Origin of the sequence: Flavobacterium algoris, assembly GCF_048158525.1 — a bacterium.
GTDB lineage: Bacteria > Bacteroidota > Bacteroidia > Flavobacteriales > Flavobacteriaceae > Flavobacterium > Flavobacterium algoris.
Window position 1 is genome coordinate 1 of the sequence record NZ_JBLNKT010000033.1, and the last position, 41,264, is coordinate 41,264.

A 41,264-nucleotide genomic window follows, 5' to 3' on the forward strand; every position below is an offset into this window, starting at 1 on the left:
TAATTAAAATGAGAACCTATAAAACAAAAAACAGTAGTAAACCGGAGCTTACTACTGTTTAAAAATTGTACTTTTATTTTTTATTAATCCTGTATCGTTTTTTCAGGACTAGACATTCTTTACAAAAAATTATTTAACAGAAAACGGTATATTCCATTTTTCCCAGTTTAAAACAACATTATCTTTATTTATTGTGTAAACTAATTTTTCAGTAGTTGAATTCGCAATTTGCTGTTTTACCGTAACTCTTAACTGATCTTCTTTATGATTATATTTATATGCTCCCCATTGTTTCGCTACTTTATTAAAAATAATGACACATTCTTTTTCATTTGGTAAAACAAAAAAAGAATATTTCCCTGCAGGTAATTTTGATCCTTCAATAGTAAGTTCTTTGTCAGTTTCAAAAGTGGTTGCTTCATTTGCGCCAGCACGCCAAACTTCATTAAACGGTACTAATACACCCCAAATTTGTCTTCCTTTGACTGAAGGGCTACTATAATTAATACTAATTGTAGCGCCATTAATTTTCCCTGTCGCAACAGCCGCCGGGCTTGCTTTCTCTTGAGCATTTAAGAAATTAATAAACAATAATGCAAAAGTTAAAAAGGGTATTTTTTTAAGTAATCTCATGATTTAAAATGTTTTAGTTATGATTACAAACTTAAAATAACTTTATTTAATTTATATAAATTCTTACTAATTTTAAGAAAAAAATAAGGATTGTATAATTTATTTGTTTTACTACATCATTGACAGTATTATAATTGTTTAATTTATTATTTTTACAAACAATACTTTATTTATTTGCCAAAAAATATGAATACAATTGCTGAGCACATTGCTGATTTTTTAAAGGAATATCCACCATTTAATCACTTGACTTTTCAAGAATTATCTGAAATTGCTACAAGTATTCGCGTAGTAAATTTAGAAAAACATAAAGTATTATTTCAAATTAATGATGTTTTACACGATAGCTTTTACGTTGTAGCTTCTGGAGTTATCAATTTATCAGTCATAGCTGATGCTGAAGAAACATTATTAAACAAATGTCATGAAGGTGATATTTTTGGTTTACGTCCGTTTTTCGCCAAAAACAACTATATGATGACTGCCAAAGCCAGAGAAGAAAGTATTATTTACGCCATACCTATTGCTACTTTCCGTCCTTTTGTGGCTAATAATTCTGAAGTTTTGAACTTTTTATTAGAGAGTTTTGCTACAAATACACGAAATCCAAAGGACAAAGAAAATCTAAATGGAAAACTTATTTCTGACAATGTTTTCTATTCTGATCAGCATTCAGAAATGCAATATTTTCAGTCTTTATCGTATAACAATTCCCCTTTAATTACAACAAAAAACGCTATAGTTCAAGATGTTGCACAACTCATGACTGAAACCTTAATGAACAATATTATTGTATGTGATAACACAATTCCTATTGGTATTGTTACTGATACTGATATGCGTTCAAAAATTGCTACTGGTCGATTTCCAATAACAATTTCGGTAGATAAAATAATGTCTTCCCCTGTCATAACAGTTTTAGAAAATGTTTCTCTTGCCGAAGCACAATTACTGATGTTAAAGCACAATGTAACCCATTTATGCGCTACACAAGACGGGACTAATAAGTCTTCAATAAAAGGGGTTATTTCCGAAAGAGATTTAATTGTTGCACAAGCCAGTAATCCCGGTGTATTAATAAAAGAAATAAAACGTTCTCAAGCACCCAAAGATTTAAAACAAATACGGGAGCGTCTTTCAGATCTTATTCAAAATTCAATTCATAAAAATATTCCTCTTTCTCATGTAAATAATATTGCTAGCGAAATCAACATGGCAATAATTAAACGTTCAGTAGAATTATCTATTTTAGATTTAGGCTCCCCTCCTGCTCGTTTTGCTTGGTTAAGCATTGGTAGTCAGGGACGAAAAGAACAATTATTATTAACAGACCAGGATAGTATTTTAATTTTTGAAGATGTTACGCCTGATAAATATAGAGATGTGAAAGATTATTTTCTTAAATTAGGAAAAAAGACAACTGCAACTCTGGAAAAAGTAGGTTACGAATTATGTCCTAATGGACACATGGGAAGCAATATGCTTTGGTGTAAATCATTAACTGACTGGACTAAACAATACAACAGCTGGATGAATACTCCAGGCGAAAATAGTAATGATTTAAGCAGTATCTTTTTTGATTATGAAATTGCTTTTGGAGAAGAAAAAATTGAAGAAGCTATAGGAAATGTAATTTTCAAGAATGTACAAAATAATACCCTGTTTTTTGATTTCTTAGGAAATGATGCACTAAAGAAAAATGCTCCTTTAAGCTTTTTCAAAAAATTTATAGTTGAAGAAGATGGCCTTAATAAAGATAAATTTGATATAAAGACGCGTGCTTTAATGCCACTTATAGACGGAGCCCGTTTGTTTATTCTAAACTACAATGTAAAAGGAATTAACAATACCTACTTACGATTCAAACAATTAGCGATTACTGACGCCAAAAATTCAGAGATTTATCTTAATTGTGCAGAAGCCTTTTTGACATTATCAAAATTCAGAGCATTAGAAGGTTTAAAAAATGACAATTCGGGTCAGTTTATAAATTTGAATGAATTATCAAAAATTGATAAAGAGAAATTGAAAAATGCTTTTGCTCCAATGAAAGAATTGGAAGAGTTAATTAAAAGTAAATTTCAACTTACACAATTTTCATAACTATGCTAGACTGGCTTAAAAATATTAATAAAGAACACCCTGAATTTTGGAAAACGTATGTTTCAAAATTTGAAAAAAAATCGAATCGTTTTGTTATTTTATCAACTGAAACTTCAGGCTTAAACCCCGTTAAAGATGTTATTTTATCAATTGGTTCTTTTGCGGTAGTCAATAATAGTATTATTATTGGAGATAGTTTTGAAACTGTTTTATTGCAATATAAATTTTTGCACGATAACGGACTTTCAAATGAGTTTATAGTTGAAAGTAAAATGAAAAAGCTTGGAGAATCTGAAGCAATCCAGTCTTTAATAGATTTTATAGGGAATGCAGTTTTAGTGGGACATCATATCGATTTTGATGTAGAAATGATTAATGCAGCCCTTGAAAGATTAGATTGTGGCCGATTAAAAAATGAAGCTTTAGATGTTGATGTAATGTATCGGAAACTTCAAGATATTAATGATCGACAATTTTCTCTTGACGAATTATGTGACATTTATAAAATTCCAAAAAGCGACAGAAATTCTTCTTCTGAAGATGCTTACAAAATTGCTTTACTCTTTTTAAAATTAAAATCTAGATTAGGGATAAAGTAATTGATTCCCAATTCAGTAATTAAAATCTTTAAAAATCTAATTAGCAGAACAACTTTATGCCTTCCCAAAAACGCCCATGATGACTAATAGAAACTGGGATAGCTTTTTGGGCTTGACTGTCAATTATAAAAGGAATTCCGTTTATTTTACTGATTTCTGTTTTAAAATTTAAAGCCTTTATTGCATTGAAATATTCTTTTTTAACAACAGCAATAGAGTGAATAAATTCCTCTGAAACATTTGTTTGCGTGAAATACGTATTTCCATTACAAGTAACTGTCCCCAAAGTTTCATTCTCATAATGACACTCTAATTGTAAAGGTAAATATGCTCGAATTCCTGATTCTCTATTGTAGATTTTGTAAGCCGCTTCCTTTCTTGACCATAAATTCCAAACCAGTACTTCAGGATTTATAGCATTCGAAATTAATAATTGCTCTTTTTGAGTGAAGATTTTATCTAAAAAGCCTTTCCGCTTCCAGTTGCTTTCCTTTCGGGCTAAAGCCAAATCTACAATATCATTACCAATCACTTTTCAGCTAGTTTAGTTTCAATTATCGTCATAGCTGCTTTTAAATCCAGCATTTTTTCCATGGACTCATTATCGATTATAAGATTAAATTCTTCTTCAATATCTAAAATCACATCAACCAAATTAGCGGAATTTATTTTTAAATCGTTAATAAAATCAGTATTTTCCGTAAGATTATCAAAAGCCTCTTGATTTTGAACATAAGGCTTAATAATATTTTTTAATTTCTCAATTATTTCTTGTTTATCCATAGTTTGTTTATTTCTTAGCGTTGATTCTTAGTTTTCTTTTATTCATTTCAAATTTAAAATGGGCGAATCTGTGACTAAATATACTTTTTAAAAATTACACAACCATTCACATCTCCAAAACCAAAACTGGCTTTGGCAATAATATTTATCTCTTTTTCAATTAGTTGTCTTGGAATTCTTGATTCGTCAATTAGTGACGTAATTTCGGAATTCAAATCTTCACAATTGATATTGGGAAAAACAAATCCTTCTTTCAATTGCAATACTGAGGCAACACTTTCTATACTTCCCGCTCCTGACAAACAATGCCCTACCATTGATTTCAAGGAGTTTATGTAGGGGAATTTTTTTCCTTTCCTGTCCAATGCTTCACTCCAATTCTGAATCTCTAAACTATCTTTGGATGTGGCTGTCAAATGACCGTTTATAGCGTCAATATCATTAGCTGAAATTCCAGCATTTTCAATAGCATTTTTAATGCATTTTTGAACGGCTGTCGGATTTGGAGCAGTCATACTTCCTAATCCGCGTTGACCACCAGAATTTATATTTCCTCCCAAAATTTCTGCGTAGATTTTAGCACCTCGTGCTAATGCACTTTCTAAATCTTCCAAGACTAAAGCCCCAGCTCCACTTCCCGGAACAAATCCAGAAGCGCTCGCACTCATAGGCCTTGAGCCTTGTTCCGGATTTTCATTATGCTTAAAAGTACAGACTTTCATCGCATCAAAACCACCCCAAATATAAGGTCCAGAATCACTTGTACTTCCAGCCAAAATGCGTTTTGCCTGCCCTGATTTTATACGCTCATAGGCCATCAAAATACTTTCGGTTCCTGTTGTGCAGGCCGAAGAATTGGTCGTAACTTGGTTTCCTAATCCTAATTTCCCTCCTAAATAAGCACTCACACCACTATTCATAGTTTGTGCCACGGCAGTACTCCCTAATCTTCGGGTTTGAAAATCATCGATTTTATAAATACTTTCTCGAAATTTATCAATTCCGGAAGTTCCTGTTCCAAAAATAGTTCCGCTATCCCAATCCGGTTCTTCATAAATTTCTAATGATAAACCCGCATCTTTCCAAGCATCAATTCCTGCAATTACACCATATAAAATTCCCGTTGAATTGAAATTTCTTAACTCTAATTCCGAAAAATACTGCAATGCTAATTCAGTGGAAATTTCAGGTTTTCCAGCAATCTGACAAGAAAATTGCAATCTTTCTAATTCTGAATCATGTTTGATTCCCGAAATTCCATTTTTTATGGCATAAGTAAAAGTATCTAGTCCTACTCCATTTGGAGCAACAACACCAAGTCCTGTAATTACGACACGTTTTTTCATTTTTTGAGGTTAAATAATATTCAATGGCAATAACAATTTCAATGGGAAAATAATAATAATTTTAATGCTACTCAAAAGAGTGCTATTGTAACAAAATATTGAAAAGAATCAAATTATAACGATTGCTTAATTTATTTTAATCCGGTTTTGGCTCCCTCTCCTTTGGAGAGGGTTGGGGTGAGGATAATTCCCGCTATTGTCCCCATACAAACTAATTCTTCTTTTTCATTTATCATCTTCACTTTGCATTTTAATTTCCCAAATCTAAAATATATTTTTTCTGAAATTACAGTCACTTTTTCATTTGGAAAAACAGGTTTTAAAAACTCTATTTCCGTTGATGTTAAAGCAATTGAAGTTTTTTTACTAAATGTATCATTTAATAAAAAAATACCCAAACAAACCAATCCGATTTGTGCCATAACTTCAGTTAAAATTACACCCGGAGTTACTGGATTGTCTTTAAAATGCCCTTTATAAAAATCTAACTTTTCATCAAATGTATAAGCCCCTTCAACTCCATTTTCATTAACATTGATTATTTCATTAACAAACAAAAAAGGTTTAGAATAAGGTAATTTTGATATGATTTCTTCTTTTTTCATAGTTTTTCTATTCCCCCATTTTGGGGGCTAAGGGGCTAAAACTGCAATAAAACACGTTGCGCCGAAAATCCCGGACCAAAACTCAACATTAATCCTTTCTCTCCTCTTTTAGGTTTACTGTCCATAATTCGTTCTAAAACATATAAAACAGTCGCACTGGACATATTTCCATACAATCGTAACACTTCTTTTGTGTCGTCAATGTTCTTTCCTAAATCAGAAAATAAACCTTCAACCGTTTGAATAATTTTTTTACCACCAGGATGAAAAATTAAATGATCAATAGTTTCAATAGTTTCGTTATTCTTCTCTAAAAATGGATTAATGATATCCGGAAAATGTAACGCAATAGTTTCAGGAACTTCAATATCTAATACCATTTGTAAACCAGAGTTTGTGAGTTTAAAACCCATCATCTGAATGTTATCATAAAAATGATACATTTCTTCAGCTAGAATTTCGGGGCCTTCATCTTGGTCATTAGAAGTAAGTAAAATGCAAGCTGCACCATCGCCAAAAATAGCTGCGCTTACAATATTAGCCATCGAAAAATCATCTAATTGAAATGTTGCTGTTGGGCTTTCAACTGCAATAACTGCAGCCCGTTTTCCAGGATTAGCCTGCAAAAAATTTTTAGCATAAATAATTCCCGAAATCCCGGCAGCACAACCCATTTCCGTTACTGGAAGCCTAACTATATCTTTACGCAACTTTAATTTATTAATCAAATAAGCATCCAATGACGGAATCATAATTCCGGTACAACTCACCGTAATGATGTAATCTAAATCTTCTGGATTCCAATTGGCCTTTTTTAATGCTTTTTCTAATACTTTTTCACCTAAATCAATTACCTCTCGGACATAAATATCATTTCTTTCCTCAAAAGAAGTTTTCGTAAAGACCTCGATTGGATCCATAATAGAATACCGTTTATCAACTGCAGCACCTTCAAAAATTTTCTTTACTTTTCTGACGAAACGTTCGTCTTGTCCTACTAACCAAGCATCCAAAAATGGAATAATTTCTTCCGTTGTTCTGGAGTATTTTGGTAATTGTTTTGCAACGGTTTTTATTTTTACACTCATATTTTCGAAATTATCCACTGGTAGCGAAAAGCCCATTTCCAATGAATTTTATAGTTGTTAAAATTTAATTTTTGAGAGAAATGAATCAATTCTTCTTTTTTAAAACCTCTTAAAATTGAAATTAATCCATCTTCCCGCGACATATCATTTAATTGAAAAACAAAACATAATGCCTGAAATAACCGATAAGCTATTGAACTTCTTTGTAAATCATTTATAACAATTCCAACATTCGAATTAGCATTAAACACATTCAATAAATGAACTATTTCATTGTCTTTAAAATGATGTAACGTCAAAGTACACAGAACGATATCGTATTTTAATTCTTCAAAAGATTTATCAAATATATCTTCACACTGATACGATATATTAGAATATTTTTCAGATAATTTTTGCGCATGGTTTATAGTGAAATTATTAGCATCAATACCAATTAATTTAAATTTAAGATTGTTTTTTAATCCAAAATCTGCTAATATTCGTAACATGTCGCCATTGCCACAACCAACATCCACAATTCTAATTTCATTTGATTTTGAAATATCCTTAATCAAATCTTGAACGCCTCGTAAAGTTAACAGGTTTCCACCTAAAAGCTGATTGATTTTAGCAATTTTGTCTAAGGCATCCCGTAAGATTTCTCCTTCCATGGCAAAATCATCCATGGTTTCAGGTTCGTCTGTTCTGTATTTGGTGTTTATAAACATTTATGAGCTTAAAATTATAGGTTTTCCATGCGTTTTTTTTATAATTTTCGGCAATAAAAACGGAAATGCAATCAATATACGCATTAATACCCCTGAGAGTTTTTGTTTTTGCAAAAGATTCGATAAAAAACTCCCTATTTTTAATCTTTGACTAAAATTAGAACTCCATTCCGTACTATATTTTTCTTCTAATTCGTTTCTTGATTTAATTTCGTTATTGAAATATTTCTCCACTAATTCCGAAACAATTTTAGCACTATGAATAGCCATTGCCATTCCATTTCCACACAAAGGATGGATTAATCCGGCGCTGTCTCCAATCATTAAAATATGATTGTTAACCGCTTGTTTTTTTTCGAAAGAAATTTGGCTTATTGTCAATGGTTTTTCGAAAATCAACTTGCTTTTCTCGAAAATTGCTTTTAAATGTGGGTTTTGAGAAACAACATTTTTTTGATATTCCTTAACATTTTTAAACTGCTTAAAAGTTTCATAATCTGCTAAATAACAAATATTAATGACATCATTTTCAACTTTTGAAACACCACAATAGCCTCCTTTAAAGTTATGCAATCCTACCAAATCATTAGGAAAATCTCCTGAATAATGTGCTTTTACAGCTAACCATGGTGATTTCTTCTGAATAAAATTACGATTTAGTTTTTGATCAATAATAGATCGTTTGCCAAAAGCTCCAATTACAATTTTAGCTTTTAAAATAATTTTATTCGAAGTTGTTACAGTAAATATTTCATCCTCAAAAGCGATGTCTTCAACTAAATCCTGAATAATTTTACACCCATTTGCAATTGCTTTTTTATATAAATATTCATCAAGAACATAGCGACTAATTCCAAAACCGCCAAGAGGCAAAGTACTTTTAATTTTCTTTCCGCTGACAGTTGAAAATTCAAGTTTTGTGAGGGTTGTAGGATATAAATCAGCTATGTTTAAATCCAGCCAATTGAGATAGGGTAAAACTTCATTAGAAATGTATTCGCCACAAACTTTGTGTTTTGGAAATTCATTTTTTTCTACAACGGTTATTAGAAATCCAATTTTGGATAAATGAATTGCTGCAGTTAATCCTGCTAAACCACCACCAATAATTAAAACTTCTTTATTTTTCATAGAGAAGTAAATTTATGGATTTGTTTGGGAATGTAGCTATAGTATTGAATATAAAACATACCTAATTATATACTTTTAATAAACTAAAAATTTGTTGCTTTTTTTAGTATCTATCAAAAAATATAAGCCAAAAAAAAAGCTGCTTTTTTTAAAGCAGCTTTTAATTAATTTACAATTTCCCTTCTTTTATTTCTTCAACAATTTCAGGATTTAATAATGTTGTAGTATCTCCAAAATTCGAATAATCTCCTTCGGCTATTTTACGTAGAATTCGACGCATGATTTTTCCGGAGCGTGTTTTTGGTAAACCGGAAACAAATTGGATTTTATCCAGTTTAGCAATTGGACCAATATGATCCGATATATGCTGATTTATTTCTTTGATAAGATTTTCTTTATTTCTAGTTTCTCCAGTTTCTTTTAAAATAACAAAACCGTATAATGCATTCCCTTTTACATCATGAGGAAAACCTACAATGGCTGACTCTGCTACTGCCGGATGCTCATTTATGGCATCTTCAATTGGTGCTGTTCCCAGATTATGTCCTGAAACGATAACCACATCATCTACACGACCTGTAATTCTATAATATCCTACTTCATCACGCAAAGCGCCGTCACCAGTAAAATATTTCCCTGGAAAAGTAGAAAAATAAGTATCTATATAGCGTTGATGATCTCCCCAAATGGTTCTGGCAATTCCAGGCCATGGGAATTTGATACACAAACTACCTACCACTTGATTACCTTCTATTTCATTCCGTTTTTCGTCCATTAATACCGGTTGAATTCCAGGTAATGGTAAAGTTGCATAGGTTGGTTTTGTAGGCGTTACAAAAGCAATTGGCGAAATCATAATTCCACCCGTTTCGGTTTGCCACCACGTATCTACTACAGGACATCTTTTATCTCCAACATGGTCATTGTACCAGTGCCAAGCTTCTTCATTGATTGGCTCCCCTACTGAACCAATTACTTTTAATGACTTTAGAGGAAACTTTTGCACGTATTCTAAGCTTTCCTTGGCCAAAGCACGAATAGCCGTTGGTGCAGTATAAAACTGGGTAACTTTATGTTTTTCGATAATTTCCCAGAAACGACTAAAATCAGGATAAGAAGGAACTCCTTCAAAAATAACAGTCGTCCCTCCATTCAATAATGGACCATATAAAGCATACGAATGTCCAGTAATCCAGCCTATATCAGCAGTACACCAAAAAATGTCATTTTCTTCATGATTAAAAACATTTTTAAATGTGTAAGCAGTATAAACCATATATCCTGCTGTAGTATGTACCATTCCTTTAGGTTTTCCAGTAGAACCTGAAGTATAAAGAATAAATAATGGATCTTCGGCATCCATTATTTCAGCAACATTATTATCTGAAGCTTCGTCTAAAAGAGGTTGCAACCATTGATCACGGCCTTCTTTCATGCTTATAGAAGTATTGGTTCTTTTAACGACTAAAACTGATGAAATAGAAGGACAGTTTGTCAAGGCTTCGTCAATTATTCCTTTTAAATCGATAGTTTTATTTCCTCGGTAACCTCCATCCGAAGTAATGACCATTTTACAGCCGCTATCATTAATTCTAGATGCTACAGCTGAAGCTGAAAATCCAGCAAAAACAACCGAATGGATTACTCCAATTCTGGCACAAGCCAAAGTAGTTATAGCCAGTTCAGGAATCATTGGTAAATAAATACAAACACGATCTCCTTTTTTTATTCCTTGTTCACGCAACACATTTGCCATTTTACAAACACGTTGGTGTAATTCATTATAGGTTATATGTAATGCTGTTTCTGTTGGATCATTAGGTTCAAAAATAATAGCTGTTTTGTCTCCTCTTTTAGCAAGATGTCTGTCAATACAGTTTTTGGTCATATTCACTTTAGCTCCCGTAAACCATTTTACTTCGGCTTCAGCCATATTAAAATCAACAACTTTATCCCATTGTTGATACCAAGTAAAATTTTCTTCTGCTATTTTACCCCAAAATTTTCTGGGCTCACGAACTGATTTATTATAATGTTTAAAATATTGTTCTAAATTATCAATTTTATAGTAGCTCATGTTTTTTTAATTTTTTATAAAAGTATTAAATCTCAAGCTATTCTTAAAATTATTTAAATTATAAATTCCTATGAAAAATTAAATATTAAATATTAAAAACAACTTTTTAATGACAATTTGTTTGTTTTTTACTATTTTTTAAAATTTTGACACAAACAAAAAAAGCGAGACAGATTTCCTATCCCGCTTTTTATCTCAACAAAATTTAACAACAAATAATTTTTGCAATAAAAAAAGTACTTTATTACAAGTTCAATTAGGCTACTTTTTAATACATAAAGGTAGTTTCTAATTCTATTTTTAAATAGAAGGAATTACTTCACTTAACTCTCAGCTTGTTCGAAGTTAAGTGAATGTAATATGCATCCATATCCTCTTTTCTTTTAATAAGTGCTTACTAATTCAAAATATTATGGATTCAAATGATATAATGCAAATCCCAACACACCCTCTTGTGTGGTAATTCCTAATTTTTACTATCCTATTTTTTTCATTGCAGTCATAGATTCTCTCAACCACTCTCCTACTTCTTCAATAGGATGTTGACGAATACTTTTATTTACTGCAATAAGTACTGCATTATCTACTCCATTAGAAGTTGAGAATGGTTTACCAATTACATTAGTGTCTACCGTTTTCATAAAATCAACCAATAAAGGCTTACAAGCATGGTCAAACAAATAACAACCGTATTCTGCAGTATCAGAAATGATTCTGTTCATTTCATATAATTTTTTTCTTGCTACAGTATTAGCAATCAAAGGCAATTCATGTAAAGATTCGTAGTAAGCTGATTCTTCAATAATTCCTGATTGTGTCATCGTTTCGAAGGCCAATTCTACACCTGCTTTAACCATAGCAATCATCAAAACACCATTGTCAAAATACTCTTGCTCTGAAATATGAGCTGCAGTCGGAGCTGTTTTTTCGAAGTTAGTTTCTGCAGTTGCAGCTCTCCAAGTCAATAAATTAACATCATTATTGTCCCAGTCAATCATCATGTTTCTTGAAAATTCTCCAGAAATGATATCGTCTTGATGTTTTTGGAATAATGGACGCATGATATCTTTCAATTCTTCCGAAATTTCGTAAGCTTCGATTTTTGCAGGATTTGAAAGACGATCCATCATATTTGTAATTCCACCATGTTTCAAAGCTTCAGTTATAGTTTCCCAACCATATTGAATTAATTTTGAAGCATAAGCTGGCTCGATTCCTTTTTCAACCATTTTATCGAAACATAAAATTGAACCTGTTTGTAACATTCCACAAAGAATGGTTTGTTCTCCCATTAAATCCGATTTTACTTCAGCTACAAATGAAGAGTTCAAAACTCCTGCTCTATGTCCTCCAGTAGCAACTGCATACGCTTTTGCTTGTTCAAAACCTTCACCGTTTGGATTGTTTTCAGGGTGAACTGCGATTAAAGTTGGTACACCAAAACCTCTTTTATATTCTTCACGAACCTCAGATCCTGGACATTTAGGAGCACACATAATAACTGTGATGTCTTTACGAATTTGCATTCCTTCCTCTACGATATTGAAACCATGAGAATAAGCTAATGTTGAACCGTTTTTCATCAAAGGCATGATTGCTGTTACTACAGCAGTATGTTGCTTATCTGGTGTAAGGTTACAAACCAAATCAGCAGTTGGAATTAATTCTTCATACGTTCCCACTTTGAAACCATTATCAGCAGCATTCATATAAGAAGCTCTTTTTTGAGCAATTGCTTCTGCACGCAATGCATAAGAAATATCTAAACCTGAATCTCTCATGTTCAAACCTTGGTTTAAACCTTGAGCTCCACAACCTACGATAACTACTTTTTTTCCTGCTAATGCTGCTATACCATTTGAAAATTCTGATTGATCCATGAATTCGCAAACACCTAATTGTTCTAATTGTAATCTAAGTGGTAATGAATTGAAATAATTTGCCATCTTTTTTTATTTAATGATTTTAAAATTTAATACTTGAAATTTTGATTGCTGCAATAGCGCTTTATAAAGTGTTACTGCAAAATGAATTCTATTTAAGTTCTTCTAATAAAGTTGATATTTCCATTTTTTCTTTGGAAACCGATATTCTTCCTGAACGTACAAATTGCATGATTCCGAAAGGTTTTAATTTTTCATATAGTTCTTCAATCTCAGAGCGTCTTCCAGATTTTGAAATCACAAAAAAGTCTCTTGATACTGTGACGATTTCCGAATGACTTTCTTTAATGATGTTTTGTATTTGTCTTTCGTCAAATAACAAACTCGAATGTATTTTGAACAAAGCACTTTCTAAGAAAATAGTTTCTTCATCAACATGATAAAATGCTTTGATTACTTCGATTTGTTTTTCGATTTGACCTACAATATTTTTTACCCATTTTTCAGTTGTATCCACTACAATGATGAATCTGGAAACATTTTCTATTTCTGATTCGGATACATTAAGACTTAATATATTGATATGGCGTTTCAAGAATATTCCTGATATTCTGTTTAATAAGCCAACGTTGTTTTCTGAATAAACAGAAATGGTGAATGTTTTATTTTCCATAATATTAACTTAATCTCATCTCAGAAACCGATGCTCCTGTTGGAATCATTGGGAATACATTATTTTCTTTTTCTACCATAACTTCAAGGAAGTACGATTCTTTTGAAGCCATCATTTCAGCAACGGCAGCATCTAAATCTTCTCTTTTGGTTACTTTTTTAGCTTTAATATAATAGCCTTCAGCAATCGCTATAAAATTAGGATTTATCATCTCCGTAGAAGCATATCTTTTGTCAAAAAACAATTGTTGCCACTGACGTACCATTCCTAAAAATTCGTTGTTCAATACAACAATTTTCACAGGAACTTTAGTTTGAAAAATAGTTCCTAATTCCTGAATTGTCATTTGAAAACCACCATCACCAATAATAGCAACCACTTCACGTTCTGGCATTCCCATTTTTGCCCCAATCGCAGCCGGCAAAGCAAATCCCATCGTTCCTAAACCTCCGGAATTAATGATGCTTTTAGTCGAATTAAATTTGGCATAACGACAGGCAAACATCTGGTGTTGCCCTACATCAGGTACAATTATAGCGTCACCTTTAGAATGTTTATTAATCATTTCGATAGTTTCCCCCATAGAAATTCCTTCTTTCTTAGGTTTCAGCTCTTCATTGATTACCTCTTCTAGTTCAATTTTATACATTTCCTTGAACTCGTTGTGCCAAGATTCGTGTGTATTACTTTTGATAAAAGGAAGTAAAGCAGTCAAAGATTCTTTGACATCAGCTAAAACGGCCACAGTTGTTTTTACATTTTTATCTATCTCCGACGGATCAATTTCGAAGTGAATAACTTTGGCTTGTTTTGCATAAGTGGCTAAATTTCCAGTCACACGGTCGTCAAAACGCATTCCAAGTGCTATCAAAACATCACATTCGTTTGTTAATAGATTAGGTCCGTAATTTCCGTGCATTCCTAACATTCCTACATTTAAGGGATGATCTGTTGGCAATGCCGAAAGTCCTAAAATAGTCCAAGCAGCAGGAATTCCAGATTTTTCAACTAATGCTTTTAATTGTTCTTCCGCTTCGCTAAGAATAATTCCCTGACCAAAAACAATATATGGTTTTTTTGCATTGTTGATTAGTTCCGCAGCTTCCTTTATTTTTTCAATATCTAAAGTTGGTTTTGGGTTGTAACTTCTAATGCTCGTACATTTTTTATAACTAAATTCAATTTCGTCAAATTGCGCATTTTTTGTAATATCAATCAATACGGGACCCGGACGACCTGATTTTGCAATAAAAAAGGCTTTTGCAATGATTTCAGGTATTTCATGTGCCTCGGTAATTTGATAATTCCATTTAGTTACTGGAGTTGAAATTCCAATAATATCAGTTTCCTGAAACGCATCTGAACCTAATAAATGTTTTCCTACCTGGCCAGTGATACAAACCATTGGAGTAGAATCAATTTGAGCATCAGCAATACCGGTTACAAGATTTGTTGCTCCAGGACCTGAAGTCGCAATGGCAACTCCAACTTTTCCTGTTGCTCTCGCAAATCCCTGAGCCGCGTGTGTTGCACCTTGCTCGTGACGTACTAAAACATGCTGCAATTGATCTTGAAATTTATATAATTCGTCGTAAACCGGCATGATGGCACCTCCTGGATAACCATAAACCAAGTCTACTCCTTCTTCTAATAAGCATCTTATAACGGCTTCGGCGCCGGAAATTTTAGTATTTTCCATTTTTTATTTTTTTAGCAACTACCTTTTTTAAAATTTACTGGCAATAGCAATTTCAATGGCAATTTCAAAATTCACTGGTAATAACAATCAAAATATTTTTTTGATATTGATATTGACTTTTGAAATTGCTATTGGTTTTTATTTATCGGTTACACATCCTTCAGAGGCACTGGAGACCGAACGCATATATTTAAGCAACACACCTTGTTTAATTGGTGATTCTGGTTGAACCCAGTTGGCTTTACGTTTTGCGAATTCTTCGTCAGATATTTTCATATTGATAGTATTTTTCACAGCATCAATGGTAATAACATCACCGTTTTCTATCAATGCAATTCCTCCACCTTCATAGGCTTCTGGAGTAACGTGTCCTACTACAAAACCGTGAGAACCTCCAGAGAAACGTCCGTCAGTAATCAAAGCGACAGTACTTCCTAACCCAGCTCCCATAATGGCAGATGTTGGTTTTAACATTTCAGACATACCAGGGCCACCTTTTGGACCACAGTAGCGAATAATCACTACGTTTCCAGGCTTAACTTCACCTACTTGTATTCCTTTAATGACATCTTTTTCATTTTCAAAAACTACTGCTGTACCTTCAAAAAACTCTCCTTCTTTTCCGCTAATTTTAGCCACACAACCTTCTGAAGCTATGTTTCCGTATAGAATTTGAATATTTCCAGTAGCTTTTAATGCTTTTTGGATTTCATGAATTACTTCTTGACCATCCTGTAAATCAGGAATTGAAGCTAAATTTTCAGCTATAGTTTTTCCTGTTACTGTCAAACATTCACCGTGTAAGAAACCTTCTTTTAATAAATATTTCATTACTGCTGGAACACCTCCTACATTATGTAAATCTTCCATTAAGTATTTACCACTTGGTTTCAAGTCAGCTAATAATGGTGTTTTATCACTAATATCTTGGAAATCTTTTAATGTGAGTTCAATACCTACAGCATGAGCCATTGCAATTAAGTGCATCACAGCATTTGTAGAACCCCCTAAAACTGCTACCATCGTAATAGCATTTTCAAATGCTTTACGAGTCATGATGTCTCTAGGCTTAATATCTTTTTCTAGTAATATTTTGATTGCTTTACCAGCATCAGCACATTCTTGTTTCTTTTCCGGACTCAAAGCAGGATTAGAAGAACTGTATGGCAAACTCATTCCTAATGCTTCAATTGCTGATGACATCGTGTTTGCTGTGTACATACCACCGCAAGCACCTGCACCCGGACAAGCATTTTGTATCACCCCTTTAAAATCTTCAGGTGTAATGGTGTTGTTGAATTTTTTTCCTAAAGCTTCAAAAGCAGAAACAATATTCAAATCCTCCCCTTTCCATTTTCCAGGATGAATCGAACCACCATATACCATAATAGAAGGACGATTTACTCTTCCCATAGCCATTAAGGCGCCTGGCATATTTTTATCACAACCCGGAACAGCGATCATACCATCATACCATTGCGCTCCCATAACGGTTTCGATAGAATCTGCAATTACATCACGAGAAACTAAAGAAAAACGCATGCCATCATTCCCATTTGAAATACCGTCACTTACACCAATAGTATTAAAAATCAAACCCACTAAATCTTCTTTCCAGACGCCAGTTTTAATATCTTTAGCCAAATCGTTTAAGTGCATGTTACAAGGATTTCCGTCGTAACCCATACTCACAATTCCTACCTGCGCTTTTTTAAGATCCTCTTCTGTCAAACCAATTCCGTAAAACATCGCTTGAGAAGCGGGTTGTGTTTCGTCTTGGGTGATTGTTTTGCTGTATTTATTTAATTCCATTATATGATTGTTTCTGTATTTTTAAATTTATTCCAAAAAAAAACCTTCCAAAATAATTGGAAGGTTTTAAATATTTTTTTAATTATATCTATAACATTCCTGTTGCATATGTGATTACCACATTGACATTAATAATTGAAGAAATAATTGTTCCGATTTTCATTTTTTTTATTTGTTTCAAAAGTATGAAAAACAAATAGAACAAAAAAACAGAACCTTACTATTATAAGCACTTTTCAATTATTAAATGCACTTTTGATTATTGTTTTGTCAAACAATAGTCGATTGTCCTATTTGGACGTTGTCACTTTTAAAATATAAATCGTCTTTACTTAAAATGACATTCGAAATAAAGTCTCCAACTTCATTGGTACCAAATTTTGAATCTGCTTTCAAATCTATTGTCACCACATTATATTCAATCGCTTTTTCTACTGCTTCATACACTTTTTTGGCTTCTTTATGCAGTCCAAAATGTTCCAAAAGCATTGCTGCTGATAATATTGAAGCAATTGGATTAGCACTGTTTTTTCCTTTTGCTTGCGGATACGATCCGTGAATAGGTTCAAAAAGCGCATTTTTATTCCCTAATGATGCCGAAGCCAATAATCCTATAGAACCTGTAATGACACTAGCTTCATCAGATAATATATCTCCAAATAAATTTTCAGTCAAAATGACATCAAATTGTTTTGGATTTAGGATAATTTGCATCGCAGCATTATCAACAAAAAGAAAATCCAATAGTACATCTGGATAATTTTGGCTAACTTTTTTGACGACTTTTCGCCATAATCGAGAAGTTTCAAGCACATTGGCTTTATCCACCAACGTTACTTTTTTGCGTCTATTTTGCGCGGCTTTAAAAGCCAAATGCGTAATTCGGGTGATTTCTTCTTCTGAATATTCGCATAAATCAGAAGCGATTGTACCCGCTTCATTTAATTTTTTCTCCCCAAAATAAATACCTCCGGTAAGTTCTCTGAAAATAGTAAAATCTGCCCCTTCGATTAGATGTCTCTTTAAAGGAGAAGAATCTAATAAGGCGTTATATGGTTTTATAGGTCGGATATTTGCAAAAAGACCTAATTCTTTTCTCAATTTTAATAAACCTTGCTCCGGACGTACTTTCGCACTAGGATTGTTGTCATATTTTGGATCGCCAATAGCGCCAAACAAAACAGCATCCGTATTCAGGCAAAGATTAAGCGTTTGTTCGGGAAGCGGGTTTCCTGTTTTGTCAATTGCAATAGCCCCCATAAGAGCTTCTTCAAAAACAAATTCATGATCATATACTACACCTATAGCATATAAAGCTTTCTTTGCCTGTAAGGTCACCTCTGGACCTATTCCGTCTCCCGGCAGTACTGCTATTTTTAAATTCATGGTTTCATTTTTTATCTAAAAGATTACTATTATGCAAATAGTGCTTTTATTAGCTTCGTATTAAATCGCTTTGTATTTTACAAGCTTCAATAATTTGATGAATATCATCATCTAAAACTTCTTTTTTGATGTCAGCAAATTTTAAGAACTCAATATAAACTACATCCAATTGTACTTTGGTAAGTTCATATCCTACTTTTTTTGCTCTGTATGCCAATGCTGCTCTACCACTTCTTGCAGTAAGAACTATGGAAGACTCATTGACACCTACATCCAAAGGATCCATGATTTCATAAGTTGCTCTATTTTTAATCACACCGTCCTGATGAATTCCTGAACTGTGTGCAAAAGCATTAGCACCAACAATCGCTTTATTTGGTTGCACCATCATTCCCATACTTTCTGAAACTAAACGACTCATTTCGTTCAACTGCTTCGTATTGATATCAGTGTATAGATTTAAATAAGGATGTTGTTTGAAAATCATTACCACTTCTTCAAGTGCTGTGTTTCCGGCTCTTTCTCCTATTCCATTTATGGTACATTCTATTTGTCTTGCTCCATTTACCGCACCAGCAATAGAATTGGCTGTTGCCATTCCTAAATCATTATGACAATGACAAGAAAGAATAACATTTTCAATACCTTTTACATTTTCTTTTAGGTATTTTATTTTTGCGCCATATTCTTCAGGTAAGCAATATCCGGTAGTATCAGGAATATTAAGTACTGTAGCACCTGATTTTATTACTTCTTCGCAAACTCTTGCCAAGAAATCATTATCAGTTCTACCAGCATCTTCAGCATAAAATTCTACATCTTCGACATACGATTTAGCATGTGAAACAGCAAATTTTGCTCTAGCGATAATATCTTCTCTAGTAGTATTTAATTTGTGTATTATATGTGAATTTGAAGTTCCAATTCCAGTATGAATACGTGGTTTTTTAGCATGTTTTAAAGCAGCTGCAGCAACGTCTATATCATTTTTTACTGCTCTGGTTAAACCACAAACAGTTGCATTTTTCACAATCTTACTAATTTCAGAAACAGATAAAAAATCACCTGGACTAGAAACAGGAAAACCAGCTTCAATAATGTCAACACCCATTTCGTCTAAGCGATTTGCTATCACGAGTTTTTGTTTGGTATCTAATTTACATCCTGGGACCTGTTCTCCATCTCGTAAAGTGGTATCAAAAATTTGAACTTTCTCTCTATTCATTTTCATTTATTTAATGTAATTTCACATCTCGATAACAAATTTATATTTCATTACTTTAATATAAAACTCATTTTAATGAAATATACTGCTTATAAAGAGAATTAATACTTTATAACTAATTGACTAACAACAAATTAAGTTCCTATATATTACAATGGCTAACCATCAAAAAGATTTCTTATTTGTATTAATAAAATCCCTTTCAAAGTCTGAAAAAAGACAATTTAAGATTTTTGCGAGCCGACTCGAGACAAGTTCCAATACAAAATTCATCGAATTATTCAATATTTTAGATAAATCAGAAGTGTATGATGAGAAACTTATTTTGAAAAGCGGTATCATTAAAAAAGTACAATTATCCAACCTAAAGTCCTATTTATACAAACAAATTTTAGTGAGTATTCGATTGAATATTCCGAGTCAAAACATTCGGTATCAGCTAAGAGAACAAATTGATTTTGCCGCTATATTGTACAATAAAGGTTTGTACAAACAAAGCTTAAAAATATTAGACAAAACAAAGATTCTGGCATTAGAAAATGATGAAAAACTGATGGCCTATGAAATTGTAGAATTCGAAAAATTAATAGAATCACAATACATTACCCGAAGTATTCAAGGCCGCGCCGATGAGTTAGTGATTCAAGCCAAAGAATTAAATTATCGCAATACAATATCCAGTAAATTATCTAATTTATCCCTGCAGCTTTATGGCATTATGCTCAAAACGGGTTATGTAAAAAGTGACGAGGAATATAAATACATAGACGACTATTTCAACAAACACATTTCTAAATTTGACGAGAAAAAATTCGGATTTCGAGAAAAATACTGGTTTTACAATGCTAATCTTTGGCATAGCTTTTTAGTGCAAGACTTTTTAGCGAGCTATAAATATGCCTACAAATGGGTGAATCTTTTTTATGATAATCCCAATATGATCTATCTAAATCCGGTCTTTTTCCTCAAAGGAAATCATTATTTGCTGGAGTCTTTATACATGCTTAAATACAAATCAAATTTTAAAAAATATTTGGTTTTATTAGAAGAAACTATTAACGATCCTCGTTTTCCGGTGAATGATAATATAGCTTCTTTATCATTTTTGTATTTGTATAACAACAAATTAAATTATCATATTTTAGAAGGTACTTTTGCCGAAAGTGAATACTTAATTCCTGAAATTTTAGATAAATTAAAATTACACAGTGAGCATCTCGATGAACATCACGAAATGTTGTTTTACTATAAAATTGCCTCCATTTATTTTGGCAATGAAAAATATAATGAATGCATCTTTTATTTAGAGAAAATTATAAACAACAAAAATCTGACGATGCGAGAAGATTTAATGTGCTTTTCTCGAATTCTTTGTCTGATCGCCCATTATGAATTGGGTAAAGATTATTATTTGGAAAACCAATTAAAAAACACCTACAAGTTTTTATTGAAAATGAACGACTTACATGAGGTTCAAAAGGAAATTATGCGATTCATGAAAAATCTAAACTCTATTTATCCTAGTGATATCAAAAAAGAGTTTGTAAAAATGAGAGCGCGATTTATCGAATTGGAAAAAAACACCTATGAAAAAAGAGCGTTTCTTTATCTTGATATAATATCCTGGCTGGAAAGTAAAATCGAAAACCGCAAAATCAGTGATATTATTAAGGAAAAAGCGAAACTGAGTAATAGGTAATTTCATCATTGAAGTATTAACTAAACTTGAAGATGCCGAAAAAAATTTAAAAAAACGTTTCATTTCGCCACCAGAAAAAAAAATGTATCTGGAAGAAATAGCTTTGATTAAGAAAATATTTATGGAACAGGACTAAAACGCTACGTTTAAAAAATATTCATTACTTTTAAAGAACACTTAAAAATTAAAATTATGAATGGATTTTTCAAAACGATACTAGCAGGTTACGGCGCCAAAAAATTAGGTGGTGGCTGTTTTTGAACAATTATACTATTTATAATTATCTATTGGATATTAGGTCATTTTTAGAGTTTTGATTCTAAAAACAACCTAATCCTATAAGTTCAAATATTAGTAATTCAATAATTCTTTCAAATCATTTTCGAACCTGCCTTTCGGTAAATATTGATCTTCCAGTGCTTTTGTAAATGGAATTGGCGTGTCTAAACTCGCCACGCGTTTTACCGGCGCATCAAGGTATTTGAAACAATTCTCCATTATCAATGCCGAAATATCGCTTGCGATTCCACCAAACATAGAATCTTCCTGATAAATAATCACTCTTCCTGTTTTCTTTACCGATGCAAAAATAGCCTCGGTATCCAAAGGTTGTAAGGTTCTTAAATCCAATACATCAGCTGAGATTTCAGGATTTTTTTCTAATGTTTCCAAAGCCCAATGTACCGCGGCACCAAACGAAATTATAGTGACCTGATTTCCTTCTTTTAATAAAACTGCTTTTCCTAATGGAATCGTATAATAATTGGTAGGAACGTCTTGGTAAACGCTTCTGTACAATTGCTTGTGTTCAAAGAATAATACAGGATTTGGATCATTGATAGCAGTATTCAAAAGCCCTTTGGCATCATATGGAAATGCCGGGTACACCACTTTTAGCCCCGGAGTTTTAGTAAACCAAGCTTCATTGGTTTGCGAATGAAAAGGCCCCGCTTGTGTTCCGCCACCGCAAGGCATCCGTACCACAACATCAGCCTTTTCTAACCAACGATAATGTGATTTGGCCAATAAATTCACAATTGGATTGAATCCTGTTGAAACAAAATCGGCAAACTGCATTTCGACAATCGCTTTGTATCCATTAATCGATAATCCCATTCCTGCCGAAACCACGGCACTTTCACAAATTGGCGTATTGATGACACGCTCTTTGCCAAACTGTGCTACAAAACCATCGGTAATTTTGAAAGCACCACCATATTCAGCAATATCTTGTCCCATGATAACTGAGTTTTCATGACGTTCCATTGACTGCCTCAAACTGGTAGAGATGGCATCAATAAAACGAATATTTTCTTTTTCTTTTGATGGTTTAACTTGCTCAAATTTAAATGGTTTATAAACATCTTTTAATTCTTCACTTAACGAAGATTCAATCTCAGGTTCGGCATTGGCAACAGCCAAACTTTCATCAATGTCTTTCTTTATTTCAGCATGCAAAGCCGCGTCAAAATCAGCTGTAAGAATTACGTTTTCTGTTAAATATTTTCTGTAATTTTCTACTGGATCTTTAATAGCCCACATGTCCATTAACTCTTGCGGAACGTATTTTGTGCCACTCGCCTCCTCATGTCCACGCATTCTGAAGGTTTTGAATTCTATTAAAACTGGACGTGGATTTTCTTTCATCGAAGCTTTCAATTCGGATAACAAATTATATACTTCCAGAATATTATTACCATCAATAATATGGCTTTCCATTCCGTATCCCTTTCCTTTATCAGCTAGATTTTCGCAACGGTATTGTTCATTTGTAGGTGTCGAAAGTCCGTATCCGTTATTCTCTATTACAAATAGTACTGGCAATTCCCAAACCGAAGCTATATTTAAAGCTTCATGAAAATCGCCTTCACTTGTGGCTCCTTCACCCGTAAAAACTGCGGTAACTTTTCCGTTTTTTTTGAGTTTATTGGCCAAAGCAATTCCGTCAGCAACACCTAATTGCGGACCTAAATGCGAAATCATGCCTATGATCTTATATTGTTGTGTTCCAAAGTGAAAACTGCGATCACGCCCTTTGGTAAAACCATTGGCTTTGCCTTGCCATTGCGAAAACAATCGGTACAAAGGAATGTTTCTTCCTGTAAAAACACCTAGATTTCTATGCATTGGTAAAATATACTCATCTGAATCTAAAACTGCCGTAACACCTACAGAAATAGCCTCTTGACCAATTCCAGAAAACCATTTGGATACTTTTCCCTGACGAATAAGAATCAACATTTTTTCTTCTATCAGTCTTGGCTTCAGTATTCTTTTATATAAATCTAATAATTGATCGTCAGTGAGATTTTTTCGGTCAAAAGTCATTTTTTCAGTTTTATTATATGGTTCAAAGATAAAAAAATATAACAGTTTAGTGTTATTTTGTTATATTTTTTTATTTTGTTTATGATTTTTAAAATACAGATATAAAATTATTCTTTACATTTGTATCTGCAAGGTTTTAGACGTTGTAAGTTATAAAAAAAATATTTTAAAAGTATGCAAAACATTCCTAGTGTTGACTTGCGTGATTTCCTTTCGGACGACCCGAAACGTAAACAAAAATTTGTAAATGAAATCGGAAGTGCATTTGAAGATATTGGCTTCGTAGCACTCAAAGGGCATTTTTTAGACGACCAACTGGTTGATGAATTGTATGGTGAAATCAGAAATTTTTTCACTTTGCCATTAGAAACAAAGCGTAGTTATGAAATTCCTGGAATTGGCGGACAAAGGGGTTATGTTTCTTTTGGAACAGAGCATGCCAAAGGCAGAAAAGAAGGAGATTTGAAGGAGTTTTGGCACTTTGGACAATATGTATCCAAAGATTCCAAATATGCTTCAGAATACCCTGAAAATGTTGAAGTAAAAGAATTGCCCCGTTTTAATGTTGTAGGTAAAGAAGCCTATCAAATGCTGGAAAAAACAGGTGTTTATGTCCTGAGAGCTTTGGCTTTACACCTTGGTTTGGATGAATTTTATTTTGACCAATATGCCAAAGATGGAAATTCAATCTTAAGACCTATTCATTACCCACCTATTACTGCTGAACCAGCCAATGCGATTCGTGCTGCGGCTCATGGTGACATCAACCTGATTACCTTATTGATGGGAGCACAAGGAAGAGGATTACAAGTTCAAAATCATGATGGTGAATGGATTGATGCCATTGCTGAACCCGACGAATTGGTAATTAATGTAGGAGACATGTTATCACGTCACACAAATAACAAATTGAAATCTACAATTCATCAAGTGGTAAATCCGCCGAGAGAATTATGGGGAACTTCACGTTATTCTATTCCGTTTTTTATGCATCCAGTAAGTGATATGAAATTGGATTGTTTGGAAAACTGTATTGATGCAGAAAATCCAAAAAAATTCGAAGATATTACTGCAGGAGCTTATTTATATGAACGTTTAGTAGATTTGGGACTTATTAAAAAATAAAACTTAAATTTACGTCAAATACTAAAAGACATTGAGTGTATGCTTAATGTCTTTTGTTTTTTACTCTTTAGAAATTAAGAAAATAAACGTTGTATTTTAAATTTCTAAATGGTTTTAAATAAAAATTAATTTTAAAATTATGGACTTACAAGACCAATTAAAAAACCTTTTTCCGGAACACGAACCATCTCCAGAAGAAGCAATTGAACAAGTTGCCCACGAATTATACGTTCAAAAAGAACCCATGATTTGCAAATTCGAAAAACGAAAAGGAAAAGCTACCACTATAATTGAAGGTTACGAAGGAACGGACGAGGATTTTAAAATTCTCGCCAAAGAAATCAAAACCAAATTAAGTGTTGGTGGAACTTTCAAAGATGATTCTATCATTATACAAGGCGATTATCGGGATAAAATCATGACTATTTTAAAAGAAAAAGGCTTTAAAGTAAAACGTGTTGGAGGCTAGAAAAAAGTATTCAGTTGGGCAACCTTAAACTTAAAAAAAAAATGATACAATCATCAGAATTAATATTAAATCCAGATGGCAGTGTATACCATTTGAATTTAAAACCAGAACATATTGCGCACGATATCATCTTTGTAGGTGACCAAAATCGTGTCGAAAAAATCACTCAGTTTTTTGACAGCATCGAATTTTCTACTCAAAAAAGAGAATTCAAAACGCAAACCGGGATTTTCAAAAGGAAACGTATTACCGTGATGTCAACAGGAATTGGTCCCGATAACATTGATATTGTCATGAACGAATTGGATGCTTTGGTTAATATCGATTTGAAAACCCGTCAACCAAAAGAAAAGCTGACTTCGTTAAACATCATTCGTATTGGAACTTCGGGCTCTTTGCAAGCCGATATTCCTGTAGACAGTTTTGTGCTGTCAAAATTTGGATTGGGCTTGGACAACATGCTCCGCTCCTATTTGATTGACGAAGTTTCGAATATTGAAATGGAAGATGCTTTTGTGAAACACACCAATTGGGATTTGCGAAAAGGAAAACCGTATGTGATTGCGTGTTCTTCGACACTGGAAAAAATGATTGAAAGTGACAAAATACACAAAGGAATTACCGCTACAGCTGGAGGTTTTTACGGCCCACAAGGACGTGTGTTGCGTTTAAATATTCAAGATGAAACACTAAATTCTAAAATGGATAATTTTAAATTTGGTAACAATAAAATCACAAACTTAGAAATGGAAACTGCTGCTATTTATGGACTTTCGGCTCTTTTAGGACATAATGCATTATCGTTAAACGCTATAATTGCCAATCGAGCTTCGGGAACTTTTAGCGACAATCCTTATAAAGCGGTTGATGAACTGATTGCGTATACATTAGATAAAATTGCTTTAGGGTAAGGAGTTCTAGTTTTCAAAATCTCATCTATTTGTAGTTTTAAAAAAAGTTCTACTTTAATTTTTTAAAACTACATTTGTTTTTTAGAACAATCCAATAATGAAAATAATACTTACAGGTGCTACAGGAGTTTTAGGTTCTCATATTATGTATGAAATTCTGGAACTTTTTATCAATAATAAAATTGATGGAAAACTTTTTCTTATTGCAAGAAATAAAGGAAAAAACTCCGCTTTAGATAGAATAAACGAACTCTTATCCAGCAGTTATACTCCTAAAATCATTAAAGACAAAGGCGTAGAAAAATTGCACCAATACATCGAAATCATTGATACTGATTTAGCTTCAATTCAAGATACTTTTTCGAACCAAATAAAAGGCGCTTATTTTATTCATTCGGCGGGATACGTTAATTTGTCTACAGATGAAGAGCAACGAGAGAAAATTTTTGATGAAAACACTACAATTACAAAATCACTTTTTAATATATTTCATCCCTTTATAAAAAAGTTCATATATATAGGTACTGCATTTTCATCAGGAATCCGAAAAGGATTAATTGTTAATGATTTTCATAGTTTAGGTTTCAAACCGGAGCACCGCAATGCGTATGAAAAGGCTAAATTCCATTCTGAAAATTTTATAGCCCAAGAATGTAAAAAAATAGATTTACCCTTCCAAATTCTGCGTCCAAGTGTGATTGGAGGTAAAATGTTAGGAACCGAAAACCAATATTTCATCCCGAAATACATGGTTTTTTATCTTTTGGCAAAATTCTTTCACTTTACTTCCCAGCGAAAAGGCGAACAAGAAAATGTCCGTTTTATCATCAATGAAGAAACTGTTTTGAACATTATCCCTGTCGATTATGTGGCAAAAGTAATTGTAAACACCTTCGAAAGAGCCGATATTGAACAGCTTAATATTGTAAATACTAAAAGTTTTAATATGGTAAAAGGTTTGCAATTGATTATGAAGGAAGTGGGTTACACTAATTTCACTTTAATACAAAATCCGTTAGATTTCAAATACAAAAACGTCATTGAAAAATTGTATTATGAAAGCATTGGTAAACATTTAAGCCCCTATTTCACGACTTCCGCCAACGAATACGATACCACTTTATTGAACTCCATTCTTGAAATACCAAAACTGGACCAAGAAGCGTTTACCAATATGATTCGGTACGCGAGAGTGAATAATTTCAAAGATATTAATGTGTAATTTTTGGAGCTAATTCCCGCTGTACACTACAATCTATTGCGCCGAACACCGGCACAATAGGATTTCCGATTTCCATCAGGGCTAATTAGTGAACCATCAAATTTTTAGTAAAAACATGAAACTTATTTTAGAAACTGACCGATTGATTTTGAGAGAAATGCTACTTTCAGATGCTAAAGCTTTATTTAAAATGGACAGTAATCCTAAGGTACATCAATATCTTTGGAACAAACCATTAACCGATATTAGTGAAGTACATTCCTCCATTGAATTTGTCAGAGCACAATACATCCAAAATAACATTGGACGATTTGTTGTTATTTTGAAAGAAACTAATGAATTAATTGGTTGGGCCGGATTAAAATACAACATCGAAATGGTAAATAATAAAGTTGATTTCTACGATATTGGTTATCGATTAAACGAAAAATTCTGGGGCAAAGGATATGCTAGTGAGGCCAGTTTTGCTTGGTTGAATTATGGTTTTAATGTAATGAAAATCAAAGTTATGGAAGCAGCAGCGCATACGGAAAATATCGCTTCAAACAGAATATTACAAAAAATTGGACTGAAAATGACCGAACAATATATGGAGGACGGCGTTTCTTGGAATTGGTATGAATTAAAAAATCCTAACCTATAATGATTACTATAAAAATAGCCGGAGTTCCGGAACATTTCAATCTTCCTTGGCATTTAGCCATAGAGAACGGAGATTTCGAAAAAGAAAATATCGATTTACAATGGACTGATGTTCCTGAAGGAACCGGTAAAATGTGCCAAATGCTTCGTGATGGAGAAACTGATATTGCCGTAATCCTAACCGAAGGAATCGTAAAAGATATCGTTGCCGGAAATCCGAGTAAAATTGTTCAGGTTTATGTGGAAAGTCCCTTAATCTGGGGAATTCATGTAGCTGCAAACTCTAATTATAAAACGTTAGCTGATCTGGAAAATACCAAAGTTGCTATTTCCAGATTAGGTTCCGGTTCGCAATTAATGGCATATGTCAATGCCGATAATCAATCCCGACTTAATTCGGGATGGAAAACGGATAATCTGCAGTTTGAGATTGTAAATACCATTGATGGTGCAGTTGAAGCTTTAACCAATGGAACTGCTGATTATTTTATGTGGGAACGTTTCATGACAAAACCTCTTGTTGACAAAGGAATTTTCCGCAGAGTTGCTGACTGCCCTACTCCTTGGCCTTGTTTTGTAATTGCTGTTCGGGATGAAATTTTAGAAAAAAATCCAAAAATAATTTCTAAAATTTTAGAAATTATCAATAAAACAACTCAAGATTTTAAAGACATTCCTAGTATTGACAAAACTTTAGCGTCAAATTATAAACAAAAAATTGACGATATTCAAGAATGGCTGTCTTTAACGCAATGGTCACAAAAACCTTTAACAGAGAAAGTGTTAAACAAAATTCAAAATCAACTATTTCAACTTAAAATTATCGATAAAAAAGGTACTTTTGATGCAATTGTAAAAGCAGTCTAGATTTCTGTTTTTATGTTATTATGATAAAAATAAAAAAAATTACTTTTCAAGGTATTAAACAAAAATTTCAGGTCAAAAAACCCTGGGATGACGTTATTATTTTTGTCTTAAACATATTAATTACGATTCCGGTTTTTATAATTGTACATCAAAACCTAATCAATCCCAATTGGTTTTTTAATATTGACCGAATCATTTTGTTCCTACTCATCGTAGTATCAATACAATTAATATTGAGATTTCTAAGAACAATTATTCTTATTTGTATTCTCTTGTATTTAATGGTCTTAATTTATGGTTCAGTGATTGGGAATTATGGTTTTAACAGTGTTTTTGAAGATTATAATTCAATGATGTATTCCATGTCGTACAATCCGTATCCGCAGGATATAATCATTGCTAAACTACTTCCGTTTCCTAATAAATCAAAAATCATTAATGCCATAGAATATCAGAATCCAAAAGTGAGGAATTTTGCGATTATGGCAACAACTAAATATTTCAAAAATGTAAAGGGATATTCTAATTACAGAACCATTATTCAATGTTTTGCCGTATTTAAAGAAATAAATCACCGTTGGAATTATGTGAGTGATCCTAAAGATGGGGATTATATTGCATCTGCCAGTGAATCATTAGACTATTTTTCAGGCGATTGTGATGATCATTCCATCTTAATGGCAGCATGTGTCAGAGCAATTGGAGGGACTCCCCGATTAATTCATACTAAAGGACATATTTATCCAGAAATATTAATTGGCTCCCAAAAAGATTTAGAAAAAGTAAACTTTCTAATTAAAAATATTTTGTTTGTAAGTGAAAGTAACCAGAAACAACTTCATTATCACATCGATGAACGTGGTCAAATATGGATGAATCTCGACTATACAGCTACTTATCCCGGAGGTCCCTTTTTATCCGAAGAAATTCTGGGGGCATTAACTTTAGAATAAAACTATTTTAAGAATTATAAATACTTTAAATTTTTGGTTTCATTTTTATAAAATATTATTTTTCAACAGATTTATTTTCAGGTCAATATATTGCAGTTGAAGATTATTTTTCAACACTTCATACTCTGCTGTCAGCAATTGGTTTTTCACTGTAGAATATAAAATCGCTTCTGCTTTTCCGCTTATAAACTTTGCTTGTGTAGTAATTAATGATGCTTTGGCATATCTTAGTTTTTCCATCAATTTATTCTGAAGTTGCAAATAATTTCTTTTGTTTTGTTCTTCTAATACGACTTGTTTGTCTAATTGTTGTTTTTCTTGTTCTAAGACCAGTTTTATCTTATCACTTACTATTTTCGATGCACTGATTTTTTTATTATTTCTAAAACCATTGAAAACAGGAACGTTCAACTGCATGCCAATTTGTTGACTTCTGTTGTTTTCTAATTGATTTTTAAAACTATCTGTGTTTACTTGATTTAAAGTTTTATAATAAAAAGTGGAATATCCATAATAGGCTGACAATGTGGGCAAATTGCTAGCTTTTTCTAAGCCTATCGACTTCAAACTATTTTGATAATGGAGCTCAGCAAGCTTTATTTTAGGATTATATACTATCTTTTCAATTGCGTCAGTTGTTCTTTCGTTCAAATAGAGTTCCAAAACCACTTTATCAATTGCAACATCTGTAACATTTATCAATTGAAATAATTGTGTTTTTTTAATTACATACAACTGTTCGGTTTCTAAATTTAGATTTTCTTCCTCCGAAAAGCTCAATTGCATATCATACAAATCACTTTGAGGCCTACTTCCAATAGCGACTTCTTTTGTTACTCTGTCCAAGTTGAAAGTAGCTTGTTTGAGTTGCTCTTTTTGTATTTTTAATAGTTCTTGAGTGTAAAGTGCCTGATAATAGCTTTCTAAAAGCTGTAATTTATATTCATTTTCTACAACATCTTTCTCGGCTTTAGCCAATTCAATATTTATTTTATCTTTTTGAGCATTTGCAAAAGCACTGAAATCAATTAGATTTGCTCGGGCATTGCCATAGAAATTATTATTTTGCAAATTAGAACTTACCCTTCCGTTTGTTGAAGGATCAATGGTAGAACCAAAATTATAACCTTGTTCTCCATATAAATTGATCGTTGGCAACATTCGATTTAAAACGGAGTTTTGTGATTTCTGTGTTCTTTTAATTTCTAGCTGCCTGATTTTTATTTCGATATTATTCTGCAAACCCATTTCCATACACTTTGTAAGCGACCAAGGGTTTTCCTGGCCGCTAGCAAACGCACAAAATAGTATAAAGACTACTGTTAAAACGATTCTATTATTCATATTTTAAATATTTCAATATGTCAGTTTTTGTTGCTTGATAAGCTCTTGACAGCACTATTATTAGTGTTAAAACTAATAAGATTATAAATCCAAAAACGAATGGAAATACCGTTATATCTATTCTAAAGGCGAAATTTTCAAGCCATTTGTTCAATAAATAATACACCGGAAATAAGGCTATTAAAAACCCGATTATGCAATACAAAATATACTGTTTTGATAACTCTTTCAACAAAACATTAGTTTCTGCACCAAGCGTTTTTCGGATTGCAATTTCTTTCATCCGTCTTTGTATCGAATAGGAAGCCAGAGCAAATAACCCGAAAAGGGCAATACCAATTACAACAATATTTAACAATGAAAAGAGGTTCTTTTGTTTGACGTAAGTTTCATAAGTTCTGGCGTATTGTTTATCTACAAAATCATATTTAAAAGGATATTCATTATCTGCTTTTACCCATAACTTTTCGATATCAGCAATCGTATTTTCAATATTATCCGATTTTAGTTTTACGAAAACCTTATTGATATTTTGAGCAATATCTACCGTTTTAAGATGATAGAAATACATCCCTGACACCTCTACTTCAGGACTTAATAAATTAAAATCTTTAACAACTCCTATGATTTTTAATTTTCTTTGTTTGATAATTAGTTCTTTTCCTATAGGCTCTTTCATGTTCATCAACTTTTGTGCTGTTTCATTAATCACCACAGAAGTAATAGTATCCGAAGCATGTTTCTGATCAAGAGACCTTCCTTTAACTACTTCTATTTTCATCATTTCGAACATACCAAAATCAACTGCAATTGTTCGTGCTTTAAAAAGTTCATCATTGTACAATACACCTCCTAATGAATCATCTGAACCATCAAATGAAATCAATCCTGTAGAAGCTTGTTCTACCCCTTTTATTTTAGCCAGCTCTTGTTTTATTGTACTGTATTTGTTGTAGATATTTTGCCCTACGTTTTCCACTTCATAATCCGAATTAGGAAAATTCAAATTAATTTCAATCACTTGATCTCCTTTAAAACCTAAATCTTTATTGGTTAGATAATCGATTTGCTGATACACAATATAAGAACCAACAATAAAGAAAGTAGCCACTGTAAACTGGAAAATCAACATTCCGTTACGCAACCAGATTCCATTTTTACTTCTTCCAAAATTACCTTTCAGAACTTTTAAAGTTTCGAAATTAGCAACATAAACCGCTGGAAGTATTCCTGCCACCAAAACTGTAATACTGAAAATTAGAATTAATTGCAGATAAAACTGACTGCCAATTATTCGTAAACTCTTATTTAAAAAATCATTGTAATACGGCAAAGTCAACTCAACAGTAACCAATGCTAGTAAAATCGAAAACAAACTTATTAGAGCAGTTTCAAAAATAAATTGAATAACAATAGTATTTTTTGAAGCACCCACAACTTTACGAACACCAACTTCTTTAGCACGTTTAACTGCATTAGCTGTAGCCAAATTGATATAATTTACAATCGAAAGAATGAGTATTAAAACAGATATCCCGACCATAATCAACAAAAACTGATAATTTCCTCTGCCCTCTGGATATCCATCTGTAATAGAATGTAATCTCGCTTTTGAAAGTGGCTCTATAACTACATTAAAATGACCTATTTTCTTAGCCATTTCTTCGAAAGTAAAACCTTCTTCATGGGCAATTCTTCGAACAAAATCTTGGTTGTAAGTTTTCTCTAAACTCTTTCCAGTATTCTCAATTGTTGAAGGGTCTTTAATTTTAAGAAGTAATTTTAAAACAAAAGGAGCTGTAGAATTCCCACTTGTAAACTCTTTCATTTTATTCATTATAACATCTGGAGCAATTGAAGAATTCCCTGGAATATGATAAACAGCGCGCACTACAAACATTTGATCCAAACATGTTATTTGTTTGCCAATCGGATTTTCGTCACCAAAAACTCGTTTAGCAATCACATCTGAAATAGCAACACTTGAATCATCTTTTAATGCCGAAACTGCATCTCCCTTAATAATTTCAAATAGGAAAAGAGAAAAGAAATCAGGCTCAACATTAATAATTTTATCAACTATTTCTTTCTTGCCTTTGTAGATAATTTTATCCTTTTGATACCAGCTGTCAGCATAAACTACCTTTTCTACATTAGCATCTTTATCTAAAATAGGTTTTAGGAATAAAGCACAATCTGAAAAAACTGGCATTCCTGCTAACTGCACTAATACTTGATGTACATGGTCTTTTTCAGGATTCCAATCATCATAACTTTGTTCATCGTTCCAATAAAGCAAAGCAAAAATTAATCCCGCGATTCCAATACTCAAACCCAAAATGTTCAAAGCTGTAAAAAGCTTGTTATTTTTGGTGTGATATAAGAATATATTAATCCAATTTTTTAGCATGATTTTAGTTGTTGGAATTGGTTACTAAAACGTCCACATTTCTATCATTCCTTTTTTCAGAAAGTATAATTCCATCTTTCATTATAATCGTTTTCTGTGAAAATGAAGCATCATAATCTGAGTGTGTTACCATTAATATTGTTGCTCCATTCGAATGTAAATCTGTCAATAATTCCATTACTTCGTTTCCGTTTTTACTGTCAAGATTTCCCGTAGGTTCATCGGCAAGAATAATTTTCGGATCGTTAATCAAAGCTCTGGCAACTGCTACACGCTGTTGCTGTCCTCCGGAAAGTTGCTGTGGATAATGTTTTAATCGGTGTGAGATTCCTAATTTTTCGGCGATTGCTTCTACTTTTTTCTTTCTCTCCGAAGAAGGAACTTTGTTATAAATCAATGGCAATTCGATATTGTCATAAACTGACAACTCGTCAATCAAATTGAAATTCTGAAAAATAAAACCAATATTTTCTTTTCTGACTTTCGATTTTTCTTTCTCTTTTAGTCCAATCATTTCTTGGTTTAACAACTGATAGCTTCCGCTCGAAGCGCTATCCAATAATCCAACAATATTCAATAAAGTTGATTTTCCACTTCCTGATGGTCCCATAATCGAAACGAAATCTCCTTGATTAATGGTTAAAGAAACTTCACCTAGTGCCATAGTTTCTACTTCTTCAGTTCTAAATACTTTTGAAAGGCTTTTAATTTGAATCATAATATTATTCGTTTTTTGATTGATGATATTTTATATAATTATTTCTTATTCTAAATTTAATATTTCTACCAGTTTATAATCTTTATACGATGACGTGATTACTTTTTCGCCTACTTTTAATCCGCCAAGTACTTCATAATACAATGGATTTTCTCTTCCCAGTTTGATTTCTCTTCTTTCTGCTTTGTTGCCATTGAGTACAAAAATCCATTTGCCGCTGGTCTCTTCGTTAAAACTTCCTTTCGAAAGTACTACCGTCTTTGTTTTTTCCGACAGATTTAATTTTACCCCAAAACTCAACCCTTGTTTTAAATCCAGTTTTTCGGAGGAAACAAAATCCAATTCCACTTGAAACCTTCCATTTTTGATTTCAGGAATTACTTTGGTTATTTGAACTTCGATGGCTTTGTTTTCAAAATCCACAGTTCCTTTTTGTTTCTCAGCAATTTTATCCAAATAAAACTCATCGACATCAGCTACCAATTTATACCCTTTTCTATCATCAATAAAACCGATGCTCGTGTTTTGCGAATACGTTTTTCCAAGTATCGGTTCGAATGAAGAAAGCCTTCCGGAAATTGGTGCTATAATTAGAAAATTCTTTTTGTTAGTCCTTAGTATGTCCAAACTTTTGTTCATGATACCAATGGATTGGTTGAGTTGCCCAATCTGAATTTGATTTGCCAGTTTTTCTTTTTTGACACTTTGTTTGATGATGTTCATGCGCTCCTTTTGAAAACGGTAGTTCTCTTGGGTCTTTTCCCATTCGTTTTTAGAAAGTATTTCTTGTTCAAAAAGTTTTTTATTTAATTCGAATAAATTTTTAGCATCGAGATAATCGTGTTCTATGGCAATCAAGTCTTTCTCTAAATTCAACTCTTGATTTCTTAAATCGAGTTTGGCTTTGTTCAAATTATTGATTTGTTCGATAATCGCTGTTTCCTGTTGCATATACGCTAGCTCTGCATTAGGATTGTATAATCTTGCCAGTGGTTGTCCTTTAATAACCATATCTCCATTTTCGACAAATATTTCCTGAACGGCCCCACCTTCAATGATATTAATTAACATTGAGTTTAAAGGAATTGCTTTTGCCTGAAAAGACATGAAATCTTCAAAAAAATTATTTTCGACCGTCTTAATCGTGATTTCAGCTTTTTTTACGTTCAAACTTCTTTTTTTGGTTGCGGAAGTAAAGACAAAATACCCGAAAAGTAAGATAATTGGCAATACGATTAAAAGATACTTATTTTTGTTAGTTTTACCTGTGATTACGGTGTCCATTGTTGATGATTTGATAAGCATAAAGAGATTTTCGTGCCAAAAACTTAAACATTGTAACAGCCTTATTTTTAAGTTTTTATTTTTAAAACAATTTTAATGGTGTTCATTATTGAACACCTTTTGTCCGAAACCGAACAGTAATGAAGAAGACCAATGCCTCAATATTAGTTATAGACGACCAAGAAGACATTCTTTTTGCTTCCAAAATGCTCCTTAAAAAGTATTTTGAGAACATTTACACGCTCAATAACCCGAAAAATGTAGTTGAATTATTAGCAAAAAGCTCAATAGATGTCGTTTTGCTGGATATGAATTACAGAATAGGATTTGAGGATGGAAAAGAAGGTTTGTATTTATTAAAAGAAATAAAAACACTTTCTCCAAAAACCGTTGTTATTTTGATGACCGCTTTTGGTAAAGTTGAAACGGCTGTGGAAGGTTTAAAAGCGGGTGCTTTTGATTATATTCTAAAGCCTTGGGAAAACGAAAAATTACTTAGCGTTGTTAAGCAAGCTGTCGATAAAAGTCGAAAAGAACAAAAGAAACCAAATACTATTGAGAGTTCCCATGATTTTTTCGTTGGTAATTCGGATGTTATAAAAAAGGCGTATTCTTTGGCAGATAAAGTTGCCAAAACCGATGCCAATGTTTTAATACTTGGAGAGAACGGAACTGGTAAGTATGTTTTGTCAAATCATATTTATAGCCAATCAGAGCGAAAAAATAATCCTTTTATCCATGTTGATTTGGGTTCGTTGAATTCCAATATTTTTGAAAGTGAATTATTCGGTTATGCCAAAGGTGCTTTTACAGATGCTAAAATCGACACTCCCGGACGTTTTGAAATGGCTCAAAACGGGACTATTTTTTTAGATGAAATAGGAAATGTTCCGTTGCATTTGCAATCTAAACTCTTGCAGGTTATTCAAACTAAAGCAGTAACCCGATTGGGAGAATCAAAAGCAAGACCGTTGAATGTTCGCATTATCACGGCTACTAACATGGATTTAAAACAAGAAGTTGCCGATAAAAATTTTCGTGAAGATTTGTACTATCGCATCAACACTATGGAAATCATCTTGCCTCCATTACGGGAACGAAACGAAGATAAAATCCCTTTGGCGCACTATCTTTTGCAAAAAATGATTGATAAATACTCTCGAGAGCAAATTTATTTTGACGAAAAAGCATTGGAGCAAATAGCAAAGCACGCTTGGAACGGAAACATTCGAGAAATGGAAAACAGAATAGAACGTGCCGTGATTCTTTGTGAGAACAATTATATTACTGTTTCCGATTTAGATTTGGAACAAATAACAACTTACGAGGATAACCAAGATGATATTCAGCTTTCAGCTGTAGAAAAATCTGCCATCGAAAAAATCCTGTTTAAGAATAACAATAACATCAGTAAAACCGCTGAAGAATTGGGGTTATCAAGAGCATCTTTATACCGTCGTTTAGAAAAATATAACATCAGCACCAATTAATATGTTTACATCCTGGAAAATATACCAACTGCTTTTTGCTCGATTGATTTTTATTCTTTCCGTTGCTGGAATTTCCATCTTTCTTTTTCAAAAAGAATTGGTTTTTACAGCAGTATTTAGTCTTCTTATCATTTTTCTGCTCCTAGTTGAAATCTATTTTTACATCAAAAATGCCTTTTTGCTTTATGACAGAACGATTACTTCGATTTTGCAAAATGATTTTACTTCGGATTTTTCAAAACATAAATCTTATCAAAATTATTCCAACTTATTCAAGTTGTATGAAACGCTGAAAAACAAAGAAAATGAACAGGTTTCAAAAGATATTGTCTATCGTTCTATTTTAAACAATATCGAAACGGGAATTATTATTCTGCAAAAAGACGGAAACGACTGGAATATTTTTTTGATGAATGACTATTTTTCCAAGCATTTTGATGTGCCAAAAGTCTCCAAATGGAAGTATCTGAAAAATCATTTGCCTTCGCTTTGTAAAATTATGGAGGAACAGAATTTTCAGGAAATCAAAACATCATTAGAAATACGCGTTAATCAACAAGACACGCAAACATTTGTAATGCAAACCTCGAGAAGTGAAATTTACAATCGGGATTATTTTATTGTTTTACTGGATTCGATTCAAAATGTAATCGAGAAAAAAGAGAAAGAAGCTTGGATAAATCTAATGAAGGTGATTTCACATGAGCTTTTGAATTCGATTACTCCCATTCGATCACTTTCTCAGAATTTACAGGATTTGGTTCAGCAGGAAACCATTTCAGCAGAAGATTTGGACGATATGAAAAGTAGTGTTGCCACGATGTTGAGACGAAGTGACCATTTGCAACAATTTGTAGAAAGTTACCGAAAACTGGCCATGTTGCCTTCTCCAAAAAAAGAAATAATAGAACTGTCAAAATTGATTGAAAACAGTTTTCAAATTATGATTCCATTATTTAAAAACGAGCAAATAGAAGTCGTAAACACGATTACTTTCGACCGCAGACTCAATATTGACCCACAACAAATGGAGCAAGTATTGATTAATCTTTTGACCAATTGCATTTATTCTTTGAAACAAACGCTAAATAAACAGATTATTATTTCCGCAGAAGTCAAAGAAAAGAGAATTTTTATTATGATTACCGATACAGGAAAAGGCATTGAAAAAGAAATAGAAAATAAAATATTCTTGCCATTTTTTACCACCCGAAAAGAAGGTGCCGGAATTGGATTGACGTTGTCCAAAAGTATTGTTGAGGCACATGGCGGCTATCTTGCGTATAGGAATGATGATAAAAAAACCACTTTTGTGATTTGTCTGGTTGATAATTAATCTAAAAGCAGCAGAAAATTTCAATAAAATAGCTCTGAGAAATCCTTTCTATTTCAATTTGAAAAAAGTAGTTTTGTACCGCTAATCTTTTGTCTTAAAGTTACGCAACTGCCACAAGCGGCAAAACGCTGAAAACTATAAATCTCTCTCGTTAAATTATATAGCAGTAATGAAAGTCATAATCACTACTTTATTATTAAGCCCAGCGTCAATTGTGTTTGCTAAGTTTTCATATAGAGAGAAGCTAGATCAAGTTAAATAAAGAGGAAGTGAAAAAAGTGGAAAATGAAGCAGCAAGCTGGACTATTTGTCCGGAATGTCAAGGACGTGGTAAAAAAAGCCGAGGGCTTACCAAGAAAGCGCGACTCCGCTACCAAATGGCATTAAATCAATTTGAAAAAACGAATGGCGAAGAGACGGCTCCAGTTCCTCCAAAAGGTCACCTACACTCCTGCTTGAACTGTAACGGATCTGGTTTGCTTAATTCTAATAGTCACCCTGTGGCGGATAAAGAAAACTACCCACACGTTGCTATTATTGGTGGTGGTATAGGAGGTGTGGCTCTGGCTGTGGCTTGTTTGCACCGCGGGATTCCTTTTACCCTTTATGAGCGCGATAGCAACTTCGATGCTCGATCTCAAGGCTATGGACTCACTTTGCAACAAGCTAGTAAAGCGATCGAAGGATTGGGTATTTTCTCGTTAGAAGAAGGAGTGATTTCAACAAGACATGTGGTTCATACCTCAGAAGGAAAAGTAATCGGTGAATGGGGAATCAGAAAGTGGATACAGTCAGATGCAAAAACGTATTCAAAACGTACAAATGTGCATATTGCACGGCAATCTTTACGATTAGCCCTACTTAAGCAGCTCGGCGGACATGACGCTGTACAATGGGGACACCAGTTAGTAGATTTTACAGCATGCGTGGGTGAAGGTGTTAATCTGACTTTTCAAGTGGACGGGAAGATAAAAAACGCCAAGGCAGATCTTGTGGTTGGAGCAGATGGTATTCGTAGTTCAGTACGTAAGCTGCTGATTGGTGCCGATAGTACTCCTCTGCGTTATCTAGGTTGTATTGTGATATTGGGTATTTGTCCTTTGAGTATTCTCGAAGGTCTTAATAGTTCTTTACTGGACTCGGCCACTGTATTTCAAACCGCCAATGGCAATGAGCGGATCTACATAATGCCATATACATCAGAATCGGTGATGTGGCAACTTAGCTTCCCAATGCCAGAAAAAGAGGCTAAGGCGTTAAGTGCTAAAGGTCCTCAGGCACTCAAAGAAGAAGCCTGTCGTAGAACACAGTGGCACAACCCTATACCTCAGATTTTAGCGGCGACTCTGGAAACTCAGATTTCTGGTTATCCTGTGTATGACCGAGAATTGCTCAGTTCAGAATTGCTAGCGAAAGCAGGAAAAGCAACTCTGATTGGAGATGCGGCTCACCCAATGAGTCCATTCAAAGGACAAGGGGCAAATCAAGCACTGCTGGATGCACTCAAGCTGGCTCGCAGAATTTTAAAAGGATGCCGACCTTTATCTGAATGGCGGAAAGCCGGAATAAGGGAATGTGTATTGACAGAGTTTGAAGCGGAAATGTTAGAACGCTGTGCTTCTAAAGTGAAAGATTCAGCAGAGGCCGCACAGTTCCTACATTCTGAAATTGTGCTTCACGAGGGTGATGAGCCTAGAGGACGGTGTATAAAGAAAAAAAATACATAAACAAGGCGCTTAAATTACTTAAATAGTTTGGTTTGGACATGCTAACTTAGCCATCACAGAAAGTTAAGAAATAATCTTAATTTTAATGTATGAAACAAGTGCGCAAAATTTATGACAAAGCTTTGAAAGAAAAAGCCGTCCAATTGAGTTATGAGAGAACAAACATATCAGAATTGGCCAGAGAGCTGGGAGTAACAGCACCACAGTTGTACAAATGGCGCAAAGAGTTCGAGGAGTTTGGAGAGGGAAGTTTTCCAGGAAAAGGGAATTTAAAACTAAGTTCCGAACAGGAAAAAATTCACGAACTGGAGAAAAGACTCAAAGATGCCGCGTTAGAGCGCGATATATTAAAAAAAGCAATCGGCATTTTTTCCAAGAGCGGTCGATGATTTATAGTTTCATTAAAAACAATGAACAAGTATTCCCGATTGAAAAAATGTACAAAGTTCTACAAGTGAGTAGTGGAAGTTATTACCGATGGAAAAAACAAACAATCAGTGCAAGACAGCAACGAAAAATCGCCATAAAAGAAAAGATAACATTGATTTATTTTAAATCCAAACAACGATACGGAAGTCCTAGAATAACATTAGAACTTAGGAGTATTGGTTATAAAATTTCAAGACCCGAGAGCTTTGCTCGAACAGGCGAAGCAATTAGTGTAGCAAAATATATGAAACAGCTAGGCTTACGAAGTAAATTAAGCAAGAAATTCAAAGTAACGACCAACTCAATCATAATTATTTAATCCTTGAAAATATATTAAACAGAGGGTTTATTGTAAAAATGCCTTCAAAAGCTTGGGTTTCTGATATCACCTATATTCAAACCAAAGAGGGATTTGTATACCTGACAACTTTATGGATTTATACGATAGAAAAATCATAGGTTGGAGTTTAAGCGATGGAATGAGTACAGATGAAACCTCGCTTAAGGCTTGGAAAATGTCGGTTAAAAACCGAAATATTGAGGAAGGTTTGATTTTT

Annotated in this window: 35 protein-coding genes; 15 read left to right on the forward strand and 20 right to left on the reverse strand. The window is 33.1% G+C overall.

Annotation, left to right across the window (positions count from 1 at the left end; all coding sequences use genetic code 11):
* Positions 1 to 129 precede the first annotated feature (129 nt).
* On the reverse strand, positions 130 to 633 hold the full coding sequence (locus ACM55I_RS14040) for a DUF2911 domain-containing protein (protein WP_416847484.1): 504 nt from the start codon (positions 631 to 633) through the stop codon (positions 130 to 132).
* Positions 634 to 819: 186 nt separating this feature from the next.
* Here ACM55I_RS14040 and ACM55I_RS14045 point away from each other — a divergent pair, with 186 nt between their 5' ends.
* Together ACM55I_RS14045 and ACM55I_RS14050 are read left to right on the forward strand one after the other, a co-directional pair.
* Complete coding sequence (locus ACM55I_RS14045) at positions 820 to 2,736, forward strand: DUF294 nucleotidyltransferase-like domain-containing protein (protein ID WP_416847485.1); 1,917 nt, start codon at positions 820 to 822, stop codon at positions 2,734 to 2,736.
* Between the two features lie 2 nt (positions 2,737 to 2,738).
* A complete protein-coding gene (locus tag ACM55I_RS14050) occupies positions 2,739 to 3,335 on the forward strand; it encodes a 3'-5' exonuclease (RefSeq protein WP_416836652.1) in 597 nt (198 codons plus the stop codon).
* A 40-nt stretch (positions 3,336 to 3,375) separates the two neighbouring features.
* Here the strand turns inward: ACM55I_RS14050 and ACM55I_RS14055 are convergent, their stop codons facing one another.
* The 14 genes from ACM55I_RS14055 to ACM55I_RS14120 all read right to left on the reverse strand — a co-directional run bounded on the left by ACM55I_RS14055 (position 3,376) and on the right by ACM55I_RS14120 (position 19,753).
* Positions 3,376 to 3,867 carry a 4'-phosphopantetheinyl transferase family protein gene (locus ACM55I_RS14055; protein WP_416847486.1) on the reverse strand — a complete coding sequence of 164 codons (492 nt, stop codon included), beginning with the start codon at positions 3,865 to 3,867 and terminating at the stop codon, positions 3,376 to 3,378.
* Complete coding sequence (locus tag ACM55I_RS14060) at positions 3,864 to 4,118, reverse strand: acyl carrier protein (protein ID WP_039108096.1); 255 nt, start codon at positions 4,116 to 4,118, stop codon at positions 3,864 to 3,866. Before ACM55I_RS14060 ends, ACM55I_RS14055 begins: the two co-directional genes overlap by 4 nt.
* A gap of 74 nt (positions 4,119 to 4,192) precedes the next feature.
* Positions 4,193 to 5,464 (reverse strand): beta-ketoacyl-[acyl-carrier-protein] synthase family protein, encoded by a 1,272-nt coding sequence (locus tag ACM55I_RS14065; protein ID WP_416847487.1) that lies wholly within the window; start codon positions 5,462 to 5,464, stop codon positions 4,193 to 4,195.
* Positions 5,465 to 5,595: 131 nt separating this feature from the next.
* Positions 5,596 to 6,069 (reverse strand): 3-hydroxyacyl-ACP dehydratase FabZ family protein, encoded by a 474-nt coding sequence (locus tag ACM55I_RS14070; protein WP_416847488.1) that lies wholly within the window; start codon positions 6,067 to 6,069, stop codon positions 5,596 to 5,598.
* Between the two features lie 35 nt (positions 6,070 to 6,104).
* Entirely contained in the window at positions 6,105 to 7,157 is a 1,053-nt protein-coding gene (locus tag ACM55I_RS14075) for a type III polyketide synthase (protein WP_416847515.1), read from the reverse strand.
* Entirely contained in the window at positions 7,154 to 7,867 is a 714-nt protein-coding gene (locus ACM55I_RS14080) for a methyltransferase domain-containing protein (RefSeq protein WP_416847489.1), read from the reverse strand. The genes ACM55I_RS14075 and ACM55I_RS14080 overlap by 4 nt, the downstream gene beginning before the upstream one ends.
* On the reverse strand, positions 7,868 to 8,998 hold the full coding sequence (locus tag ACM55I_RS14085; protein WP_416847490.1) for an NAD(P)/FAD-dependent oxidoreductase: 1,131 nt from the start codon (positions 8,996 to 8,998) through the stop codon (positions 7,868 to 7,870).
* Between the two features lie 169 nt (positions 8,999 to 9,167).
* Complete coding sequence (gene acs / locus ACM55I_RS14090) at positions 9,168 to 11,075, reverse strand: acetate--CoA ligase (protein ID WP_416847491.1); 1,908 nt, start codon at positions 11,073 to 11,075, stop codon at positions 9,168 to 9,170.
* 476 nt (positions 11,076 to 11,551) lie between these two features.
* The gene (gene ilvC / locus ACM55I_RS14095) at positions 11,552 to 13,021 is read right to left on the reverse strand and encodes a ketol-acid reductoisomerase (protein ID WP_416847492.1); all 1,470 of its coding nucleotides are present in this window, start codon (positions 13,019 to 13,021) and stop codon (positions 11,552 to 11,554) included.
* 88 nt (positions 13,022 to 13,109) lie between these two features.
* Positions 13,110 to 13,631 carry an acetolactate synthase small subunit gene (gene ilvN / locus ACM55I_RS14100; protein ID WP_039108088.1) on the reverse strand — a complete coding sequence of 174 codons (522 nt, stop codon included), beginning with the start codon at positions 13,629 to 13,631 and terminating at the stop codon, positions 13,110 to 13,112.
* 4 nt (positions 13,632 to 13,635) lie between these two features.
* Positions 13,636 to 15,330 (reverse strand): biosynthetic-type acetolactate synthase large subunit, encoded by a 1,695-nt coding sequence (gene ilvB / locus ACM55I_RS14105; protein WP_416847493.1) that lies wholly within the window; start codon positions 15,328 to 15,330, stop codon positions 13,636 to 13,638.
* Positions 15,331 to 15,468: 138 nt separating this feature from the next.
* Positions 15,469 to 17,142: a dihydroxy-acid dehydratase gene (gene ilvD, locus ACM55I_RS14110; protein ID WP_416847494.1), complete on the reverse strand. Its 1,674-nt coding sequence runs from the start codon at positions 17,140 to 17,142 to the stop codon at positions 15,469 to 15,471.
* 270 nt (positions 17,143 to 17,412) lie between these two features.
* The gene (leuB, locus tag ACM55I_RS14115; RefSeq protein ID WP_416847495.1) at positions 17,413 to 18,528 is read right to left on the reverse strand and encodes a 3-isopropylmalate dehydrogenase; all 1,116 of its coding nucleotides are present in this window, start codon (positions 18,526 to 18,528) and stop codon (positions 17,413 to 17,415) included.
* Positions 18,529 to 18,577: 49 nt separating this feature from the next.
* A complete protein-coding gene (locus ACM55I_RS14120) occupies positions 18,578 to 19,753 on the reverse strand; it encodes a 2-isopropylmalate synthase (RefSeq protein WP_416847496.1) in 1,176 nt (391 codons plus the stop codon).
* A gap of 154 nt (positions 19,754 to 19,907) precedes the next feature.
* Between ACM55I_RS14120 and ACM55I_RS14125 the strand changes: the two genes are divergently transcribed.
* Positions 19,908 to 21,452 carry a hypothetical protein gene (locus ACM55I_RS14125; protein ID WP_416847497.1) on the forward strand — a complete coding sequence of 515 codons (1,545 nt, stop codon included), beginning with the start codon at positions 19,908 to 19,910 and terminating at the stop codon, positions 21,450 to 21,452.
* A gap of 351 nt (positions 21,453 to 21,803) precedes the next feature.
* On the opposite strand, the gene ACM55I_RS14130 is transcribed toward ACM55I_RS14125, so the two are convergent.
* Positions 21,804 to 23,780, reverse strand: coding sequence for an alpha-ketoacid dehydrogenase subunit alpha/beta (locus tag ACM55I_RS14130; protein WP_416847498.1), 1,977 nt, complete (start codon positions 23,778 to 23,780; stop codon positions 21,804 to 21,806).
* A gap of 174 nt (positions 23,781 to 23,954) precedes the next feature.
* On the opposite strand from ACM55I_RS14130, the gene ACM55I_RS14135 reads away from it, so the two are divergent.
* The 7 genes from ACM55I_RS14135 (at position 23,955) to ACM55I_RS14165 (ending at position 29,969) form a co-directional block, all read left to right on the forward strand.
* Positions 23,955 to 24,905, forward strand: a complete 951-nt coding sequence (locus ACM55I_RS14135) for an isopenicillin N synthase family dioxygenase (RefSeq protein WP_416847499.1) — start codon at positions 23,955 to 23,957, stop codon at positions 24,903 to 24,905.
* A gap of 139 nt (positions 24,906 to 25,044) precedes the next feature.
* Entirely contained in the window at positions 25,045 to 25,374 is a 330-nt protein-coding gene (locus ACM55I_RS14140) for a translation initiation factor (protein ID WP_416847500.1), read from the forward strand.
* A gap of 41 nt (positions 25,375 to 25,415) precedes the next feature.
* Complete coding sequence (locus tag ACM55I_RS14145; protein ID WP_416847501.1) at positions 25,416 to 26,285, forward strand: nucleoside phosphorylase; 870 nt, start codon at positions 25,416 to 25,418, stop codon at positions 26,283 to 26,285.
* Between the two features lie 97 nt (positions 26,286 to 26,382).
* The gene (locus ACM55I_RS14150; RefSeq protein WP_416847502.1) at positions 26,383 to 27,507 is read left to right on the forward strand and encodes an SDR family oxidoreductase; all 1,125 of its coding nucleotides are present in this window, start codon (positions 26,383 to 26,385) and stop codon (positions 27,505 to 27,507) included.
* A gap of 115 nt (positions 27,508 to 27,622) precedes the next feature.
* Complete coding sequence (locus ACM55I_RS14155; protein ID WP_416847503.1) at positions 27,623 to 28,150, forward strand: GNAT family N-acetyltransferase; 528 nt, start codon at positions 27,623 to 27,625, stop codon at positions 28,148 to 28,150.
* A complete protein-coding gene (locus ACM55I_RS14160; RefSeq protein WP_416847504.1) occupies positions 28,150 to 29,016 on the forward strand; it encodes a substrate-binding domain-containing protein in 867 nt (288 codons plus the stop codon). The genes ACM55I_RS14155 and ACM55I_RS14160 overlap by 1 nt, the downstream gene beginning before the upstream one ends.
* Before the next feature lie 20 nt (positions 29,017 to 29,036).
* Positions 29,037 to 29,969, forward strand: coding sequence for a transglutaminase-like domain-containing protein (locus ACM55I_RS14165; RefSeq protein ID WP_416847505.1), 933 nt, complete (start codon positions 29,037 to 29,039; stop codon positions 29,967 to 29,969).
* A gap of 45 nt (positions 29,970 to 30,014) precedes the next feature.
* Here ACM55I_RS14165 and ACM55I_RS14170 read toward each other — a convergent pair whose 3' ends face one another.
* The 4 genes from ACM55I_RS14170 to ACM55I_RS14185 are packed head-to-tail and all read right to left on the reverse strand — an operon-like array spanning position 30,015 to position 35,725.
* Positions 30,015 to 31,313 (reverse strand): TolC family protein, encoded by a 1,299-nt coding sequence (locus tag ACM55I_RS14170; protein WP_416847506.1) that lies wholly within the window; start codon positions 31,311 to 31,313, stop codon positions 30,015 to 30,017.
* Positions 31,306 to 33,723, reverse strand: a complete 2,418-nt coding sequence (locus tag ACM55I_RS14175) for an ABC transporter permease (RefSeq protein WP_416847507.1) — start codon at positions 33,721 to 33,723, stop codon at positions 31,306 to 31,308. The genes ACM55I_RS14170 and ACM55I_RS14175 overlap by 8 nt, the downstream gene beginning before the upstream one ends.
* 4 nt (positions 33,724 to 33,727) lie before the next feature.
* Positions 33,728 to 34,441, reverse strand: coding sequence for an ABC transporter ATP-binding protein (locus tag ACM55I_RS14180; RefSeq protein WP_416847508.1), 714 nt, complete (start codon positions 34,439 to 34,441; stop codon positions 33,728 to 33,730).
* 45 nt (positions 34,442 to 34,486) lie between these two features.
* Positions 34,487 to 35,725, reverse strand: coding sequence for an efflux RND transporter periplasmic adaptor subunit (locus tag ACM55I_RS14185; RefSeq protein ID WP_416847509.1), 1,239 nt, complete (start codon positions 35,723 to 35,725; stop codon positions 34,487 to 34,489).
* Between the two features lie 140 nt (positions 35,726 to 35,865).
* On the opposite strand from ACM55I_RS14185, the gene ACM55I_RS14190 reads away from it, so the two are divergent.
* The 5 genes from ACM55I_RS14190 (at position 35,866) to ACM55I_RS14210 (ending at position 41,026) form a co-directional block, all read left to right on the forward strand.
* Entirely contained in the window at positions 35,866 to 37,215 is a 1,350-nt protein-coding gene (locus tag ACM55I_RS14190) for a sigma-54-dependent transcriptional regulator (protein WP_416847510.1), read from the forward strand.
* Between the two features lies 1 nt (position 37,216).
* A complete protein-coding gene (locus ACM55I_RS14195) occupies positions 37,217 to 38,551 on the forward strand; it encodes a sensor histidine kinase (RefSeq protein WP_416847511.1) in 1,335 nt (444 codons plus the stop codon).
* 269 nt (positions 38,552 to 38,820) lie between these two features.
* Positions 38,821 to 40,278 (forward strand): FAD-dependent oxidoreductase, encoded by a 1,458-nt coding sequence (locus tag ACM55I_RS14200; RefSeq protein ID WP_416847512.1) that lies wholly within the window; start codon positions 38,821 to 38,823, stop codon positions 40,276 to 40,278.
* 89 nt (positions 40,279 to 40,367) lie between these two features.
* Complete coding sequence (locus ACM55I_RS14205; protein WP_416847513.1) at positions 40,368 to 40,667, forward strand: transposase; 300 nt, start codon at positions 40,368 to 40,370, stop codon at positions 40,665 to 40,667.
* Positions 40,668 to 40,714: 47 nt separating this feature from the next.
* Positions 40,715 to 41,026 (forward strand): hypothetical protein, encoded by a 312-nt coding sequence (locus tag ACM55I_RS14210; RefSeq protein WP_416847514.1) that lies wholly within the window; start codon positions 40,715 to 40,717, stop codon positions 41,024 to 41,026.
* The last annotated feature ends 238 nt before the right edge of the window (positions 41,027 to 41,264 follow it).

Coding starts and splice junctions, on each gene's coding strand:
- ACM55I_RS14080 (WP_416847489.1), bottom strand. CDS start 7,867: ATGTTTATAAACACCAAATACAGAACAGACGAACCTGAAACCATGGAT.
- ilvD (WP_416847494.1), bottom strand. CDS start 17,142: ATGGAATTAAATAAATACAGCAAAACAATCACCCAAGACGAAACACAA.
- ACM55I_RS14170 (WP_416847506.1), bottom strand. CDS start 31,313: ATGAATAATAGAATCGTTTTAACAGTAGTCTTTATACTATTTTGTGCG.
- ACM55I_RS14180 (WP_416847508.1), bottom strand. CDS start 34,441: ATGATTCAAATTAAAAGCCTTTCAAAAGTATTTAGAACTGAAGAAGTA.
- ACM55I_RS14190 (WP_416847510.1), top strand. CDS start 35,866: ATGAAGAAGACCAATGCCTCAATATTAGTTATAGACGACCAAGAAGAC.
- ACM55I_RS14155 (WP_416847503.1), top strand. CDS start 27,623: ATGAAACTTATTTTAGAAACTGACCGATTGATTTTGAGAGAAATGCTA.
- ACM55I_RS14185 (WP_416847509.1), bottom strand. CDS start 35,725: ATGGACACCGTAATCACAGGTAAAACTAACAAAAATAAGTATCTTTTA.
- ACM55I_RS14085 (WP_416847490.1), bottom strand. CDS start 8,998: ATGAAAAATAAAGAAGTTTTAATTATTGGTGGTGGTTTAGCAGGATTA.
- ilvB (WP_416847493.1), bottom strand. CDS start 15,330: ATGGAAAATACTAAAATTTCCGGCGCCGAAGCCGTTATAAGATGCTTA.
- leuB (WP_416847495.1), bottom strand. CDS start 18,528: ATGAATTTAAAAATAGCAGTACTGCCGGGAGACGGAATAGGTCCAGAG.
- ACM55I_RS14070 (WP_416847488.1), bottom strand. CDS start 6,069: ATGAAAAAAGAAGAAATCATATCAAAATTACCTTATTCTAAACCTTTT.
- ACM55I_RS14175 (WP_416847507.1), bottom strand. CDS start 33,723: ATGCTAAAAAATTGGATTAATATATTCTTATATCACACCAAAAATAAC.
- ACM55I_RS14130 (WP_416847498.1), bottom strand. CDS start 23,780: ATGACTTTTGACCGAAAAAATCTCACTGACGATCAATTATTAGATTTA.
- ACM55I_RS14075 (WP_416847515.1), bottom strand. CDS start 7,157: ATGAGTGTAAAAATAAAAACCGTTGCAAAACAATTACCAAAATACTCC.
- ACM55I_RS14210 (WP_416847514.1), top strand. CDS start 40,715: ATGTACAAAGTTCTACAAGTGAGTAGTGGAAGTTATTACCGATGGAAA.
- ACM55I_RS14150 (WP_416847502.1), top strand. CDS start 26,383: ATGAAAATAATACTTACAGGTGCTACAGGAGTTTTAGGTTCTCATATT.
- ACM55I_RS14165 (WP_416847505.1), top strand. CDS start 29,037: ATGATAAAAATAAAAAAAATTACTTTTCAAGGTATTAAACAAAAATTT.
- ACM55I_RS14045 (WP_416847485.1), top strand. CDS start 820: ATGAATACAATTGCTGAGCACATTGCTGATTTTTTAAAGGAATATCCA.
- ACM55I_RS14125 (WP_416847497.1), top strand. CDS start 19,908: ATGGCTAACCATCAAAAAGATTTCTTATTTGTATTAATAAAATCCCTT.
- ACM55I_RS14135 (WP_416847499.1), top strand. CDS start 23,955: ATGCAAAACATTCCTAGTGTTGACTTGCGTGATTTCCTTTCGGACGAC.
- ACM55I_RS14060 (WP_039108096.1), bottom strand. CDS start 4,118: ATGGATAAACAAGAAATAATTGAGAAATTAAAAAATATTATTAAGCCT.
- ACM55I_RS14160 (WP_416847504.1), top strand. CDS start 28,150: ATGATTACTATAAAAATAGCCGGAGTTCCGGAACATTTCAATCTTCCT.
- acs (WP_416847491.1), bottom strand. CDS start 11,075: ATGAGCTACTATAAAATTGATAATTTAGAACAATATTTTAAACATTAT.
- ACM55I_RS14140 (WP_416847500.1), top strand. CDS start 25,045: ATGGACTTACAAGACCAATTAAAAAACCTTTTTCCGGAACACGAACCA.
- ACM55I_RS14120 (WP_416847496.1), bottom strand. CDS start 19,753: ATGAATAGAGAGAAAGTTCAAATTTTTGATACCACTTTACGAGATGGA.
- ACM55I_RS14040 (WP_416847484.1), bottom strand. CDS start 633: ATGAGATTACTTAAAAAAATACCCTTTTTAACTTTTGCATTATTGTTT.
- ACM55I_RS14205 (WP_416847513.1), top strand. CDS start 40,368: ATGAAACAAGTGCGCAAAATTTATGACAAAGCTTTGAAAGAAAAAGCC.
- ACM55I_RS14195 (WP_416847511.1), top strand. CDS start 37,217: ATGTTTACATCCTGGAAAATATACCAACTGCTTTTTGCTCGATTGATT.
- ACM55I_RS14145 (WP_416847501.1), top strand. CDS start 25,416: ATGATACAATCATCAGAATTAATATTAAATCCAGATGGCAGTGTATAC.
- ACM55I_RS14050 (WP_416836652.1), top strand. CDS start 2,739: ATGCTAGACTGGCTTAAAAATATTAATAAAGAACACCCTGAATTTTGG.
- ACM55I_RS14065 (WP_416847487.1), bottom strand. CDS start 5,464: ATGAAAAAACGTGTCGTAATTACAGGACTTGGTGTTGTTGCTCCAAAT.
- ilvN (WP_039108088.1), bottom strand. CDS start 13,631: ATGGAAAATAAAACATTCACCATTTCTGTTTATTCAGAAAACAACGTT.
- ilvC (WP_416847492.1), bottom strand. CDS start 13,021: ATGGCAAATTATTTCAATTCATTACCACTTAGATTACAATTAGAACAA.